A 56648-nucleotide genomic window follows, 5' to 3' on the forward strand; every position below is an offset into this window, starting at 1 on the left:
TGATTTATTCGAGCGCTAATTGCACTTTGTAAAATACCGAAAAGCACCTGTAGTCAGGGATTGATGAGCCGGATGATGTGACTTGCACAAAGCCGGTATGATTTCGATATCTCGCCCAATCCCTTTGAAAGCCTGATCGACGCGAAATTGAAAGCCTTTCAAAAGATCATCATCCGCGCGCGTAATTCAAAATAAATCCCTCTTTCGCCGCGCCCATAGCGCCAAAAAGAGAAACCCCATCGCGGCCATGACGGGCGACGCGCCGTCGCAATCCATGCAGCCCCCGTCGCTTTTTGCCTTGGAAATAAGCCAAGATGGCGTAGCTTCAGCGCATGTTCCTCAGCGTTTTTGATATCTTTAAGATCGGCGTTGGCCCCTCCTCGTCCCACACCATGGGGCCGATGACAACGGCTGCGCGGTTCTTGGACGATCTGCGCACGGGCCGCGAGAAAGAGCCGGGCGCGGGCGATTTGGCCGCCTTGGGGGCCAGTTTGCACGGCTCGCTGGCCTTTACCGGCAAGGGGCATGCCACCGACCGGGCGGTGATCTTGGGGTTTGCGGGGTTTGTTCCCGCCACGCTTGACCCTGACCGTGCCGAGGCGACCCTGACCGCGATCCGCGCCGATGGCATGGTCACGCCCCCCGGTTTGCCGCCCTTGCGCTTTGATCCTGACCGCGATCTGGTTTTTGACTATGGCCCGCCCTTGCCGGGGCACGCCAATGGCATGATCTTGCGCGCCTATGACACGGCGGGGCGGCTTTATCTGGAAGAGACCTATTACTCCATCGGCGGCGGCTTTGTGGCCACCGCGCGCGAGTTGGAAAGCGCCGCACAGGGTGGCGCTTTCGCCGATGCGCCAAGCGGCTACCCCTATCCTTTCGCCTCGGCGGCTGAAATGCTGGCGATGGGGGCGGCCTCGGGCAAATCCATCGCCGCGATGAAATGGGCCAATGAAAGCGCCCAAACGCCGCGCGACACGGTCAAGGCCAAGCTCGACGCCGTCGCCAAGGCGATGGATGATTGCATTGATCGCGGCCTGAGGGTCGATGGCGAATTGCCCGGCGGCCTGCGGGTCAAACGCCGCGCCAAGGCGATCTATGAACAGCTTTTGGCCGAGCGCGGCTCGAACCTGTCACAGCCCCATACGATCACCGATTGGCTGTCGGTCTATGCCATGGCGGTGAACGAGGAAAACGCCGCCGGGGGCCGTGTCGTGACCTCGCCCACCAATGGGGCAGCGGGCGTCGTGCCTGCGGTCTTGCGCTACTATCGCGATCATTGCATCGGCGCGACGGAGGCGGGGCGCGAGACGTTTCTGATGACCGCCGCCGCGATTGGCGGGCTGATCAAGCACCGCGCCAGCATTTCCGGTGCCGAGGTCGGCTGTCAGGGTGAGGTTGGATCGGCCGCTGCCATGGCCGCCGCTGGGCTTTGCGCGGCTTTGGGCGGAACCAATGAACAGATCGAGAATGCAGCCGAGATTGCGCTAGAGCATCATCTTGGCATGACCTGCGACCCGGTCGGCGGGCTGGTGCAGGTGCCCTGTATCGAGCGCAATGGTTTGGGCGCGATCAAGGCGGTATCTGCCGCATCCCTCGCGCTCAGGGGCGATGGCACGCATTTCATGCCGCTTGATAATTGCATCGAGGCGATGCGCCAAACCGGCCGCGACATGTCGATGAAATACAAGGAAACCAGCCTTGGCGGGCTGGCGGTGAACCTGCCCGAGTGTTGAGTTCTGCCTAGGATGCGCCTCAAGGCGTACCCTAGGCGCGCACCGTGTCACCGGGCAAAAACACCGGGTCCAGCGTGATCACTGCATCGGTCAATTCATTGGCTGCGATCAATTCCGCCGCGCGCCGCCCGATCTCGTGGCGTTGGCTGTCCATCGTGGCGATCCGCATGGGCAGACCATCGAGCACTTCGAAGCTGTTGAACCCCGCCATGCCGATCTGGTCGGGAATACGCATCCCCTGTTCCAGACAATAAAGTAGGCCACCGGCCGCGTTGATGTCGCTGTTGAAGTAAAGGAAATCGAGGTCAGGCGACCGCGTCATGATCTCGGCGGTCATCGCCCGCCCGGTGCCAAAGCCCGATGTTCCCGCGTAAAGGCAGGTATCGGCCAATTGCAGCCCCATCTCGGAAAGCCCCGCGATAAAGCCCTGCCGCCGTTTTTGGGCGCGGTGATCGGCGCTTGACGACGAGCCGCAATAGCCGATCCGCCGATAGCCGCGCTTGGCGATCTCGCGCGCCATCTGGCGGCCTGCCTCGTGCTGGCTGATGCCGACGCAGGCCGCGACCGGGTCACCATCGACATCCATCACCTCGACCACGGGGATGCCCGCATTGGCCATCATCGCGCGCGCGGCCTGCGAATGCTCCAACCCCGCCACGATCAGCCCAGAGGGCCGCCAGCTGAGCATTTCGTAGATGACCTTTTCTTCGAGGTCTTCGTCGTATTTCGAGGTGCCGATGACCGGCTGTAGTGGTGTTTCGTCCAACACCTCACCGATGCCCGCAAGCACATCGGGAAACACCATGTTCGAGAGCGACGGGATGACGACGCCAACAAGGTTGACCCGGTTCGATGCGAGGGCGCCCGCGATCTTGTTTGGCACATAGCCCAGCTTGCGCGCTGCGGCATGCACCCGGTCGCGTGTCTGGGTTGAGACATCGCCACGGTTGCGCAACACGCGGCTGACGGTCATTTCGGACACCCCCGCCGCCTCGGCCACATCGCGCAGCGTCATCTGGGGTTTGCCATCAAAGGGGTTGCGTCCGCGCAATAGGCCAATCCTGCATAGCTGCGGCTGTTGCCGCCGTGATAGGTGCCACAGCCTAAGCCGGCAAATGCGGCGACGCAATTCCGGGTTGCCCGTTTCGCCTGAATGCCCGACAAGACCGATGGATGGCCCCGTGGCTCAAATGGATAGAGCAATCCCCTCCTAAGGGATAGGTTACAGGTTCGAATCCTGTCGGGGTCACCACGCCTGCTACACGAATGGCAGACGAGATCGTGCTTACTTTCTGATAATCCCCACAATTTTTCATCTCGCGTGGCTGCGCGTGGAAAAGGGGCTTAACCAAGTTGCAGACCAAGACACCGCCATTCACCTATGTGCGACGTGGATACTTCTACTTTTCCCGTCGAGTCCCTGCAGATTTGCGCGATCACTATTCTTGCTCGCGGATCGTTAGCGCACTGCATACAAAATCCTTACATCAAGCGCGATTGCGGGCTGCGTCTGCTTCCGTTCAACTGGAAGCCTATTGGTCGCAGATAAGGCTTTCCCGGATGCAAGTTCCCGGCATGTCTTTCGTCAAAACAATCCACAACGTAACTCAACCCATTTGCCGTAGAGGTGACCAAGTTCTTGACGAATCGACTGCTTCCAACGGACCTAGCTGGTCCGAAGCTGTTAAATTCTACCTACGGCTTCGTGGTAATGGGCGACCCGCCACGTTTGAAGCCGACGTTTGTCGTTCTGCCAACTACCTCATCGATGTTATAGGTGACCGGAATCTCCAATCTTTTTCGCGTAGTGATGCTCTTCAGTTCCGTGACTGGTTAGTGGCAAGAGGGTTTGCCGGTTCATCTGTTACTAGGTGTTTCTCCAACATAAACGCGGTGTTTAACTTTGCCGTGTCTGAATTTGCCTTGAACATCACCAACCCCTTCCGTGGGGTCTATCATGACCGACAGGCTGGTGTGGTGATCCGGAAGCCGATCCCGGTGCAGGATATCCGGAAGGTCCAGCAGGCCTGCCGTGATCTGAACGACGACATGCGCTGGCTGATCGCCATCGTTTCTGACACGGGAATGCGCTTGGCAGAGGTGGCAGGTCTGGCCAGAGAGGACCTATGCGATCTGGACGGTCCTACGCCCTATCTCAAAGTTCAACGACATCCATGGCGTAGGCTAAAGACCGCAAGCAGTGAGCGCCTAGTTCCTCTGGTCGAAGAGGCACTTTGGGGAGCCAGACAGGCGTACGGGCAGGGTGATGGCTCTGCGTTCCTGTTCCCACGCTATAACAGGGCAGGGACCACATCTGCCAACTCGGCCAGTGCTGCTCTGAACAAATGGATGGGCGAATATGTGCCGGATGGCTGCACGATGCATAGCTTCCGCCATTCGATGCGGGACCGCCTACGGGCCGTGCAGTGTCCCAGCGATATCACCGATCAGATCGGCGGATGGGCGAGAGCCGGTGTAGGTCAGGGCTATGGTGCCGGGTATCCGCTTAGCATCCTGCATGACTGGATGGTTGCAATAGCGGACCCAAATAAGGGTCTGCAACTTGGTTAAGCCCCTTTTCCACGCGCAGCCACGCGAGATGAAAAATTGTGGGGATTATCAGAAAGTAAGCACGATCTCGTCTGCCATTCGTGTAGCAGGCGTGGTGACCCCGACAGGATTCGAACCTGTAACCTATCCCTTAGGAGCTATCATTTAATCCCACCAAGCAAGAGTATGTGATTGCTGGATTGTGGACAAGTGAAGTGTGATTGGTCTGTGGATTGTGCCGAAGGGCGACAAGGTGAGTAGCCGTGGCTTTGCAGGCCTCAACATCATGCACAGCATGGCAGACGGGACACGAGAACTGCGTGGCGGGTTTGAAGTGGGCCGCACCCAGAGCGGCATTGCTGATGTCAGCGCCTCACTGCGCTGGCAGATGCGATTTTAAGCCGGATTTGTAGGACGGGTAACCGGGGGCGGCCTTCGGGTCGCCGTTATTCGTTTAGGCGGTCTTCACCCAGCCCTAATCCTTGATGCAACCCTTGCGGCAGGACACTGCGATTCCCATGTCCATGCATCCCGCGCAAAGGCTGCCCTCTCCATGACAACTACCAGCACACCCACCGAGACCATCACGCTTTTGCGTTCCGACAAGCCGATGGCGAAAGAGGCTGTCCTTGGGAATGACGGCATTCCAGTTGTTGGTAGGGTCAAAATAGGGTTCCTGTTCGATGTCACGGAATGGCCAGTGGCTGGCATTCACAATTTCCAAGACCGGCTACAGCAGCTTCAGCATGGCGTGGCTGTGAAGGAATAGTCAGGATTGCACCCATCCTTAAGGTCAACTAGTATGGGGAAGGAAGGCCCCGCTAGGGGGCCGGACTGACCTATAGCAGGTAAGCCCATAGGTAGCAGATCCATAGCCCAGATGGCCCTTATGCCCATGAACGATAAAGATCATGACTGTTGATTGCCACTGAGATTTGACCCGGCATTGTCACCGAGATCTGACCCACCCGGTCGTTATGTTCTGCGTGTCACGCTGGCGTCAATGCTGGTGTTTCCTTCCGTTTCTTTTTCGCTGTCTCGGAGCTGGCCTTGAAGCGATAGCTGTCATTGCCGGTCTCCAAAATGTGGCAGCGATGTGTGAGGCGATCGAGAAGCGCTGTGGTCATTTTTGCGTCTCCGAAGACCGTCGCCCATTCGGCGAAGCTCAAGTTCGTGGTGATGATGACGCTGGTGCGCTCGTAAAGCTTGCTCAGGAGGTGGAAGAGCAAGGCACCGCCAGAGGCGCTGAACGGCAAGTATCCCAACTCGTCTAGGACCACCAAGTCGGTTTTCACCAGCGCTTCGGCAATCTTCCCGGCCTTTCCTTGGGCTTTTTCCTGCTCCAGCGCGTTGACCAGTTCGACCGTCGAGAAGAAGCGCACGCGCTTGCGGTGATGCTCGATAGCCTGGATGCCGAGGGCTGTCGCAACATGCGATTTCCCTGTGCCGGGCCCGCCGATCAGGACCACATTCTCAGCCCCATCCAGGAACTCGCATCGATGGAGCTGGCGGACCAGAGCTTCACGCATTTCACTGGCGGCAAAGTCGAAGGCGGACAAATCCTTGTAGGCTGGGAAGCGTGCAGCTTTCATGTGGTAGGCGGTTGATCGCACCTCTCGCTCGGCCATCTCGGCCTTGAGCAGTTGCGACAGGATCGGCATGGCAGCCTCGAACGCAGGCGAGCCTTGCTCATGCAAGTCCTGCACGGCCTGCGCCATGCCGGGCATTTTAAGGCTGCGCAACATGATGATCAACGCAGCACCCGCAGGATCATGACGCATGACGGGTTCCTTTCTGGGTGCGCAGCCCATCATAGCGCGCGACATTGGCCTCGGGCTCTTTGCTCAGCGTCAAGGCCGATGGAGGGTTCACATCCGGTTGGTCGGTCGGTGTGCCATCCAGCAGCCTGTGGAGCAGGTTCAGCACATGGGTTTTGGTCGGCACGCCCGCCTCCAAAGCCAATTCCACCGCGCAAAGCACCGCCTGTTCATCATGGTGCAGCACCAAGGACAGGATATCGACCATCTCGCGGTCCCCGCCGGGCTGGCGCAGTATTTTTGCTTGTAACATGCGGAAGGGTTCGGGCATTTCCACGAAGGGGGCGCCATTGCGCAGCGCCCCGGGCTTGCGCTGAACCACAGCCAGATAGTGGCGCCAGTCATAGATCACGCGCCCCGGCTGGCGGTGCGACCGGTCGATGATGCGCTCATGCGTGCAAATCACGTGCCCCTCGGCGACCACTACCAGCCGCTCGGGGTAAATGCGCAGGCTCACAGGACGGTTCGCAAAGCTGGCGGGCACAGAATAACGGGTGCGATCAAAGTTGATCAGGCAGGTCGGCGAGACGCGCTTTCTTTCCTCGACAAAGCCATCGAACATTGTGGGGAGCGGCATCTGCGCAGGCTTCTCAGCTTCCCACACATCGGCGATGGTTCCAGGCAACCTGCCATGGGCCGTCTCAGCCCACAGCAGTTTGCAGCGATCTTCCAACCAATCGTTCAGCGCATCCAGATCCGGAAAGGCTGGCATCAGCTGCCACATGCGGTGACGCGCATCGCGCACATTCTTCTCGACCTGTCCCTTCTCCCATCCTGCAGCCGGATTGCAGAACTCAGGCTCGAAGACATAATGGCTGGTCATCGCCGTGAACCGGGCATTCACATCGCGCTTCTTGCCAAGTCTGACCTTGTCGACGGCGGTCTTCATATTGTCATAGATGCCGCGACCGGGCACGCCTTCGAAGACGCGAAACGCATGCCAATGAGCGTCGAACAGCATCTCATGCGTTTGCAACAGATAGGCCCGCACCAGAAAGGCGCGGCTGTGCGACAGCTTGATATGGGCAACCTGCAGCTTGATGCGTTCACCACCCACATAGGCCCAGTCTTCGCTCCAATCAAACTGAAAGGCTTCACCCGGCTGGAACACAAGCGGCACGAAGACACCCCGGTCGGTCGTGTGATAAGCACGCTGCCGTTCGCCCTTCCATTCCCGCACGAAGGCCGCAACCCGTTCATAGGAGCCTTCATATCCCAGCTTCACCAAATCGGCGTGCATTAGCTTCGCCGTTCGGCGTTCTTTGCGTGACTTGCGCTGATCCGAAACCAGCCATCCTGTCAGCTGAGCAGCATACGGATCCAGCTTGCTCGGACGATCCGGCGTCTGAAACGCAGGTTCAACAATCCCCTCCCGCAAATACTTCTTGATTGTGTTGCGCGCGATGCCTGTGCGCCGCGCAATCTCGCGAATGGGCATCTTGTCTCGCAGCGCCCATGTCCTGATAACCTTCAAAAATCCCATGTCGATCACTCCATATGCCCCCAGCTAGTTCAAGCCGGGGTAAGGTTGCACATGGGTCAATTCTCAGTGACAGTTTTGGCGGTTGCCGGGTCAAATCTCAGTGGCAATCAACAAATATGAGAAAATCATTGATCTAGCAGGGCAGTTGGTTCCGGTAATAGGGCGCAGCAGCCCTTCAGCGGCACCACTCTTCTCGATAAGCCACTGATTTTACTCACGAAACAGCAATTTCGGATGAGGCGTAGTGGTTTATGGAGTGGTCAGCATCACGATACACATTCCGCAAAAACGGAATCTTCTACCTGCAGCGGTACATCCCCGCTGACCTGAGGCGGCATTATCGTACGGATCGCATCCAGCATTCTCTGAGGACACGTTCCCCCAGAGAGGCACAGGTGTTGGCAATGCAGGCTGTCTAACGCTGCTGATCTATCGCCTGCATCCACTTCGCCAGCACAGCTAGATCATACCCCTGACCATAGCCTTCACCGATACCAGATCTTGCCCATCCCCCGATCTGATCGGCAATATCGACCGGGCATTCCACTGCTCTGAGCCTGTCACGCAGCGAGTGGCGAAACGAATGGACGGTGAATTCCTCACCCACAACACCTTTCAGCCATTTCGATAACGATGCGCTGGCGCTGTTGCCGTTGGTCTGATTGGCATTGGTGTATCTAGGAAATAGGAATGGCCCCTGTTGGCGTTCTAGACAACGATGCATGGACCATAGCGCCGAACCAATCAGCGGGACCTTGCGTTCACTCGCCGTCGTCTTCAGCCGACGCCAAGGATGGGGCCGGATTATGAGGTAGGGATGTTCGGCATCAACCACGACATCCTCTCGATGTAGCCCGACAATCTCGGATAGGCGGCATCCGGTATCTGCCACAGCAGCAACGATCCAGCGCAGATCGTCATCTTGATAGCGGCACTGTCGACGGACTTGCGCCAGCTTTGCTGCAGGGACTGGGACCCTTTGTTTACTGGGCTGGCTGCGATCCACGAATACACCTGAAAACGGGTTGGACATCTCTAGGCCTTCTTCTTGAATGGCGAAGTTCAAGATGGCCTTGACCGTTGTCAGAACACGAACGACAGAGCTTGCTGCTAAGCCCTTGGCGACAAGGAAATCTCTGAACTTGCCAGCGTCCTTACGGTGTAGATCTACGAGGGCTTTCTTGCCGATGGCTGCCTCTACATAATCGACCGCCCGCATGGCACCTGCGGCAAAGGTCTTGCCACGACCATTACCTTTGAGCCTCAGATAGATAGCCGCTGCATCTCGGAACGACAGGCGCGGCTGATCAGGTTGCTTAGGCTCCACGGGGGCAGGAGCCTCATTCACTGCGGCAAGCAAATGTTGCCCGGGAATGGCACCATCGGCAGCCCTCAGTGAAAACCAATAGGCTTCCAACTTAGCGACAGCCTGCATGGCCAACACCTGTGCCTCTCTCGGGGAACGTGTCCTCAGAGAATGCTGGATGCGATCCGTACGATAATGCCGCCTCAGGTCAGCGGGGATGTACCGCTGCAGGTAGAAGATTCCGTTCTTGCGGAATGTGTATCGTGATGCTGACCACTCCATAAACCACTACGCCTCATCCGAAATTGCTGTTTCGTGAGTAAAATCAGTGGCTTATCGAGAAGAGTGGTGCCGCTGAAGGGACTCGAACCCCCGACCCCATCATTACGAATGACGTGCTCTACCAGCTGAGCTACAGCGGCAATCTTCTCTATGCGGGGCGTTGGCCCTTTGTGGCTTGGGCGATCAAACTTCAACCACGCCAAGGCACGCCGCGCGGCCTCTTAGCAAGCTGTGTCCGGCGTGCCTAGCCCTAATTTCGGGCGCTCTGCCCGCTGATGACCTCTGCCGCCTCGCTGCTTTGGTCACGGCCATTCTCCAACGCGCCGACGATGAGCGGGAGCATTTGCGCCGGGCCCATCAGCGCCGCGTCGCTTTGGGCGACCTCTTGCCAACTCAGCCGATCAAAGCTGCCACAATGGGTGCAGACCGGGCGCCATTCGGCGTGGATATGGCCACAGCTGTCACAGACCCATTGCATGCCGCGCGGCGCCATCACGGCCTTGGCCAGCCATGCGCGCACCAGCCGATCCTCGGCCCCCGCACCGCGTTCGATCGCGGCCATGATGGTCAGGGTGCGCGCGGTCGGATGGGTTTCGGCCAGATCGCCAAGCGCGCGGCGGGCGGCGGGGAAATCCTCGGCCGCGATTTGCAATTCGGCCTCGAGCATCTTGGCCTCGGGGTGGCCCGCATGTTTGGCGAGCAATGGCTTGAAGCGCTTCACGCGTTCAGCGGGTGTCTCGCCCGGTGCGATCTCGGCGAAGGCCGCAGCCAGATCGGGATGCGGGTCGGTCGCCCAAGCCGCCTTGACGATCTTATCGGCCTGTTTCGCCTTGCCATCGGCAATCGCCAGCCGCGCGGCCATCACGGCGGCGGGCACCAGCCCCGGTGCCATGCGCTGGGCGGTTTCCGCATCGCGCGTCGCCTCGGCGATCTTGCCTTCGGCCATGGCATCGCGCGCATGGGCCAGCGCCAGCACCGCATCGCGGCGTTTATGCACCTCCCGCGGGAGGTTGCCCGACCGCAGCGCGGCCGCCAGCGTGGCGCGTGCGCCCGCCCAATCCTCGTGACGGGCTTGCAGCTGCAACAGCGTGGTTTGCACCTCTTCGTTGCGCGGCCGGATCGCCAGCGCCTTTTCGGCCAGCTTCAGCGCCGTTTCCGTGTCGCCCGCGGCAAGCTTTTGCTTCATCAAGCCGCGCACGCCCACGAAACGCGTGCGATCATCGGCGACCAAGGCCTTGAAGGTTGCGGTCGCCAAGGCGGTGTCGCCCACCATCTCGGCCCCTTGGGCGACCACCAGCTTGGTCAGTTCGGGACGGCCCAGATATGTCTCGGCGCGCTCGGCTTTGCGGATCGCCAAACGCCCTTCGCCTGCGGCCAAGGCCATCATGCCCTCGGCCAGCGCCTCATAGCCTTTGCGCTCGGCGCGGCGGTTGAAATAGCGGCTGATCGCGGTCTCATCGCCGTTGAGAAAGCGCAAACTCGCCACCAACAGACCGACCAGCTTGAACAATAGCCAGACCGAGATCAGCAGTACGACCGCCCCAAGGATCGCCAAAAGCGGCGTCAACACGAACTCGCGCCCCATGACGGTCAAAAGTGCGAAATCGCCCATCTCCATCAATTGGCCCGCGCCATAGGTGAGCCCCCCGATCAGCGCGACGAAGATGAGGACTTTCAGCAAGGACCAAAGCATCGCAGCGCCCCCTTCAATTGTCGGTTGCCGCAAGCGTGGCGGTCAGGGCGGCAAGCCCTGCCTCCGCCGCCCGTCGCGCTTCGACATCGGCGACCCATGGGGCCAAAATGTCACGCGCGCCTTGCGGGAGCGCTGCGACCTCGGCCAAGGCCGCGTCGAGATCACCGCCCGCCACCGCCGCGCCCACGCGGCTGAGGACCGCATCGGGATCGTCGCCGTCGCGCGGTGCAACCGCCCGCCCGCCGATCTGGCCCATGACAAAGGCGCCCAGCCGGTCGCCCATGCTTTCGCCAGCGGTCTCTTGTAGCGCAACGGGCAGGGCCGCCCGCGCCAAAGGGGCAAAGTTGCGCGTCAGCGCATCTTGTGTCAGCACACCCACCTCGGCCAGTGATTGCAGCGGCTCGGGGATCGCGACCATGGTCGCGATGGTGGCCAAAGGTGCCGCAAAACTTGTTCCGCTGGCCAGCGCGGCTTGCACCTGACCAAGGGCTGCTTCGGCGGCAGCAAGGGCAAGGGCGGCCTGGGCTGCGGCCTCGGCCTCGGCGATGGCTTGCAGGGCCGTGGCCTCTGCCTCGGCGGCTTGGGCAGTGGCGGCTCTGGCTGCGTCTTGCAGGGCCGCAGCTTCGGCGGCGATGGCATCGCGCTCGGCGGCCAGTTCGGCGGCGCGCGCATCGGCGGCTTGTTGGGCGGCCAAAAGATCTTCATCGGCATTGCCGGTGAAAACGGGGCGAGTCTCCAAGGCACCGACGCGCGCGGTCAAGGTCGCGATCCCATCTGTCGCGATGCCGATCTGGCCCGACAGCGCCGCGATTTGGTCGATCACAGGCGAAAGGTCGATCTCTGCCCCCAGCTTGCGGCGCGCTTTGCGTCACCGAGGTGCCAAGCGCCGCAATCTGGTCTTGCAGCGCCGATAGCGTCGCACCCTGCTCGGCCACGGCTGTCGCGAGGGCCGGATCGGATGCGCCGCCGCTTTGGCCGGTCGGCAGCACGCCCAGATAGGCCGCGCCATAACCGATCCCGGCGGCAACCAGCCCGCCAAGCACGAAGCGGCACAATCCCTGCGCGCTGTTGCGGGGCAGGGGGCGGCGATGGCGGTGCGGCGACGGGTTCATCCGTCACGACCGCATCCGCGATATCGGCGGTCTCTCGCGCATCGCCGCCATCTGACGCCGCAATGATGGTTGCGTCCTCTGCAACGGGTTGGGTGGCCGAATCGTGCATCGGGGTTTCGACATTGCCCGGCGCGGTCGCTGTCTGGGCCTCGGCGGCGTCGGATGCTGCCTTTAGCTTGCGCTGATTACCAGTGCTGGTTGAGCTTTTCGAGCTTGCGCGTGCCACCTGGTCCGTCCTTCGAATGTACAGCTTACCATGTCAAACGCAGCTTACAGTTGCGCCCAACCCAAACTAGACCAGCCTCACCAACCCCTCAAGCCGCCGATTGCGAAGAAATCGCGACAGCCACCGCGCGGATCATCGCAGGGGCATCGGCATTTGCGGCAATCAGCGCGCGCGCGGCCATCGCCTTGGGTAGCGCGTCACGCACGGCATTGCTTAGCGCCACGGGAATGACGGGGGCATTTCTGGCGGCCTGCGCGAACAGCGTGGCACTGCGCGGCGAAAAGAGCGGCGCAATCACCGGCCCCGGATGGGCAAGCGCCGTGGCAAAGCCCGCATCAGGTGCCACCGCCCTTTGGTCGTAGATCGGATAGGCCTGTGCCGCCAGCCCCGCAGCGACCAGCCGCGCTGCGACATCGCCGCGCTGATGGGTGCCGCACAGATGCAAAAGTCGCCCTTGCGGCGCTGCTTGGCTCAGAAGTGCGACCAGCGCGTCAGCATCGCCATCGGCGCTTTGGGCTGTCAGGCCGATGGCCGCCGCCGCCGCCGCCGTGCGCGCACCGACACACCATGCGGGCAGATCGCGCCGCCCAGTTTGCGCGGCAAAGACAGCGACCCCCGCCGCCGAGGTAAAGATCAGCCCACCTGCCTCATCCAGATCCGGCAAATCCCCGCTTGCCACGATCTCCATCAAGGGGGCGATGCGGATCGCGACCGGCCCAAGCGCCTTTTGCAAGGCGTCGGCAAATTGCGCCGATGCCGCCTTTGGGCGGGTCAGCAAGATCAACGGTGCAATGGCAGCGGCATTGTCAGACATAGGGTGCAGTGTTACCTGCCAAGACCTGATCTGACAACGCGTGCCCATGACCACAGCCCTGACCATCCTCGGCCTTGAATCAAGCTGCGATGATACCGCGGCCGCCGTGCTGCGCGGTGGCGCAGGCGCGGCTGCGATCTTGTCGAGCATCGTGGCAGGCCAAACCGATCTGCACGCAGCCTTTGGTGGCGTGGTGCCTGAGATCGCGGCGCGCGCCCATGCCGAGAAACTCGATCTCGTGGTCGAACAGGCGCTGGCCGCCGCCGATGTCACCCTGTCCCAGATCGACGCCATCGCCGTCACCGCCGGGCCGGGGCTGATCGGCGGGGTGCTTGCGGGCGTGATGGCGGCCAAGGGGTTGGCCATGGGCTTGGGCAAGCCGCTGATTGGCGTCAACCATTTAGCGGGTCATGCGCTGACCCCGGTTCTGACCGATGGCTTGGCCTTTCCCTACCTCATGCTGCTTGTTTCGGGCGGGCATTGCCAATTCCTGCGCGTGGATGGCCCCGAGGCGTTTACCCGCCTTGGCGGCACCATCGACGACGCCCCGGGCGAGGCGTTTGACAAGGTCGCCCGCCTTTTGGGCCTGTCTCAACCCGGTGGCCCGGCGGTCGAGGCGGCGGCCCTTGCCGGTGATGCGACGCGCTTTGACCTGCCGCGTCCGCTGTTGGACAGGCCGGGATGCGATCTGAGCTTTTCGGGGCTGAAAACCGCCGCTTTGCGCGCGCGCGACGATCTGGTCGCGGCGCAGGGTGGGTTGTCCGCACAAGATCGCGCCGATCTTTGCGCCGGGTTCCAAGAAGCGGTGGCCGATGTTTTGGCGATCAAATCCGCCCGCGCGCTGGCGGGCCAACCGGGGTTGACGGGCTTTGCCGTGGCGGGCGGTGTGGCCGCCAACCGCATCTTGCGCGCGCGGCTGATGGCGGTGGCCGCCGATGCGGACCTGCCCTTTATCGCGCCGCCCTTGGCACTTTGCACCGATAATGCCGCGATGATCGCCTTTGCCGGGCTCTTGGCGCTGCAAGCGGGGCGGACCGATGATCTGACGCTTTCGGCCCGCCCCCGCTGGCCGCTTGATATTGAGGCCGCACCGCTGATCGGGTCGGGCAAGAAAGGTGCCAAGGCATGAGCGCGCGCATCGACATCATCGGCGCGGGCGCTTTCGGCACGGCGCTTGCCATCACCTATGCTGCGGCGGGTCATCAGGTCACGCTTTTGGCCCGTGACGATGCCGCCGCCATGACGCGCGCGGGTGAAAATACCCGCCGCTTGCCGGGCTTTGCCTTTCCCCCCGGATTGCGTGTGACCGATGAGGCCGCCGATCTGACCGCCGATCTGGCGCTTTTGGCGCTGCCCACGCAAAGCCTTGGCGCGTTTTTGGCTGAAACGCCGCTTGGCGCGCAAACGCTCGTGTCTTGCGCCAAGGGGATCGACCGCGCCACCGGGCTTGGCCCCACGGCGCTGATCGCCCGCCATACGCGCGCGCGCGGCACAGCTGACCGGCCCAAGCTTTGCCGTCGATATCGCGGCGGGATTGCCCACCGCGCTGACGCTGGCCTGCGCCGATGACGGGGCAGGGGCGGCGCTGCAAGATCGGCTCTCCACACCGCTTTTGCGGCTTTACCGCACGACTGATGTGATCGGCGCGGAACTGGGCGGCGCGTTGAAAAACGTGGTGGCCATCGCTGCCGGTGCCGTGATTGGCGCGGGCTACGGCGAAAGCGCGCGCGCGGCACTGATGACGCGCGGTCTGGCCGAGATGACGCGCCTTGCCGTGTCCCTTGGCGCAGAGCAGGCGACGCTGCGCGGCCTCTCGGGTCTGGGTGATCTGATCCTCACCTGCAACTCCGAGAAATCGCGCAATTTCCGCTATGGCTTGGCCTTGGCGCGTGGCGAAGGGCTTGCGGCAGATATCACCGTCGAAGGGCTGCACACCGCGCGCGAGATTGCCGCACGCCCCACTCTCGACACCCCCATCGCCGATGCGGTGGCAGCCCTCGCCGATGGCCACGCCGATCTTGCCGCGCTGGCCGATATGCTGCTCAACCGCCCCCTCAAGCCGGAGTAAGCCGATGCGCTATTGGCTCTTCAAATCCGAACCCGACGCTTGGTCATGGGATCAACAGGTGGCCAAGGCCGATCTGGGCGAGGAATGGTCAGGCGTGCGCAACTACCAAGCCCGCAATTTCATGCGCGAGATGGCGCTTGGCGATCTGGGGTTCTTCTACCATTCCCAAAGCGACAAGGCGGTGGTGGGTATCGTTGCGGTCATCGCCACCGCGCATCCCGACAGCACCAGCGATGATCCCGCGTGGGAATGTGTCGACCTCAAAGCGGTGCAAGCCTTGCCGCGCCCCGTCACGCTGGCCGCGATCAAGGCACAGCCCGATCTGGCCGATATGGCGCTGGTCAAAAGCCCGCGCCTGTCCGTACAGCCGGTGAGCGCCGATCAATGGGCGATCATCTGCAAGATGGGCGGTCTGTAGGGCGCGCCGATCACGGCGCACTGCCGGTCGCATGCTGCGCGTTAAGGTGCACCCTACCCATCCAAGATGATCACGAGAAAGGAGGGCCCCGACCAGGCGAGGCCCTCCACCACCCACGCGCTCACTCGCTCCGCGTGTTCTTGATGTCGGGCCCGTCCATCCTGGTCGGGCGTGCACCTTTGATACCCCACCCCAGCGCAGCGGGCAAAGAAATAGCCCGTCGCATTCAAGATACATTCGCCACAAATGCAATGGGCCCATCCCGGCGGGACAGGCCCAGATGCGGCAGAGCGCAGCCGTGGCTTAGCCGTAAATGCTTTCTTTGCCGAAATGCTTGGTCAGCATGTAATAGACCACCGCGCGGTACTTGTTGCGCTCAGACCGGCCATAGGTCTCGATCACCGATGCGATCGCTGCGTCAAGCGCGGGTCCGTCCGCCAAGCCAAGCTTCTTGATCAAGAAATTCTTTTTCACCGTCTCGATCTCGCCCGGCTGGCTGCCCGCGACGGTCGAAGCATCGGCGTCATAGATCGACGGGCCGCAGCCGATGGTGACCTTGGTCAATAGGTCCATATCCGGTGTCATGCCGCATTTATTCTTTAGATCGTCGGCATATTTTGCGATCAGATCGTCGCGCTTACCCATACTCTTTACTCCTCGTCACGCAGGTCACCACTTGCCCAAACTGGCCAAGCTCTGGCGCGACGTTACCCAAGGTGGCCCTGCTGTCAAAAGATTAATTCAAAAGAAAATTGATCCGACGCAGCCAAGCCACAAACGGCCATGAAAAAGGCCGCCCCTTGGGGCGGCCCAAAATCCGCGATTTGTGCGCGTTCAGTAGCGGTAATGCTCGGGCTTGAACGGTCCTTCCTGCGCCACGCCGATATAGTCGGCCTGATCCTTGGACAGCGGCGTCAGCTTCACGCCGATCTTGGCCAGATGCAGGCGCGCGACCTTTTCATCCAAGACCTTGGGCAGAACATAGACCTCGTTGCCATAGGCCTCGCCACGGGTCCACAGCTCGATCTGCGCCAGAACCTGGTTGGTGAAGCTGGCCGACATCACGAAGGACGGGTGGCCGGTCGCATTGCCGAGGTTCAGCAAACGCCCCTCGGACAGCAAGATGATGCGCGAGCCCGAAGGCATCTCGATCATGTCCACCTGTTCCTTGATGTTGGTCCATTTGTGGTTCTTCAGCGCGGCGACTTGGATTTCGTTGTCGAAATGGCCGATGTTGCCGACGATCGCCATGTCCTTCATCGCGCGCATATGCTCGATGCGGACAACGTCCTTGTTGCCGGTGGTGGTGATGAAGATATCGGCGCTGTCCACCACATCTTCCAAAAGCACCACTTCGAACCCGTCCATCGCCGCTTGCAGCGCGCAGATCGGATCGGCCTCGGTCACCTTCACGCGCGCGCCCGCACCGCGCAAGCTGGCGGCCGAGCCTTTGCCCACATCGCCATAGCCGCAGACGACCGCAACCTTGCCCGCCATCATCGTGTCGGTGGCGCGGCGGATACCGTCCACGAGCGATTCCTTACAGCCGTACTTGTTGTCGAATTTCGACTTGGTCACGCTGTCATTGACGTTGATCGCGGGGAAGGGCAGCTGGCCCGACTTCTGCAATTCATACAAGCCGATGCACGCCCGTGGTGGTTTCCTCGGACACGCCCTTGATCTGGGCCTTGATCTTGGTGAACCAGCCGGGGCTTTGGGCCAAGCGCTTGGCGATCTGCGCCTTGATAACGGCCTCTTCTTCCGATTGCGGCACGGGGATGATCTCCTCGCCCGCTTCGGCGCGCGCGCCCAAAAGCACGTAAAGCGTCGCATCCCCACCATCGTCGAGGATCATGTTCGGCCCATCAGCGAACTGGAAGGATTTGTCGAGGTAATCCCAATGCTCCTCAAGGGTTTGGCCCTTGATCGCGAAAACCGGGATACCCGCCTTGGCGATGGCTGCGGCCGCATGATCCTGCGTCGAGAAAATGTTGCACGACGCCCAACGCACATCGGCGCCCAGATCGGCCAGCGTTTCGATCAGCACCGCGGTCTGGATCGTCATGTGGAGCGAGCCCACGATGCGCGCGCCCTTGAGCGGCTTTTTCGCGCCATATTCCTCGCGCAGCGCCATCAGGCCCGGCATCTCGGTTTCGGCGATATCCAGTTCCTTGCGGCCGAAACTCGGCCAGCGCGATGTCCTTGACGATGTAATCGTTCACTTTGGTCTATCCTTACTCACGGTAATTTTGTGGGCCACTTAGCACTCGAACACCCCTCGGGCAATGCCAAGCGGCCTTTGGGGGCTGGCCCAAACCTGCACAGATGCTATCAAGCCGCAAAAAGCCGAAAGGTCGCCTATGCCCAAGACCCCGCCCCGCGCTTGGCAACGCATGCTCTCGGGCCGCAGGCTCGATTTGCTCGATCCCACCCCGGTGGATATCGAGATTGTCGATATCGCCCATGGTCTGGCCTTTGTCGCGCGCTGGAACGGGCAGACGCGCGGCGATTACGCCTATTCCGTGGCCGAACATTCGCTGCTGGTCGAAGAGATCTGCGGCCGGCTCAAACCCGATTGGCCCGCCAAATGGCGGCTTGCGGCCCTTTTGCACGACGCGCCCGAATATGTGATTGGCGACATGATCTCGCCGGTCAAGGCGGCGGTCGGCCCCGGCTATGGCGCGCTGGATGAGCGGCTGACAGCCGCGATCCATCTGCGCTTTGGGCTGCCCGCCGTGCTGCCCGCACCCGTCAAGGCGCTGATCAAACGCGCCGACAAACTCTCTGCATGGCTAGAGGCGACCCAGCTTGCCGGTTTCGCCGCGCCCGAGGCTGACCGTTTCTTCGGTGCACCCGATCCGGCGCTGACCCAAGGGCTGGCGCTGGTATTGCGCCCACCTGTTGCGGTGCGCGACGCCTTTGCCGCGCGCCACGCGGCCTTGATGGCGGGGTTGTGATGGGCGCGCTTCCCTTGATCCGCCGCGCGGCCCCGCTCGACACGCGCGAGATGGCCACACTGCTCAACGAAATCATCGCCGCAGGTGGCACCACCGCGCGCACCGAAACGGTCACGGCCACCGATTTCATCCCGCTTCTCAGCGCCCCCGGCGCGGCCTGCCATGTCGCCGAAAGCGCGGGCCAGATCATGGGCTTTCAATATATTGAACCCCATGCCGCCCTACCGCCCGAGGTGGCCGATATCTCGACCTTCGTGCAGCGCGGCAAGACCGGGCTTGGCATCGGCTCGGCCTTGTTTACAGCCACGGCGCAGGCCGCGCGCGATCTCGGCTATCATTGGATCAATGCCACCATCCGCGCCGATAACACCGGCGGGCTGATCTATTACCAATCGCGCGGCTTTCGCGATTGGCGTCACTTGACCGATCAGCGCCTCGCCAATGGAATGCGTGTCGACAAGATCTGCAAACGCTACGATCTCGATTAAGTCGCGCCTACCGCGCGAAACAGGTGCGCCCGGCCCAAAGCAGCCGGATCGCCGCGTCCCCCTCGGTCAAAAGCCCCGCGATGTCGGAGCGTGCAAATTCCGTCCCGCGTGAGGTGATCTGGAAACTGACCGGCGGCATCTCAAGGCGCGGCTGGCCTGCGCGGAACCCGCCGGCCACGGCCAGCGTGGGGTCGGTATTCACCCAGCCCACGAAAGCGCCATCTTGAAAGTTCAGCGTCAAGCCGTCCTCCCAACTCGCTGCCGTGATCGGCCCCGGCCCGCATTCGGCGGTGGTCGTGACCGCATCCGGGCCTTCACCCAAAAGCCGCGACACGGTGTCGATTACGCCCACCTGTGCGCGCCCGAAATCAATGCGCAATCCGCTGACCGTGGGCTGAATCCCTTGCGCATCCAGCGCGATTGGCGGCGGTGCCGGTTCACGCTGGGTCATCATGCAACCCGACAAAATGACCATCGCAAACACAGCGATCGTTGCACGCAGGGACATCGGCATCTCCGAGCAGGAAGGGGCGTTTGGGGTGATCTTATCGCGGCGAGCGCTTGGCGAGAATACGCTGTAGCGTGCGGCGATGCATATTCAGCCGCCGCGCGGTTTCGCTGACATTGCGATCACACAGCTCATAGACGCGCTGGATATGCTCCCAGCGCACCCGGTCGGCCGACATCGGGTTCTCGGGCGGCGGCGGCAATTCTTCTTCATCGGCCAAAAGGGCGGCGGTGATGTCATTGGCGTCGGCAGGTTTCGACAAATAGTCGGTCGCCCCGATCTTGACGGCGGCCACTGCCGTTGCAATCGCGCCATAACCCGTCAGCACGACAATCCGGCAATCGGGCCGCTTGGCGCGCAGCGCCTCGACCACATCCAGCCCGTTGCCATCCTCAAGCCGCAGATCGACGACCGCATAGGCGGGGGGGCGGGCATTGGCGATCGCCTTACCCGCAGCCACGCTTTCAGCAGCCTCCACCGTGAAGCCCCGCTTTTCCATTGCCCGTTCGAGACGACGCAGAAACGGCTCGTCATCATCGACGAGAAGCAAGGTCTTATCGGGTCCGATGTCTCTGAGGCTGCGCTCTTGTGACATGCGGCGTCTCCTTCCGGGCGTTTGCTGGTTGAACCCTCTTACAGGTAATCGGTCTTAGCGGTCAATTTAGCGTTGTGCTTAGGAAAAACCAATCAACTGCCTGCTTCGACAAAACATTCCGTGCGTTCGGCCATCTCTTGCGGCGGCGTCTCGCGGCTAAAGAACTCCACGAAACCATGCTCGGGCAGCACCAGATAGGTAAAGGCCGTGTGATCGACCAAGTAATAAGGGTCATCACCTTCGCGGTTCGAGCGGTAATAAACCCGGTAAGCGCGCGCGGCAGCGTCGGTTTGCTCAGGCGTGCCGGTCAGCCCGAGCATGCGTTCATGGATATTGGCGGTAAAGGCCGCCATCACCTCGGGCGTGTCACGAAGCGGGTCGACCGAAATCATCACCGGCAGCACATCATGCCCACCCGCCGCAAGGATATCGACCGCCTCGGCATTGCGCACCGTATCCAAGGGGCAGACATCGGGGCAGAAGGTGTAGCCGAAATAAAGCAGCGTGGGCTTTGTGATCACATCGGCATCGCTGACCGTTGTGCCGGTTTCATCCACCAGCGTGAAGGGGCCACCAATCGCACCAGCACCACCCGCCACGACACTGGCGCGGCACTGGGCGAACTGATCATCCGATGCGCCACGCATCTGCCCCAAATAAACGGCGACCGCCGCGCCAAGCATAAGCGCACCGATCAACACGGCCGAAGCAAGGGCATAAATGCGGGTCATGGTCAGTCTCTCCGATATATCGCAACGCGCCTTTGGCGGGCTAAGTTGATTACTTAGCCCCTTGGCTCTATCAATTCACGACCCGCTGCATGTGACAGAAAGCCCCCCCGATGGCCACAGCACTGCCCGATCCAGCCCTCGACTTGGTCCGCCAAGATGCGCGCAGCGATTGGGTGCGGCTGCGCACGCTATTGGTGCTGCGCTGGCTTGCGATCTTGGGCCAGACCGTGACGGTTGTCTTTGCCGCCTTGCAGCTTGGGCTCAGGGTTGAATTGGGGCTTTGCTTTCTCGCCATTGGCGCATCGGTCGTGTCGAACCTTGTCGCGATGACGATCTTTCCCGAGAACCAGCGCCTGTCGGATCGCGACGCGATGCTGACATTGTTATTCGACCTGTCGCAGTTGAGCTTTCTGTTGTTCCTCACAGGCGGGTTGAACAACCCCTTCGCGCTGTTGATCCTTGCGCCTGTGACCATCTCGGCCACCGCACTGACCGTGCGCTCGACGATCATCTTGGGCGTGTTGGCGGTGGCGATGATCACGCTTTTGGGGCGGTATCATGTGCCACTAACCCTGCAATCGGGCGAGATTTTGCAACTCCCGCCGATGTTCGTTGCAGGGTTTTGGATGGCGATCACCATCGGCATCCTCTTTTTGTCGGCCTATGCGCGGCGGATCACATCGGAAACCCATTCGATGAGCCAAGCGCTTTTGGCCACCCAGATGGCCTTGGCGCGCGAGCAAAAGCTGACTGATCTGGGGGGCGTTGTCGCCGCCGCCGCCCATGAGCTTGGCACGCCCTTGGCCACGATCAAGCTTGTCTCGACCGAGCTTGTCGATGAATTGGCCGATCATCCGCAACTGGCCGAGGATGCAAAGCTGATCCGCGATCAGGCCGACCGCTGCCGCGATATCCTTCGCTCCATGGGGCGGGCGGGCAAGGATGATCTGCATATGCGCTCGGCCCCCTTGGCCGCCGTGGTGCGCGAGGCCGCCGAACCGCATGCCGCGCGCGGTGTGGCGATCAATTACGATTTCGTGGCCGAAGGCGATGCGGCCATCCCCCAACCCGTGATCTGGCGCAAACCCGAGGTGATCCACGGCCTGCGCAATCTGGTGCAAAACGCCGTCGATTTCGCCGCCACCCAAATCTGGATCGAGGCGCGTTGGGATGCGGGCTATATCCGCCTGCGCATCACCGATGACGGGCCGGGCTATCCGCAAGATTTGCTTGGCCGCTTGGGCGACCCGTTTCTCAGCCGCCGCGCCCGCGCCCAAAGCCCCGCCCGCCCCGGATACGAGGGGATGGGGCTTGGCCTGTTCATCGCCAAAACGCTGCTGGAACGTGCCGGCGCGCGCGTCAGCTTTGACAATGCCACCGACCCATTCCTGTCGGTCGAGGATAAGGCCGAGAAATCCGGCGCCGTGGTCGAGGTGATCTGGGCCGCTGCCGCCATCGCCCTCCCACCCGAGGCCGCAAGCGGCCCGTTGGGTGAAAATCGGCCTATCGCGATCTAGGCGCGGCCCCGGCTCTGGGCATTGTTGGGCAAGAAAATCTTTCTGTCCTCAGGCTGACTTAACACCCTGTTAACCGTTCCCTGCCAGTCTGTGTCCGGGGCACAGATGAGGGGCGTGATGACAATGCCTGAACTCTACAGCGTGATCCTTTTCGCTGGCGTCAGCTTGTTCAGCGCGGCGGTCGGGCTTTTGGCGGCCAGCGCCCTGATGGGGGCGCGCAGCGCGCAAACGGCAAAGGGCATCGTGTTTGCCGATGCGCCGCGCCGCTACGAATTCCGCGAGGGGTATCTGCTCTCGCCCATCGACCCCAATGATGCATTCTTGCGCGTCGATACCGACCGCAGCACGGCCTTTGATCTTTTGGGCCGCGCGCTTAGGCCGCTGAACCCCGATCTGCCCGCGCGTTTCGCGGGCCTTGCCCGCCGGGGTGAGGCATTCTTGCTACCCGCCACCTTTGGCCAAGATCTCTTGTCCATCGCCGGACGGGTGGAACAAGATCGGCTGGTCATCACCATCGGCCCAAGCGAGGTGGGCGCAGGCCGACAGCTTGTCGAGAGTGCAAATCTCATGGCGCTCGATGTCGAGATTTCTGATCTGCGCGATGCCCTTGATGCGGCGCGCTGCCCGATCTGGCGGATGGCCCCCGATGGCCGGGTGCTCTGGGCCAACGCCCCCTATATCGCGCTGGTCGAGCGTATGGCCGCCCAGCCTCATCCACAGGTGCCTTGGCCCCTGCCAAGCCTCTTTGCCGATCACCTCGAGCCTCCGCCCGAACCGGGCAGCCTACGCCGCTGTCATCTGGCGCTGCCGCCCCATGATGTGGCCATCGCCACATCACCCGAGGGCGCGCTGTGGTTCGAAATTGCCATGATGCGCCAAGCCGACAACAGCTTTTGGTGTACCGCTCTGCCAAGCGACCGGCTGGTCGGGGCCGAGATTTCCTTGCGCAATTTCGTGCAAACCCTGTCCAAGACATTCGCCCAACTGCCCATCGGCTTGGCGATCTTTGACAAGCGGCGCGAATTGGTGCTGTTCAATCCCGCCTTGGTCAACCTCTCGACGCTGACGCCGCAATTCTTGTCGGCGCGGCCCGGCCTTTTCGCCTTTCTCGACGCGCTGCGCGACCATCAACGCATGCCCGAGCCCAAGAATTACCGCTCGTGGCGTGACGAGATTGCGCGGCTGGAACGCGGCGCCGAGGATGGCACCTTTCAAGAGCTTTGGACCCTGCCCGGCGGCCAAAGCTTCCGCGTCATCGGTCGCCCCCATCCCGATGGGGCGCTGGCCTTCATGTTCGAAGATATCACCGCCGAGGTTTCGCTGACCCGGAAATTCCGCTCTGAACTCGATATGTATCAGGCGTTGATCGACGATATGCCAACCGCGATGGCCGTCTTTTCAGCCGAGGGGCGGCTGACCTTGGTCAATGCCGCCTATGCCGCCATGTGGGAGGTCACGCCCGCCGCCGTCATCGGTGTCTTGTCGGTCAAGGCGGCAACGCGCATTTGGCAATCCCGCGCAGAACCAAGCGGCATCTGGGGCGAGTTGCGCCAGTTCGCACTTCCCCAACCCGACCGCGTCGGATGGAGTGATGAGATGGTCTTGCGCGGCGGCTGCGCATACCGGGTTGATGTGACCCCGCTGACGGGTGGGGCGACGGCGGTCAGCTTTCACCGCCGCTGTGCCGATTTGGCACGGCCGATCCCTGATGCGCCTTTGATCCCGTCGGGTTTTGCCCCGTCTGCCCAGCCAGCGCATCGCTACCTTGCCGAAGCCGCGCGCCCCTATCGCCCCGCCACGGATCGCAAGGAATAGCGCCGCGTGCCACGATCGCGCGTTGCAGCTTTGGGTGGGATGGCTAAACTTGGCCCGTGATGAGCACCCCATATCTCCCAGCCAGCGACCCCGAGCTTTCCGCCCCTCCAACGGGATGGATCGCACATGAAAGCTGTGCGCTCCCCGGACCCGAGGCAACAGCCGCGCTGGCCCAGTCCATCGCGCCGCTATTGCGCCCCGGCGATAGCGTGCTTTTGCAAGGCCAGCTTGGCGCGGGCAAAAGCCATTTCGCCCGCGCCTTGATCCGCGCGCTGCTTGGCCCCGCGGGGCAAAATACCGATATTCCTTCGCCCAGCTTCACCCTTGTGCAAAGCTACGACACCCCCTTGGCCGAGGTTTGGCATGCCGATCTTTACCGCCTTTCCGACCCTTATGAGGTGATCGAGCTTGGCCTTGATCTGGCGATGGAACAGGCGATCTGCCTGATCGAATGGCCCGACCGGATCGCCCCTGATTGGCCCGCCACCGCCGTCTGCTTGCGGCTTGAAACACCGCCCCCTTCCCCCGAGATGCGCATCGCCACGCTGATCGCGCCACCCGGTTGCGATCTGGCCGCGCGCCTTGCGCCTGCGATGGTGCGCCCATGACCGCAACCCTTGCGCCGTTTTTGCGTGATGCGGGCTGGCACGATGCCGTGCAACGGCCATTGGCGGGCGATGCCTCGGCCCGGCGCTACCTGCGCCTTGCGCGCGGCGATGATCGTGCCATTTTGATGCAAGCCCCGGTTGCCAGCACGCCCGAGCGTGACAGCCTTGCCGCCTTTCTGCGCATCGGCGCGCATCTGGCAGCACTGGGCCTTTCCGCGCCCCGGATCATCGCCGCTGATTCCGCCTTGGGCCTTATCTTGCTCGAAGATTTCGGCGATGCCACGCTTGCGCGCCTGTTACAAACCGACCCGGCCCGCGCCCATGCTGCCTATCTTTGCGCGCAAGATGTGACCGAGGCGCTGGCGCAAGCGGCCCTTCCCGATTGGATCTCCCGCCCCGATCCAAAGGCACAGGCAAGCATGATCGCGCTGACGCTTGATTTTCTGCCAAAGGGGCATGGTCTGGCCGCGCTTGAACCCATGCTTGCCACGGCGCTTGCCGCCCATGCCGATGGCCCCCCGGTCTTGGCTTTGCGCGATTATCACGCCGACAACCTGATCTGGCTGCCCGACCGCCAAGACACGCGCCGGATCGGGCTTCTCGATTTCCAAGACGCGGTGGCACTGCCCTTGGGCTATGATCTGGCCTCGCTCATCGACGATCCGCGCCGCGACATCCCCGCCGATTGGCGCGGCGCGCTGATCGCGCGCTTTGCCGCCAACCACGGCTTGCCGCAAGATCAGGCAAGCGCGCGCATCGCGACACTTTCGCTTTTGCGCAACCTGCGCATCCTTGGCATTTTCCACCGCTTGGCAGGGCAGGGGGGCAAGCCGCACTATCGCGCCTATCTGCCGCGCACGGGGGCGTTGATCGACCGCGCCGTGTCCGACCCGGCCTTGGCCGCGTTGCGCCCCGCCGTGGCCGCGTTGCGCGCGCTGACCGCCCCTTGGGCCGAAGGGGCCGCCGCATGACGCCCGATGTGATGATCTTGGCTGCCGGTTTTGGCACCCGCATGGGCGCGCTGACCGCTGACCGACCCAAACCGCTGATCCCGGTCGCGGGCCGTGCGCTTCTCGATCACGCGATTGCCGCCGCGCGCGCAGGGGGCGGCCAGATCGCGGTCAACGCCCATTACCGCGCCGACCAGATCGCGGCACATCTGGCCACGCATCACCCCGATATCGCGCTCTCGGTCGAGATGCCCGCGATCCTTGATTCCGGCGGCGGCATCAAGCGCGCGCTGCCGCATTTGCGCAGCGATCCCATCGCCACGCTCAATGCCGATGCCGTCTGGGCCGGACCGCCGCCGTTGTCTGTTCTGACGCAGGCATGGGATGGCGCGCGGATGGGCGCGCTTGTCCTGCTCGTGCCGCGCGCGCGCGCCACAGGGCGGCAGGGCGGCGGCGATTTCACCCCCGATCCGCAGGGGCGGCTGGCGTGGGACCGCGCCGATACGGGCCTTGTGCATACCGGCGCGCAACTCATCGCGCCCGCCCTTTTGGCCGATCACCCGGAAGAGGTTTTCTCGCTTCTCGACATTTGGCAAGCGCTGATGGATGCGGGGCGCTTGTTCGGCGTCACCTATCCCGGCCATTGGGCCGATGTCGGCCACCCCGAGGGCATCGCACAGGCCGAGGCGATGCTGGCCCATGCATAAGCTCTTTCCGCCCACCCCCGGCCCCCGCCTGTTCGCCACCCCCTTGGGTGTCGATTTCTGCGCTGCGCTGATCGACGGGCTCGACCGGCTTTTGACAGGTCAACCGCCCGAGGCCATCGCGCGCGTCGATCTCTATGTTGCCAATGCCCGGATGGAGCGGCGCTTGCGCACGCTTTACGCACAGCGCGGCGCGGGCTTTTTGCCGCGCATCCGCCCGGTTTTGGCGCTGGGCGAGGGTGCCGATATCGCGGGTATTCCGGCGGCCATCCCGCCCCTGCGGCTGCGGCTGGAATTGGTCCGCCTGATCGGCGCGCTGCTCGATCACAATCCCGATCTCGCCCCGCGCGCGGCGCTTTACGATCTGGCCGATAGCCTTGCCGATTTGATGAGCGAAATGTTCGAAGAGGGCGTCAGCCCATCAGATATCGCCGCCCTCGACATGGCCGAACATGCCGAGCATTGGCAGCGCGCGCAAAGTTTCCTTAAGATCGTGACCCATTTCATGGCCGACGAGGCGGCGCTGACCCAAGCCGCGCGCCAAACCCGGATCGTGGCCGCCCTTGCTGCCCGCTGGCGCGACGCCCCCCCCAGCCATCCGGTGATCGTCGCAGGCTCGACCGGCTCGCGCGGGGCGACCGCGCAGCTGATGACGGCGGTGGCGGGCCTGCCGCAAGGGGCGGTGATCTTGCCCGGGCTTGACCGCGCCATGCCGCGCGATGTCTGGGCGCGGCTGTTGCAAGACCGCCATGCTGGCCTTGATGGCGAGGATCATCCGCAATACCGGCTTGCCAAATTCGCCGACCGTCTGGGGCTTGATCCCCATGCCATCCCCGATTGGCCCGCCGCCGCCCGCCCCGTGGATGGGCGCGATGCGCTGGTGTCGCTGGCGCTGCGCCCCGCCCCCGTCACCGATCAATGGCTGGCCGAGGCACCGGGCTTGCGCGATGTTGGCCCCGCCATGAAGGGCGTCACCCTTCTCGAAGCGCCCAACCCACAGGCCGAGGCGACAGCCATCGCGCTGCGCCTGCGCCAAGCCGTGGCCGAGGGGCAGCGCGCCGCCATCATCTCGCCCGACCGGGTGCTGACGCGCCAGATCACGGCGGCCTTGGCGCGTTGGGGTATCCGCCCCGATGACAGCGCGGGCCAACCCCTGTCGCTGGCCCCGCCCGGCCGCTTCTTGCGCCATATCGCAGCGCTTGCCGCGCGCCCCGCCGACCCGGAAAGCCTCGCGGTGATCCTCAAGCATCCGCTGTGTCACACGGGTCTGGATCGCGGCGATCACCTCAACCGCACCCGCGATCTGGAGTTGCAGCTATTGCGCCGCATGCCCGGTGTGCCTTCGCGCGCGCGGCTGGTCGATTGGGCGGCCAAGCGCGACAAGGACACAGGCGCGATGGATTGGGTCACCTGGCTTGCCGATCACATCTTGGCCCCCGCCGATCCCGCGCCGATCCCCTTGGCCGACCGTGTCGCGCGCCATATCGCGCGGGCCAACGCCCTTGCCGCCGGTCCCGGCCAAGACGGCAGCGGCGACCTCTACAAGGAAATGGCAGGCGAGGCCGCCGCCGCCCTGATGGCCGAATTGGTGGCCGAAGGCGCGCATGGCGGCCCGATCTCGGCCATGGATTACCGCGATCTGTTCGATGCGCTGACCCGCGACCGCGAGGTGCGTCAACCGCTTTTCCCCCATGCCGATGTGCTGATCTGGGGCACGCAAGAGGCCCGCGTCCAAGGGGCCGACCTGTTGATCTGCGCCGGGCTGAACGATGGCATCTGGCCACCCGCGCCCGGTGCCGATCCATGGCTGAACCGCAGCTTGCGCGCAAAGGTCGGCCTGCGTCTGCCCGACCGGGTGATCGGGCTTTCGGCGCATGATTTCCAACAGGCGATCTGTGCGCCGGAGGTGTGGCTGACCCGCGCCGCCCGCAATGCCGAGACCGATACCATCCCCTCGCGCTGGCTCAACCGCTTGATCAACCTGATGGAAGGGGCCAGCGACGAGACACGCGCCACCCTCCAAGCCATGCGCGACCGCGGCACCGCAAGCCTTGCCATGGCCGAGGTGTTGCTAACCCCAACCGCCACGATCCCCTTTGCGCCGCGTCCATCGCCCGCCCCGCCGCCTGCCGCAAGGCCCAAGCGCCTTGCCTTGACCGAGGTCGAAAAGCTGATCCGCGACCCTTACGCGATCTATGCCACCCATGTGCTTGGCCTGCGCGCGCTTGATCCCTTGCGCAGCGATCCCGACGCGCGGCTGCGCGGCACGATCTTGCACAAGGTGCTTGAGCTGTTTGTGAAGGAAACGCGCGACGCCCTGCCGCCCCCGGATGCGGCCTTGGCGCTTTTGATGTCGCTCACCGACCGCGTGCTGGATGATGAGGCGCCGTTCCCTGCCGTCCGCCGCATGTGGCGCGCCCGTATGGCACGCGCGGCGGGCTACTTCCTCGAGACCGAGATTACCCGCCGCCAGCGCGGCGCGCCCTTGGCCCCCGAGGCGAAATCGGAATGGCTGGTTCCCGGCACCGGCGTCACGCTGGTGGGCAAGGCTGACCGCATCGACCAGATGCAAGATGGCCGTTTTGCCATCTATGACTACAAAACCGGCGCGCCGCCTACGGCCGAGCAGCAAGAGTTTTTCAACAAGCAACTCTGGATCGAGGCGCTGATGGTGGCCGCCGGCTGTTTTGGCCTGCCCAAGGGCAGTGTCGCGGGCCATATCGCCTATATCGGCCTTGGCGCAAATCCCGACATCGTTGCCCATGATCCCAGTGCCGGTGAACTGGCCGAAATGGCCGCGCGGCTTAGCAAGCGGCTTTTGCATATGCATGATCCCGATTGGGGTTTTTCGGCCCGCCGCGCCGTGCCCGACACGCGTTTCAAGGGCGATTTCGACCAGCTTGCCCGCTATGGCGAATGGGATGAAACCGATGCGCCCCTGATCATCCGCTTGGGCCAAGGCGGTGACGCATGAACGAGGCAAGCCGCGCCCAGATCAACGCCGCAGCCCCCGCCACCTCGGTCTGGCTTTCGGCCAATGCCGGGTCGGGCAAGACCCGCGTGCTGACCGACCGCGTCGCGCGGCTCTTGCTGCAAGGCGTCGGCCCCGAACGCATCTTGTGCCTGACCTATACCAAGGCCGCCGCGATGGAGATGCAGAACCGCCTGTTCAAGCGCTTGGGCGAATGGGCGATGATGCCTGACGCCAAGCTGCGCGCGGCGCTGCAAGAGATCGGCGAGGATGCGATTGACCCCGACCGGCTGGGGCGCGCGCGCACGCTTTTTGCCCGCGCGATCGAGGCACCGGGCGGCCTCAAAATCCAGACCATCCATTCCTTCTGTGCCACGGTTCTGCGCCGCTTCCCGCTCGAGGCGGGCGTCAGCCCCGGTTTCACCGAGATTGATGAGCGCGTGCAGGCCCGGCTGATCGCCGATCTGCTCGATGATATGGCCGACAGCACGGCGGCGGATGCCATCGACACCATCGCCGATCTGCTCTCCGATGATGATGGGTTGCGCAAACTGGCCCGCGCCGTGGCAGGCGCGCAAGATGCGCTGGCCGATCCTTGGGATTGGGCGGCGATCTGCGATTGGGCGGGGATCGCCCCCGATCTGACCGAGGATCAGGTGATCGCCACGGCATTGGATGGCGGCGAGGGCGATCTTGCCACGGCGTTGGTCGCCCATCTCGACCACGCAGTCACCACACAGGCCAAGCTGGCCGCGCGGCTTGGCACCATGCCATGGGCGGCGATGCGGCTGTCCGATCTGGCCACGCTCGAGGCTGCCTGCCTGACCATGTCGGGCGAAAAGGAAGGCACGCCCAAATCCTTTGCCAGCGCCAAGGTGCGCGCCGCGATGGGCCCCGATCTTGTCGCGGCCTATGACGCCTTGGCCGAACGTGTGGCCGATGCCCGCCCCCTGCGCCTTGGGCTGATGACCGCGCGCCGAACCCATGCGCTGCACCGTTTCGCGGCCGCTTTTCTACCCCGCTACGCACAGGCCAAGGCGCTGCGCGGCTGGCTTGATTTCGACGATCTGATCCGCGCCACACGGCGGCTTTTGACCACCGAAAAGATGGCCCAATGGGTGCTCTTTCGCCTCGACGGCGGGATCGACCATATCCTTGTCGATGAGGCGCAAGATACCAGCCCCGCCCAGTGGGAGATCGTCAAGACACTCGCCGCCGAGTTTGCCGCAGGCGAGGGTGCCCGCCCCGAGATTGCCCGCACCATCTTTGTCGTGGGTGACAAGAAACAGTCGATCTATTCCTTCCAAGGGGCCGATCCCAAGGGGTTCGACCTGATGCGCGACCATTTCGCCGCGCGTCTGTCGCAGGTGGATATGCCCTTTCACCCCGGCGAATTGCTCTATTCCTTCCGCTCGGCCCCGGTGATCTTGTCGCTGGTCGACCGGGTGGCCAATGGCGCGGGCGCGCCCGGTGTCGGCCCCGATGTGCTGCACAAAGCCTATCACGGCACCCGCCCCGGCCGCGTCGATCTTTGGCCCGCCATCCCCGAGACGCCCAAGCGCGAGAAAGTGGCGTGGGAAGACCCCCAAGACCTTGTGACCGCCGATCACCATACCAGCCTTTTGGCCAATGCCATCGCCGCGCGCATCGCCGCGATGCTCGCCGCGGGTGAGCCGATCATGGTCAAAGACGAACGCCGCGCGGTCACGGCGGGCGATATCTTGATCTTGGTCCAGCGCCGCTCTGGCCTGTTTCACAAGATCATCGCCGCGCTCAAAACCGCCGAATTGCCCGTGGCGGGGGTGGACCGCGCCGCCATCGCCGAGCCTTTGGCCGTCAAGGATCTGATCGCGCTCATGCGCTTTCTGGCCCTGCCCGAGGATGATCTGTCGCTGGCCACCTTGCTGCGCTCACCCATCTGCGGCTGGGATGAAGCCGCGCTTTACGATCTGGCCCAGCCGCGTGCGCAAGGTGCCTTTCTCTGGGAGGTGCTGCGCAAATCCGAACAGCGCTGGCCGGAAACCGTCGCCATGCTGCGCGATCTGCGCGATCGGGCCGATTTCCTGCGCCCCTATGACCTGCTTGAGCGCGCGCTCATCGATCATGGCGCGCGCTTGGCCTTGATCGCGCGCCTTGGCCCCGAGGCTGAGGATGCCATCGCCGCCATGCTCGACCAAGCGCTGGCCTACGAGGCGATGGAGGTGCCAAGCCTGACGGGGTTCGTCGGCTGGCTTGAGGCGGGCGAGGTGACGGTGAAACGCGATCTGGCCAAACCCAATGGCCAAATCCGCGTGATGACCGTGCATGGCGCCAAGGGGCTCGAGGCACCGGTGGTCTTTTTGCCCGATACCGCGATCCCGCATCATGGCGGCGGCAACCGGATCGATCTGATCACAGCCGATGATGGCCCCTGCCTTTGGCCGCGCGCCGATAGCGCCACGGCCGCCGTGCGCGCCGCACTTGCCGCCCGCGCACAAGCGCAAGAAGAAGAGCGCAATCGCCTGCTCTATGTGGCCATGACACGCGCCGAAAGCTGGCTGATCGTGGCCGCTGCGGGCAAGGTGACCAACAAAGATCCCGATCCCACCCAAAGCTGGTATGCCGCTGTCGCCGATGCCTTGCAGGCCAGCGCCGCCACACCCTATGCGCCGCCTGAAATTCCGGGCGATGGTGGCTTGCGCCTGCAATCGGGCGATTGGTCGCCCATCACCACCCCCGCCGACCCGTCGCCGCCCAAGATCATCTTGCCCGATTGGGCCATCACCCCCGCCCCAGCCGCGCGCCGGGCCGAGCAGGGGCGCAGCCCCTCGGACCTTGGCGGCGCCAAGATCATGGCCGGTGCCGATGAGGGGCTGGCCGAGGCTGCGGCGCTGCGCCGGGGGCGGTTGATCCATTTGCTCTTTGAGCATCTCCCCCTGATCCCGCCTGCGGGCTGGGCCGCCGCCGCCCCCGCGATCCTTGCCCGCGAACCGGGCGGGGTGCCGCCCGATGAGGTGACGGAATTGCTGGCAGAAGCCGTGGCAAATCTGACCGATCCGGCATTGGCCCATCTTTTCGCCGCTGATACGCTGGCCGAGGTGACGCTGACCGCCGACACCCCGGCGCTGGGCGGGCAGATGCTTGGTGTCATCGACCGGCTTGTGGTCTCAGATACCCGCGTGCTGGCAGTTGATTTCAAGACCAACGCCGCCATCCCCCCCGGCCCCGCCATGGTGCCAGAGGGGCTTTTGCGCCAAATGGGGGCCTATGCCGCGATGCTTGGCGCAATCTATCCCGACCGACGGATCGACACCGCGATCTTGTGGACCCGCACCGCAACGCTCATGCCCTTGCCCGGCCCGCTGGTCGCTGCGGCACTGACGCGCGCGGGCGGTCCTTGACCCTGCGGCGCGCCATCCTTACCTTCCCACCTCGATCCCATTCGCCAGGAGGGCATATGCCATGGCCACACACGCCGTTTCCGATGCTACATTCGACGCCGAAGTGCGCCAGTCCGATATCCCCGTCGTGGTGGATTTCTGGGCCGAATGGTGCGGCCCCTGCAAACAGATCGGCCCAGCCCTCGAAGAGCTGTCCGAGGAATATGCCGGTCGCGTCAAGATCGTGAAGGTCAATGTCGACGAAAACCCGCAAGCCCCCATGCAGATGGGCGTGCGTGGCATCCCCGCCTTGTTCATGTTCAAGGATGGCGAAGTCGTCTCCAACAAGATCGGCGCAGCGCCCAAGGCCGCGCTGCAAAAATGGATCGACGACGCGGTCTGATACCGCGCGCGGCTATCGCTGAAAGGCGCCCCTTGGGGCGCCTTTCTTTTTGCATCTGCTCAATAGCGATGGGGCAGGGCGAATTCCGCGCCATCTAAATTGATGATCCGTGTGGCATAAACCTCGCGCGGGCCGTCATCATCGACGCGACCGATCACTGTGATCATCTCGCCCTGTGCCGCAGGCACCCTGTTCGGCCCGACATAGACCGGCACCTGTCCGCTGGCATCTGACAAGATGAATTCATCCTCATCCGTGATCCGCAGAACGACACCGCGCAACATGACCTCTTGTCCGGGTCGCAGCGCCCCGATCTCGGTCAGCGCCATATCGCCTTGGCCCATCGCCGCCGGGGCAAGCGCCGCCAGCCCCATGGCAAAAAGGGTCGCTTTCGCCAATATACGCCGCATCGGCACCCTCACTAATCCAAGGCCAAAAGCAACAAGATCAGCGCAGCAACCCCCATGGCCACCAGCGCCCAACGCGGTAAGGTCAGGGTCACATCCGCCCGCAACCAAGCCGCAATGTCATGGCCGCGCTGATTTGGGGTCGCCCCCGCTCTTGTCTTGTCCTGTGTCATCGCCAAACACCCCGCTTGTTAAACCGCCGTCGCAGCAGAGGTGGCGGCGCGGAGCCTTGGCGACAAGCGGCCCCCTCGCGATCTATGCGATAGGAAAAAGCTAAGGAGTGGCTCAGTTCCGCCCCAAAAGCCCGTTCAACACCCGCATCAGGATTTGCTCGGCCTCGTCTTGCGGGGCGGTTCCCGGAAACGCCCCCTGTGGGCGGGCCGCTTGCGGGCGGGCCAGCGCCTCGGCCACCGGGTCGATCGTCGGCAAGGGGCTCGCGGGAAGATCGCGGTGGATGCGCTCCATCGTCTGGCGCCAGATCTCGGCCGGAAGCCCGCCACCCGTCACCCCCGTCAGGGGGCTGTTGTCGTCATAGCCCATCCAGACCCCCGCGACGTAATCGCCGGTAAAGCCGATGAACCAAGCATCGCGCTGGCTATTGGTGGTGCCGGTCTTGCCCGCCACGGGCCGATCAGCCAGCCGCGCGCGCTGTCCCGTGCCCTCGGCCACGGCCATCGACATCATATAGGTCAATTGCCGCGCCGCGCTTTCCGAGATGACGCGCTCTTGTATCCCTGTCATCTGCGCAAACATCGGGTTGGCATCGCCCACCAGCCGCAATTCCTGCACCCCATAGGGCAAAACCGCCGAGCCGCCGTTCAAAATGCCCGCATAGGCCCCGGTCATTTCGATCAGCGTCGCCTCGGATGCACCCAGCGCTAGCGCCGGCCCCGCCGCCAGATCGCTGGCGATGCCAAACTCGGCGGCAACCGTGCGCACCAAATCGCGGCCAACCTCTTCGGAGAGCCGCACCGCGGCGGTGTTGAGCGACCGCGCCAACGCCTCGGTCAGCGTCACCTCGCCGTAAAACTCGCCCGTGTAATTCTCGGGCGACCAAGGGCCAGAGCCGGGAATATTGATCGTCAGGGCCGCATCAAGGATCAGATCATCGAACCGCCACCCCAGATCAAGGGCTGCGGCATAGACGAAGGGCTTAAAGCTCGACCCCGTCTGCCGCATCGCTTGCGACGCGCGGTTGAACAATCCCGTGCCAGCCGTATCGCGCCCGCCCACCATCGCGCGCACCGCACCATCGGCCGACATCACCACGATTGCCGCCTGCGCCTCCGAGCCTGCGCGCACTTGGTTCTCAAAGACCTCGGCAAGTGCGCCTTCGGCGGCTGCCTGCATCGCGGGGTCAAAGGTGGTGCCGATGATCACATCCTCGGTCGTGTCGCGGGTCAGGAAATCGGGGCCGCTTGCCATGATCCAATCGGCAAAAGCACCGCCGCGATCCTGCCTTGCGGCATTCGACAGCAAGGCGGGTTCGGCCTGTGCGATGGCCGCCTGTGCGGCGCTCAGATAGCCCTGATCCTCCATCAGCCGCAGCACGGTGGCCGCGCGGCGCTGGGCGCGCTCAAGGTTGCGCGTCGGCGCATAATAAGAGGGCGCAACCAACAACCCCGCCAGCATCGCCGCCTGTTGCGGGCTGACCGAAGCCGCCGAGACGCCGAAATAGCGCTGTGCCGCCGCCTCGAAACCGCGCGTGCCCGCCCCAAGGAAAGCGCGGTTCATATAGATCGACAGGATCTCATCCTTGGAATAGCGAAACTCCATCGCCAAGGCGAAGGGCATTTCCTGCACCTTGCGCCACAGCGTCGTGCGCCGACAATCTTGCTCATAGGCGGCCTCGTTCTCCCATGCCGCCGCGTCGAATGGCACGCCCAGACACATCAGCTTGGCCACCTGTTGGGTGATGGTTGATCCACCATGCCCCGATAGCGGGCCGCGCCCCTCGCTCAGATTGATCCGAATCGCGCTGGCGATGCCGCGCGGGCTGATGCCGAAATGGCGGTAAAAGCGCCGATCCTCGGTCGCGACAATGGCATGCACCAGATGCGGACTGACGCTGGCCGGATCAATCGCGCCGCCGAACTGATCGCCGCGCCACGCAAATACCGTGCCGTCGCGGTCCAGCATCGTGACAGAGCCGCGCGTGCGCGCATCCACCACCGCCGCCAGATCGGGCAATTGCGCGTAATAATAGCTGGTTGCGGCCCCCAAGATCAGCATCACCACCACGGTGCCGCGCCAGATCAGCCCCCAGATGATGCGCCAGATCAGCCCGAAAAACGCCCCGATCCAGCCGCGCAACCCACTTGGCCGTGGCCGCGCGCGCCGCGTCTTGCGTGGCTTGGGCGGGCTTTTGCGCACCGGCTGCCCCACCGCAGCACCACGCCGATCCGCAACAATGCGGCGACCGCTCGCGCTGGGCCTACGCCCGTTTCCGGAACTACTCATCTCACTGACCTGCCTCTTTTTACGCGAAACATATGCAAATTTGAGTCGCTTGTGCACTCAATTCGCCGCAGTGCCGCATCTTTACTTCGCACAAAATTTAATCATGGAAACGGATTTGCGCAAAAATAATGCAACTTCGCCTCCCGGTTGCGTGGATTCGTGCCGCAAGGATTGCCCCCAGCCCGCCTGCTGCATGTCTTGAGGCAGTGTCGGCCGCAAATGGTCGGGTCGGCCGAAAAAACCGGACCAACAACCGGAAGGGGTAAGACGTGAAACTCATTATTGCAGCGATCAAGCCGTTCAAGCTCGAGGAGGTCCGGGAAGCCCTGACCACCATCGGCGTGCGCGGCATGATGGTGACCGAGATCAAAGGCTTTGGCTCGCAATCCGGTCACACCGAAATTTACCGCGGCGCAGAATACGCCGTGAACTTCGTGCCGAAAGTAAAGCTCGAGATCGTGGTGTCCGACGGCATGGCCGACCAAGTGGTCGAAACCATCCAGAAAACCGCCAAGACCGACAAGATCGGCGACGGCAAGATTTTCGTTCTCGATGTGGAAAGCGCAGTGCGCGTCCGCACGGGTGAGACCAACGACGACGCGGTCTGATCCCGCGCCCTTTCGACGAAAAGGATATCGTAGAGATGAATACCAAGTTTCTCCTCCCGCTCGCAGCCGTGGCAACCGCCGCGCTGATGCCGAGCTTGGGTCTCGCCCAGGAGGCATCGACCGCGCCTGCGGCTGAAACCTCCTATATCTTCACCACGCTTCTGTTCTTGATGGGCGGCTTCCTTGTGTTCTGGATGGCCGCAGGCTTTGCCATGCTCGAGGCGGGCCTTGTCCGTTCCAAGAACGTCACGATGCAGCTGACCAAGAACATCGCGCTCTTTTCCATCGCGGCCGTGATGTATTGGCTGGTTGGCTTCAACATGATGTATCCCGGCGACGGCTGGCTGATCGAAGGCTGGCTTGGCCCGTTCTTCGCGATCACCTCGCTCGAACCCATGGGTGTCGCGGCTGCCGATACGACCATTGATTACGCCTCGGTCGGCTCGGATTTCTTCTTTCAGCTGATGTTCTGCGCCACCACCGCGTCGATCGTTTCGGGCACCTTGGCCGAGCGGATCAAGCTGTGGCCCTTCCTTGCCTTCGTTGTCGTGCTGACCGGCTTCATCTACCCGATCGAAGCGTCTTGGCAGTGGGGCGGCGGCTGGCTGTCGGCGGCGGGCTTCCACGATTTCGCAGGCTCGACCCTTGTGCATGCCGCAGGCGGTGCTGCTGCGCTGGCTGGTGCCATCATCCTCGGGCCGCGTATCGGCAAGTACAAAGATGGCCGCATCACGCCGATGCCGGGCTCCAACCTCGCGCTTGCGACGCTGGGTACCTTCATCTTGTGGCTGGGCTGGTTCGGCTTCAACGGCGGCTCGCAGCTGGCGATGGGCACGGTGGGTGATGTGGCTGATGTCTCGCGCATCTTCGCCAATACCAACATGGCGGCTGCTGCCGGTGCCATCGCGGCGCTGATCTTGACACAGGTGCTTTATGGCAAGGTCGATTTGACCATGGTGCTCAACGGTGCGCTGGCCGGCCTTGTGTCGATCACTGCTGAACCGCTGGCCCCCTCGCTGTTCTTGGCGCTGATCATCGGTGCCATCGGCGGCCTGATCGTGGTGGTGACTGTTCCGCTGCTCGACAAGCTCAAGATCGACGATGTCGTCGGTGCGATCCCGGTGCACTTCTTCGCCGGTATCTGGGGCACGTTGGCTGTGGTTTTGACCGGTGGCTACACCGGCGAGGCGACGCTGGGCGCACAGATCCTCGGGATCGTGTCGATCATCGCCTTCGTCTTCGTGACCTCGCTGATCGTGTGGGTGATCATCAAGGCAGTGTTGGGCCTGCGCGTCAGCGCCGAGGCCGAGGTCAACGGCCTCGACGTTTCGGAACTGGGCATGGAAGCCTATCCTGACTTCACCAAAGGCTGATCCGTCTCCTCCCTTCGGATCATCTTGGGGGCGCCTTCGGGCGCCCCTTTTTTCGTCTGCCTCGGGTGCGCCTTAGGGCGTGTCGCGTTTGATCAGTCCGCTATATTCAGCGCAACAGGCGAGGCAGCGTTTGCAAGGCATAACGCGTTCGCCTGTTGCGCTGAATGCGATAGAACGCGACACGCATCTAAAGATGCGACCCGATATGCCGCGCGCCACGCGCTGCGGCCAGTTTGATCTGGCGTTGACGTTCACGAAACCGCGCGCGGTCGGCCTCGGTGTAATCACCCTCGCAGCGATGGCATTGCACCCCTTCCTCATAGGCGGGATGCGCCCGATCTGCATCTTCAAGCGGTCGCCGACATGCCCGGCATAGCCCATAGGGCAAAACCGCAAGGCCATGCCCCACCGCCACCCGCTCGTCAAAGACGAAACAACCCCCATCCCAAAGACTATCCTCCTGCGGCACCTCTTCGAGATACTTCAAGATCCCGCCCTTCAGGTGATAGACCTCCTCCACGCCCTGCGCCTTGAGGAAGGCGGTCGATTTCTCGCAGCGAATACCGCCGGTGCAGAACATCGCGATGCGCTTGTTGTGAAAACGGTCGCGGTTCTCCTCCCACCAGCGCGGAAAATCGCGAAAGCTTGTCGTGCCGGGATCGACCGCGCCGCGAAATGTGCCGATGGCCACCTCATAGTCATTGCGCGTATCGATCACGGCCACATCAGGCGCGCTGATCAGTTCATTCCACGCCTCGGGCGCGACATAGGTTCCCACAATGGCGCGCGGGTCGGTGCCCGGTACGCCCATCGTCACGATCTCGCGCTTGATACGCACCTTCATCCGGCCAAAGGGCTGGGCCTCGGCCGTGCTTTCCTTCCACTCCAGATCGGCACAGCCGGGCAGGGCGCGCAGATGCGCCAAAACCGCATCGATCCCCGCGCGTGGCCCCGCAATCGTGCCATTGATCCCCTCACCCGCCAAAAGCAGCGTGCCCATCACATCATGTGCGGTGCAGACCGCGAAAAGCGGATCGCGCAGCGCCTCGGGCGCGGCAAAGGGGGTGAATTTGTAAAGTGCTGCAACGATGATCATGGCCGCCAGATACGCCGTTGCGCCGCGCCGCTCAAGCCGTAGGGTAGGGCAACCATCACATCCCAGCCGGAGGCACCGATGCAGGCCACCACCCATGCGCTTCTCGTCATCGACGTTCAGAATGATTTTTGCCCCGGCGGCGCATTGGCCGTGCCGGGCGGCGATACCATCGTGGCAGGCATTAACGCGCTGATGGGTGATTTTGCCGCCGTGATCCTGACGCAAGATTGGCACCCATCGGGCCATTCCTCTTTCGCCTCATCCCATCCCGGCCGCGCGCCCCTCGAGATGGTCACCATGCCCTATGGCCCACAGGTGCTTTGGCCCGATCACTGCGTGCACGGCACAGGCGGCGCGGCGTTCCACCCCGCGCTAGCGACCGACCGCGCCGACCTGATCATCCGCAAGGGCATGAACCCCGCCCTCGACAGCTATTCCGCCTTTTTCGAGAATGACCGCACAACGCCCACGGGCCTTGATGGCTATCTGCGCAGCCGTGGCATCGACCAGCTGACCATGGTCGGCCTCGCCACGGATTTTTGCGTGCATTATTCCGCCGTCGATGCTGCCAAGCTGGGCTACCGCGTGCGCGTCGCCCAAGAGCTTTGCCGCGCCATCGATTTGGGCGGCTCGCTTGCGGCGGCGCAAACAGCAATGCGCGACTGCGGTGTCACGCTCGCCTGACCCCGCTCATTCAGCAGGCAGCAAATCCCGCGCCCCGCCACGCCGCGCCAAAACGGCGTCGGCGGCATAGATGCCCGCGACAATCGACCCAAAGCCGATGATCGCGCTCACCCCCAAGCTCGGCAAACCGGCCAGACCCGCACCCATGGTGCAACCGCCCGCCAAGACACCGCCCACACCCATCAGCGCCGCACCGCCAAGGCTCCGCCCCATCTGGCCCGCGCTCTCGAAACTCTCCAAGCGGAACCGCCCTGTGCCAAGCGCCGCAATCAGCGCGCCCGCCAAAACACCGCCCACCAGCCCGCCACCAAACCCGACGCTGGTCACCTGTGCCGCAACACCCCAAAACAGCGCCTCGGCCCATGGCCCGGTAAAGCCCAAACCCTCCAACGCGATGGGATCAAATTCATCGTAAAGCACAAAGCCCGTCCCAACCCACGCCAGCGGCACCAAGGCCCCGATCAGCGCACCACCCAGCACGCCCGGCCAGCGCGCCCCCGCGCGCAGCACGACCAAAAGCGCCGCCGCCGCGATCACGGCCGCCCATAGCCACGCCGCCCCCGGCAAGGCACCCAGCGGCACAACCATAGCGCCCAAGCTCATACGCAACGGCGCCAGCGCACCTTGCAATGTCGCCTGCGCCGCCAAGGCCGCCACCACGATCGCCACCAAGGCGCGCAAATTCCCCGTGGCCGACAAGACCGTCAACCGCGACAAGCACCCGCGTGCCAAAACCGTGCCCAGCCCAAAGAGCAAGCCACCCAGAACCAATCCCAACACCGGCACGGACCCCGCAGCAAAGCGATGCCCCTCAAATGACACCAGCCCCAAGGCGACCGCCCCTTGCGTGCCGATCACCGCCACGACAAGCGCCATGGCCCATACCGCCCGCGCATCGGCGCGCTCGGCCAATGGTCCAACCAGCGCGCGGCGCAGACAAAACTGCGTGACCTGCGCCAGCGCCCCGAAACACAGGCCAATCGCCACCCCAAACCAAAGTGCTGCCACCTGTGGCGTGACACCAAGACCCAGTGTTTCAAACATGGCAAAGCTCCAACAGGCAGGAATAGCCCAGCCCGCGATCTAGGCCTTGTCCACGCGCATGGCAAATCCCCGCATCGGATCAAAATCCGCCAAAAGACGTCTGAATTGAAACAAACGTTCCATGCAGCGACAGAATGCGCGACGGTATCGGTCCCAATGTCCTGTGCCCCTGACGCCGGTCCCTTTTTTACCAATCAGCCGATCACGCCCTGCCAAAGCCAGACCTTGGTGCCCGAATGATCCACCGGCCCCACCGGCTCGAGCGATAGGCCCGTAGCCTTCGCCAAGCCCTGATCGGGCGTCACGATCCCAACCTTCCAGCCCGCAAACCGCGCGCGCAGCGTGGCACCCAGCGCGCCATAAACGGCAAAGAGCAATTTCCGCTCCCCGATCCGCGCGCCATAGGGCGGGTTGGTCAAGACGATCCCCGGTGCCATCCCCTCGGGCGGCATCAGATCGCTCACCGCTTGCCGCGCAAACCGGCACAGGCCCATGATCCCCGCGCGCGCGGCATTGCCCTGCGCCCCCAAGATCGCCCCATCATCGCGGTCAAAACCGAAAAACCGCACGCCCCCTTCTTCGTTTTCCAAATATCCCGGGGAGCGCGAGGGGCAGCGCCCCTCGTTCCCGCCGCCCACCAGATGCGCAAAGGCGAAATCGCGCGACCGCCCCGGCAACAGCCCTGCCGCGATCTCTGCCGCTTCCAGCACGATTGTCCCCGATCCGCACATCGGGTCGACCACCGCTTGGCTGCCGTCAAAGCCCATTTGCCACAAGAACCCTGCCGCCATCGTCTCGCGCAAGGGGGCTTTGCCGACGAATGTCTTATGCCCGCGCCGGTGCAGCGGCTCGCCGCTCGTGTCGATGGAAATGGTGCACAGATCATCCTCGATCCGCGCCTTGATCACCAGGGCCGCATCCGATGCAACGGTGATACCCGCCGCCGTGATGGCACCCGCGATCCGCTGCACCGCCGCCTTGTCATGATAGATTTTCGAGGATCGGCAGACCGCCTCGACCCTAACCGGCTGATCGGGGCGCAGCCACGCGCCCCAGCCGAGTTTGCGCGCCCGCTTATCAAGCTGCGCCAGATGCAGTGCGCGAAATGCGGCCACCCGCCACAAGACCCGCACCGCGCGGCGCAACACATGGTTGGCGCGCATAGCCTCTGCCAACCCACCGGCAATCTCGACCCCGCCGGCGACCTGCCGCGCATCGGCGAAACCTGCCGCCTCGGCCTCGGCCAAAAGGGCCGCTTCCAGCCCCGGCTGGGCCACCAGAAAGACAACGCCCAGCCCACCGACCGGGCTGGGCGCATCATCTTGCATCGAAAAACCCTTAGTCCTTGGACCGCTCGACATAGGTGGCGTCCTCGGTATTCACCACGATCCGCGTGCCCGGCCCGATATGGGCAGGCACCATCACGCGCACGCCGTTGTCCGCCATCGCCGGCTTGTAGGACGAGGACGCCGTTTGCCCCTTCACCACGGGCTCGGTCTCCATCACCTCGACCGTCACCTTTTGCGGCAACTCGATGGCGATGGCGATGCCATTATGCACCGACAAATGCACCGACATGCCGTCTTGCAGCCAGACCTTGGTGTCGCCCACCACATCCTCGGTCACGGTGATCTGCTCATAGCTTTGCGGCTCCATGAAGTGGAAGCCTTCGCCATCGGCATAAAGAAAATTGAAAACACTATCTTCCACATGGGCGCGCATCACGCCCTCGGTGGTTTTCCAGCGTTCGCTGACCTTGGTGCCGTTATCGATCCGGCGCATATCGACTTGCGTCACGGGCGTGCCCTTGCCGGGGTGGAAATTCTCCGCCTTGAGAATGACATAAAGCACACCGTCGATATCGACGACATTGCCCTTACGAAGCTGGGACGCGATGACCTTCATGGAAGCCTCCGGAATTGTTGCCGCTTGAGGGGGCGCGCCCCTCGCGTTAGACGCAGCCGTTACCCCATCCGCTGCGAAAGGGCCAGCCATGACATGGTGGCATCGTGACACCCACGCCGACCGTCGCCCCCTGCTTCTGGCGCGCGGTCGCATCATGGCCGCGATCCGCCACTGGTTCACAGACCAAGGCTTTGTTGAGGTTGACCCAGCCTATCTGGTCGTCTCCCCCGGCAATGAGACGCATCTGCACGCCTTTGAGACCACCGCCTGCGACGAGGCCCTGCAAAGCCGTCACCGCTACCTGCATACCTCGCCCGAGTTTGCGATGAAAAAGCTCCTTGCGGCGGGCGAGGAGCGGATCTTCACCCTCTCCCGTGTCTGGCGCAACCGCGAGGGGGGGCCGCGCCACGCGGTCGAGTTCACCATGCTCGAATGGTATCGCGCAGGCGAAGGGTATGAGGCGCTGATGCAAGATTGCGCCGCGATCCTGAAGATCGCCGCCAAGGCCGCTGGCGTCACAGCCTTCCGCCACCGTGACATCACCTGCGACCCCTTCGCGCCACCCATCCGCACCACGCTGGCAGCGCAGGCCGCGCGCCATGGCGTCGATCTCTTGGCCACGCTCGATGATCCGCCGCGCCTTGCCGCCCAACTCCACGCCATCGGCATCCCATCTGCCGCCGATGACACATGGTCCGACCTCTTTTCCCGCCTCCTGACCGCGCGGATCGAACCGGGGCTGGGTGCTGGCCCCGTCATCCTCGATGCCTACCCGGCACCCGAGGCGGCCCTTGCCCGCAAATCCCCCGCCGACCCGCGCACCGCCGAACGGTTCGAGCTCTTCGCCTGTGGCGTGGAACTGGCCAATGCCTTTGGCGAGTTGACCGACCCCGCCGAGCAACGCGCGCGCTTCATCGCCGATATGGACGCCAAGGAACGGATTTACGGCACCCGCTACCCGCTGGATGAAGAGCTTCTGTCGGCCCTCACGCACATGCCCCCCGCCGCGGGCTGCGCGCTGGGCTTTGACCGGCTGGTGATGCTGGCGACGGGTGCGCCGCGCCTCTCCGATGTGCAATGGACACCACCCGCCTAGACAAGCCGCCCCCCCCTTGCTCTAACCTGCAGGGCGCGCAAAGGAATCCGCCATGGTCGATATCGCTACCCGTGTGTACAACCATAAATGGAAGATCGATCCGATCGTCCGCTCGCTCATCGATACCGATTTCTACAAACTCCTGATGTGCCAATCGGTGTTTCGCAACCGCCCCGACACCACCGTCACCTTTTCGCTGATCAACCGCACCACCCGCATCCCGCTTGCCCATCTGATCGACGAGGGGGAGCTGCGCGAACAACTCGACCATATCCGCACCCTGCGGCTCACGCGCGGCGAAAGCACATGGCTGCGCGGCAACATGTTCTACGGCAAGCGCCAGATGTTCACCCCCGAATTCATGGAATGGTTCGAGGCGCTGCGCCTGCCGCCCTACCATCTCGAACGCGTCGGCGATCAGTACGAGCTGACGTTCGAGGGCCCTTGGCCCGAGGTGATGATGTGGGAAATCCCCGCCCTTGCCGTGCTGATGGAACTCCGCTCGCGCGCCGTGCTGCGCCATATGGGCCGGTTCGAGCTTCAGGTGCTCTACGCCCGCGCCATGACCAAGCTCTGGGAAAAGATCGAGCGCCTGCAACCCACCCAAGATCTGCGCATCGCCGATTTCGGCACCCGCCGCCGCCACTCCTTCCTGTGGCAAGATTGGTGTGTGCAGGCGATGCAAGAGGGGCTGGGCCGCGCCTTTGCCGGCACCTCCAACTGCCTCATCGCGAAAAACCGCGACCTCGAGGCGATCGGCACCAACGCCCATGAACTGCCCATGGTCTATGCCGCGCTGGCCGAAACCGACGCCGCACTCGCCCGCGCCCCCTATGACGTTCTGTCCGACTGGCATGAGGAGCATTCGGGCAATTTGCGCATCATCCTGCCCGACACCTACGGGACCGAAGGGTTCCTGTCCCGCGCCCCCGATTGGCTGGCGGGCTGGACCGGCATCCGCATCGATTCAGGCGATCCCGCAAAGGGGGCCGAGACCGCGATCCGCTGGTGGCAATCGCGCGGCGAAGACCCGCGTGAAAAGCTGGTGATCTTCTCCGATGGCCTCGACGTCGACCGCATCGCGGAACTGCACGCCCAATTCTCCGGCCGCGTGCGGGTGAGCTTCGGCTGGGGCACGCTGCTCACCAACGACTTCCGCGGGCTGGTCGCAGACGACGCGCTTGCGCCGTTTTCGCTGGTCTGCAAAGCTGTGGCGGCGAACGGCCGCCCCACGGTCAAGCTGTCCGACAACCCCGAAAAGGCGATGGGGCCGGAGGCGGAGATCGCCCGCTACAAGCGGGTGTTCGGGGTGGGCGAGCAGGAGCGGGTTGAGGTGGTGGTTTAGGTGAAATTAATACGAAGGTGGTCTTGCTATGCTGTTTGAGACGCCCTCAATAATCTTTCCAAGGCGGCGCATTTTCAGGTCATGATCATAGCAGCAATGTAGAAGCCAAATCCGCTTCCACAAATCGCTTTCTGCGGGCATCCACTCGACAGACAGGCCAAGACCCTGCGCCTCTGAAAAGTCGATCACGGCCCCATGGGAGTTGTATGTGTCGGACGAAGATATTTTTCCAATAACTTCAGACACTTTATCGGGTTTTGCGCTGCTCAGCATCCCTTGAGATAGTATCTTCTCCGCGAGTTGTATCATCCGAGCAACGGCCGATTGCGCAAGGGATCTAATTACAGGTTGTTGTGTCTCGTCGTCAGCAATGAACTGACACGGGACAGCACCTATGTTTGGCAAGACAAACTGAGGATCAATTGGACCCAGTTCAGAGTTTACTCCCAAAAGGATTTTTTCTGACGACATCGCAATCACCGTTCCACCTGACTTCGCCAAGCTAGGAACAATGACACGGTATGAAGCAACGCGCGACTTAAGCACAGTTACGAACTTTTCTACCGCATCAACCGACCCACCTGGGGTCTGAATGATGAGGTCTATGGTATTTCCTGTTAGTCCATCGATTACTTCAGAAAGATCATCGGGATCTGAGTGGTTTATGGCCTCAGATAAACTCGCGAAGTACACTACCAACTCCCGACCGGTCTGCTCTTCAATGTCACTGATCAGCAACTGTCTGAGGTATCGGTCCTTTTCCTTCGCCCAGAACTTAGAAGATTGCGAAGGTAGTTCGTTCGTTCTCGGAAACTGGTTGCTCAGCCGTTTTCTTGGGCTCTTGGACATACAAAAAACCTGATCTTTCCGCTTCAAACAAAAACGATGAGTCAAGCGCATCAAGGTACTCACCACCACTCACGAGCGGCCGGCTACGAGTAAGACGATCATCTTTCTGGCGCTCAGGCAACTGCGCTGGTCTACCGATGAAGTACATGTTGCGATCCCCACTTTACTGACGGCCACTGCATTATTGTGCATTGACTCTTAACAGAATCTGATTCGCAGGTCGATTCCTTACACGGACAGTGTGGTTCTCTGATGGGTAAATGCAAGCCACTAAGAGGGTGACACGACGTCTCGCGCTGTTTTTTGCCAAGAGGAGCACTCGCAGACCGGCCGCAACCCACCGCACCCCACCCCCGCCGCGCCGCATGGTGGGTTTCACCCACCCTACATCCCTACATCCATGCTCTGGTGCAACACCCGCACCACCGTCACCGCCGCTGCATCCTCGCGGAAAAACACCACATGGCTGCCCACCAACGCCCGCCGCAGCCCCGGCCCGACCTCCTCCGCGCGGCGGGAGGCGGTGGCGCCTGTCGTGAGGCCGATCATCCGCGTATCGATTTCATCAAGATATTTGTCGGCCTGCGCCTCGCCCCATGTCTGGAACGTGTAGATCCAGATGCCGCGCAAATCTGCTTCGGCATCAGGCGAGACATCGAGCCGTTTCACGACGCCTCGCGCTTGCGATATCCTGCGATCCACTCCGCACGGCGCGCGGACCAATCCCATTCCCGCCCCGGCCCGCTCGCCTCCCCCTCCGCAATCAACTCCTTAAGCCGCGCGAGCTTCGCCTCTTCCTCTTCCAACAGGCGCAAGCCCGCCCGCACCACCTCGCTGGCCGAGCCATAGCGCCCTTCGCGCACCTTCTCTTCGATGAAATCGCTGAAGTGTTCCCCAAGGGACACCGATGTATTGCGCGCCATGATCGCCTCCAAATCCTGATGTACCAATATTTGGTATCACCGGGCCGCCTGTCAATCACTCCTCGACCTTCCCCCGCCCCGCCTTCACCTCGCCCCGCACCTTCTTCTCCTTGATGCGCCGTTCGACCGATCCCTTGGTGGGCCGGGTCGGGCGGCGGGGTTTCGGCACCACCAGCGCCGCGCGGATCAGTTCCACCAACCGCTCCCGCGCGATCTCGCGGTTTTGGGCTTGGCTGCGCGTCTCCTCCACTTGGATGACCAGCGCGCCCTCCTTGGTCCAGCGCCGCCCCGCCAGCCGTTCCAGCCGCCGCTTCACCGGGTCGGGCAGGTTCGGGGAGCGCGCCGCCTCGAACCGCAGTTCCACCGCTGTTGAGACCTTGTTCACATTCTGCCCGCCGGGGCCGGAGGCGCGGACAAATTGCTCGGTCAGCTCCCAATCGGCGATGGTGATGCGGTCATTGATCGTCAGGGGCATGGGGGCCACGCATATGTACGGGGTGTGTACGCCCTGTGTACGCCCTGTGACCGGCCGCGCCCAACGAAAAAGGGCCGCCTTGCGACGACCCTTTCGAGAAATCAGGAGGTGGATATCGGTTAGGAAATCCCACCTGGGAGGGGCGAAAACCCCCAAGGGCTGCCTTAGAGGCGCACCTCCCAAGCTGTCCCGTTATCTTTCTCCAATGCTTCTCTGATCACTGGATCACCTCCTTTCAATGGGTTGCCGTTATCCACAGCCTGCCACAGATTTTGCGGTTGTCAAAACCTTTTATACTACCTGTGCCATGATTTTGCGGGTGATGATCCGGAAGGGGATCAGCGCCAATAGCGCGATGCCCATCTTCACCCCCCAATCGGCCACGGCCAGGGACACCCAAAGCGGCGCGTTTGGCCCTGCGCCCAAGATCGGCAAAACCTCGCCCGCCCAAGACACATCATTGCCCGGCTCAAGAAAGCTCAGCGCGCCCGAGAAGGCGATGGTGAAAAACAGCGCCGTATCGACAGAAGAGCCAATAATGCTCGACAAAACAGGCGCTTGCCACCACCCACCATTCCGCAGCCGGTCGAAAATCGCCACATCAAGCAGCTGCGCCGTCAAGAACGCGATCCCCGATCCCACGGCGATCCGCAGTGTAACCAATGGCCCGAATTCGCCCATGATCTGCGTCCCGATCAGCGAACAGGCGACCCCGACCAAAAAGCCCGCGAAAACAACGCGCCGCGCGGCTTGCACGCCATAAACCCGGTTCATGATATCGGTGATCAGAAAGGCGAGCGGATAGGTAAACGCCCCCCAAGTCAGCCAGTTCCCGAACAGGAACTGCACAAGGATATTTGAGGCCACAACAACGGTAGCCATCGCCAGTATACCCGGCAAGTACTTTGAATTCATGATATATTCCGTTTTGACAAGGTAGTCGGAGACTTGGCCCGCGACCATCGCGGACGGCGCCTGTTATACCTCATCGCGCGGTCAGGCAAGCACCTCGGCCAATGCCTGCGCGACACGCGGGATGGTGTCAGGCGTCAGCCCCGCAACATTCATCCGCCCATCACCCACCAGATAGATGCCATGGACCTCGCGCAAGCGATCTACCTGCGTGGACGTCGCCCCAATGAGCGAAAACATCCCCCGATGCGCGGCCAGAAAACCGAACCGATCCGATCCTGTTTCTTCCCGCAACGCCTCGGCCAATGCGCGGCGATTGCCTTCCATCGTGCGGCGCATCCCGTCCAACTCGCCCCGCCACAGCGCGCCAAGTGTCTCATCCCCAAGGATTTCTTGCACCACGCGCGCGCCGTGATCGGGGGGAAAAGCAAAGTTCTGTCGGTTCATGCCCGCCAGAACCCCCTCAGCCGCGGCTTTGCCCGTGGTGACGATCAAGACCGCGCCGACGCGTTCGCGGTAAAGCCCGAAATTCTTGGAACAACTGGCCGCAATCAGCACCTCGGGCAGGGTGGCCGCCAACAGCCGCACGCCGGCGGCATCCTCTTCCAGCCCCAGACCAAAGCCCTGATAGGCCATGTCGACAAAGGGAATTGCGCCTGTGCGCGCACAAAGCGCCGCGACCTCCTGCCAATCATCGAGCAACAGATCGGCCCCGGTCGGGTTGTGGCAACAGCCGTGCAGCAAGATCAGATCGCCGCGCCCCACCCGCGCCAGATCGGCCATCATGCCCGTCCGGTCGATGCCACCCGTCGCCGCATCATAATAGCGATAGCTTTGCCGCTTTTGCCCGAGATGGTCGATGATTGCGGGATGGTTCGGCCATGTTGGATCGCTAATCCAGACCGTGGCAGAGGGCGCAAGCCGATGCACGGTCTCCAGCACTTGCCGCACCGCGCCTGTGCCGCCGGGCGTGCCCGCTCCTGCTACCCGGTCCGCTGGAACACTCTGGCCAAGGATCAGATGCCGCATCGCGTCCAGATAGCCAAGATCACCGCGTAGCCCGACATAGGATTTGCTATCTTGCGCCGTCCAAATCCGCTCTTCGGCCTGTTTCACGGCCGCCATCACAGGGGTTTTGCCCTCGGGCGAGCGATAAACACCCACGCCCAGATCGACCTTACCCGTGCGCGTATCCGCGGCAAACATGCCCATCAAGCGGATGATCTTGTCGGGTTCGGGCGGCGTGACGGTTTCGAACATCCCTTGTTTCCTTTAGCCAAATTGCGCCGGATCGCGGTCATGCACCAAAACGCGCCGCCGATCCTCATAGGAAACGGGGGCAAACCCCAATCTCTGATAAAGCGCCAGCGCGCGCGGATGATCGAGCGTGCAGGTGTTGACCGTCATCCGTTCGACCCCTTCCCGTGCCCAACCGGTCAGGATCGACGTCTGGAGCAGGGCCTTGCCCCAGCCTTTGCCCACGGCTTGCGGCACCAGCCCGAAATAGGCCAGATCGCAAACGCCCGCCTCGCGCCAATCCAGCATGAAAAACCCCTGTGGCCAGCCATGGCCCATCGCGGTCCAGATCACCACATCGGGATCACGGACAAACCCCTGAAGCGCGGCTGGGTCATCTTCGGCCTGCACGAAGCGATCTTGCCATTCGTAATCGCGACCGACCGCATCATAGAGCGACAAGAAATACCACACCGGCGGGTCGATGGCGCGCTCAAGACGAATATGCTCAGGCAAGCGCGGCGCCGCCCAATCGGGGCGTTTGCTCATCTCCAGATAGGTCACGCGAAAGGTGACCTCGGTCCCGGCGGGGATCAAGCTCATCCCTTGGCGACCTGCAACTGTTCGAACTGGCCCCATTCGGTCCAAGACCCGTCATAAAGCGCGACATCCGCATTGCCGAGCCGCGTTAGCGCCAGCATCACGATGGCCGCCGTCACGCCCGAGCCGCAGGTGGTGATCGTACGCCGGTTCACATCGACATCGGCGGCGGCAAAGATTGCGCGTAACTCATCAAGCCCCCTCATCGTCCCATCGGCATTCAGCAGGCTTGCGTAATGCACATTCTTCGATCCGGGGATGTGACCAGCGCGCAGGCCCGCGCGCGGCTCGGGCGCGTCACCGCGAAACCTTGCGGCGGCGCGGGCATCCACGATCTGCCAATCCCCGAGTTTCGCGGCGGCGGCGACTTGGGTCACATCTTTCACCAAATGCGCTTGGCGTTGCACGGTCATGTGACGGTCGCGGATGATGGGCTCCATATCCTCGACTGGGCGTCCTTCGGCCTTCCATTTCGGAAAGCCGCCATCCAGCACGGCGATATCGGTCTTGCCCATCAGGCGGAAATTCCACCACACGCGCGCCGCCGAAAACAGGCCAGCGCCGTCATAGACCACCACCTGATGGCCATCGCCCACGCCCAAGGCGCGCAACCGGCTCATGAATTTCTCGGGCGGGGCCGCCATATGCGGCAGCGCGCTGCGCGCATCGGCAATCTCGTTGATGTCGAAGTAGCGCGCGCCGGGGATATGTGCGGCGGCATATTCCGCGCGCCCATCGCGCCCCGCATCGGGCAGGTAGTAAGAGGCATCTAAGATCCGCAGATCGGGATCATCTATATGCGCTGCAAGCCATGCGGTCGAAACCAGTGTTTTGGGGTCGTCTGTCGCCATCGGGGCCTCCGGGGCATTGGCCGTCGTTCCGGGCACCAGCCCTACGTCGCCGCCGCTTGCAAGGCAAGCATCACTGCGCCAACCCATGCGCTTCTTCGTTTCATAAATATCCCCGCCGGAGGCCTCGACCGCCAGCCAAAGGCGCAGCAAGCACAATAGCGCGGTGCTCTCGCGACAGGCTCAATTCTGCTTCAAGAGTCGTTGCTTTTGCCGGTTCCAGTCGCGCTCGGCGCTGGTTTCGCGCTTGTCGGCCAGCTTCTTGCCTTTGGCGATGCCAAGCTTGAGCTTCACCAAGCCCTTGTCGTTGAAATACATCACGATCGGCACCAGTGTCATGCCTTGGCGTTGGGTCGCGTTCCACATCCGCGACAGCTGGCGCTTGGTGGCCAGCATCTTGCGGCGGCGGCGCTCTTCATGGCCCCACGTCTTGGCCTGCGCATAAGGCGCGATGTAGCCATTCACCAGCCACAGCTCGCCATTCTCGACGGCAGCATAGCTTTCGGCGATATTGGCCGATCCTTGGCGGAGGCTTTTGACCTCCGAGCCTTGCAGAATGATGCCGACCTCAAGATCTTCCTCGATCGCGTAATCGAACCGCGCCCGCCGGTTTTCGGCGATGATCTTGTAGTTCTTATTGTCGTTATCCTTGGCCATGGCTGCCGATATAGGCGCTCACGCCTCGGGCCGCCAGCCCGGTGGCACATCGACCGTGCCGATCCATGGTTTGATGTCGAGAAGGGGCGTGCCGTCATAGGCATCGGTCGCGTCGATCCCGATGATACCAGCCTCAAGATCAAGCGATGTGATGATGACTGTGCCCAAGGCAATCGGATTGGGCCGCACGGGCGAGCGCAGGGCGAATGTGCCGCGCGGCCCATTGCTATGTCCGGGCACCTGCACGATCAAATCGCGCACACCGCGATCAACCCAGTAGAGAAGTTGGATCGCTTGGCCGACCTCTAGCCCCAAAAGACCAGCGGCATATCCCGGCAGTAATTCAATCCGCGCGGCTTGGCCCGTCTCGCGGGCTGCGCGCAGGTTCTTGGGCGCTGTGCCTTTGCCCCAAGGCGAACGGATATGGCCGATGAAACTCAGCCCCGCCGTGATCCGTTCGGCGGGGTCGAAGGGCAGGGCGATCTCGCCCTCGCGGCTCACAAGATGCCCGCGTGGCGCATTGCGGCTGCGATCTGGTCCTTGGTGGCATCCGACAGGCCGGTCAGCGGCAAGCGCACCTCTTCACGCGCGCGACCCAAGAGCGATAGGCCGTATTTCGCCCCGCAAACCCCCGGCTCGGCAAAGATCGCCTCGTGCAGCGGCATCAGCTTGTCCTGATAGGAAAGTGCTGCGCGGTAATCACCCGCAAGTGTCGCCTCCTGCATCTGGGCGCAAAGCTTGGGCGCGACATTGGCGGTCACGCTGATGCAGCCCACACCGCCTTGCGCGTTAAAGCCCACAGCCGTTGCATCTTCGCCCGACAACTGGATGAAATCCGCACCACAGGTGATGCGTTGCTTGGGAACGCGGCTCAGATCGCCGGTTGCGTCCTTCACGCCGACGATATTGGGCAGCTTGGCCAATTCGCCCATCGTGGCGGGCAGCATATCAACCACCGAACGGGGCGGGATGTTGTAGATGATGATCGGGATACCGATCTCGTTCAGCGCCGCGAAATGCGCGATCAGCCCTTTTTGCGTGGGCTTGTTGTAATAGGGGGTCACCACCAACGCGGCATTTGCACCGACGGTCTTGGCAAATTCGACAAAACGGATCGCCTCGACCGTGTTATTCGAGCCAGCACCTGCGATAACGGGAACGCGGCCTGCGGCGGTCGCAACCACGGCTGCGATCACGCGCTCATGTTCGTCATGGGTCAGCGTCGGGCTTTCGCCGGTCGTGCCAACCGGCACCAACCCGTGCGAGCCTTCGGCGATCTGCCATTCCACCAGCTGTTTGAGCGCGTCGAAATCCACCGCGCCGTTCGTGAACGGCGTGACCAAAGCGGGCATTGAGCCTTGGAACATGACACGCATCCTTTTTGCTGTCGGTGCCGTGGCAACATGCCTCGGCGAATTTGGGCGGACACTAGCCTTGGCGCGCGAGAATGCCAAGTTCGTGTGTTGCCTCTGCCGCCATGTCGCATATCCTGTCCAAAAGAGCAGTGAGGGCAGATAATGCGGCAGGTTTTGCTGAGTGTTTTTCTTTTGTTGGCGCCGTTGCGCGTCGGTGCCGAGACCGAGGCGCTTGGGCGTGCATTAGATGCGCTGGCCAAAGGGGATATGGCCGTCGCGACACAGGCGGCTGCCCGGATCAATGACCCCGTCGCGCGCGACATCATCAGCTGGACCCGGCTGCGCGCAGCACCAGCCGCCGGGGAATGGCGCGAATATCGCGATTTTCTGGCGCGCAACCCCGATTGGCCCGGTCTGCCCTTTTTGCGCACCCAAGGTGAGGCCGCGATCCCCGAGAATGCCGATCCGCGCGATGTGATCGCCTATTTCGCCACTGATCTTCCGACAACGGGGGCGGGATCACGCGCGCTTGCGCTGGCCTATCAGGCGCGCGGTGATCGCGCCGCCGCCGAGGCGGAAGCGATCCGGGGGTGGACCTCGATTGTCATGACCGCCGAGGAGGCGGCGGGGATGCGCGCCGCATTTGGTGCGGTGCTCAACCAAGGCAATCACCATATTGCGCGCCTCGATCACCTCTTGTGGGAAGGGGCCGAAGAACGCGCCCGCGCCATGCTGCCCTTGGTGCCTGAGGCTTGGCAAAAGCTGGCCTTGGCGCGGATCGCACTGCGCGCGCGCCAAAACGGCGTCGATGCTCTGATCGCGGCGGTACCAGCCGCATTGGCCGATCATCCGGGGCTGGCCTATGAGCGGTTCTTGTGGCGCATGCGGGCGGGCAACTGGGACAGCGCGGGCGCGCTGATGGTCGAGCGCTCGGCCTCGCGCCAAGCCTTGGGCCGACCTTTGGCTTGGGCAGACCGACGCGCCGATCTCGCCCGCGATGTGATGCGCGATGGGGATTTTGCGACCTGTTACCGCTATGCGGCTGGTCATCATGTCGATCCCGCGCGCGAGGATTCATCCTTTTCCGAGAATGAATGGCTGGCGGGTTACTGTGCCTATCGCCTTGGCCGGAGCGAGGTTGCCGTCGGACATTTCGAAACCTTCCGCGGGAGTGTCGCAAGCCCGATCTCGCTTGGGCGGGCGGGCTATTGGCTGGGCCGCGCGCATGAGGCCGCAGGCAATCGCGCCGCTGCCGCCAGCGCCTTTGCGTTCGGCGCGCGCTACCAGTCGAGTTTTTATGGCCAGCTTGCCGCCGAGCGTGGCGGGTTGCCCGTCGATCCGGCCTTTCTGGCCCGCGAGGATTATGGCGATTGGCGACAGGCGGCCTTTACCCGCTCAAGCGTGTTTCAAGCGGCGCTGTTGTATTTCGCGGTGGGCGAGGAATGGCCCGCCGAGCGTTTCTTGACCCATTTGACCGAAAGCCTCGGCAGGCAAGAAGCAGGGCAATTGGGCGATTTCGCGCTTGGGATCGGGGATGTACATGTCGCGCTCAGGATCGCCAAGCGCGCAGCACTGGCCGGGCACGAGATCATGCGCCCCTATTACCCGATCAAGCCCGCGTTGGCTGATGCCGGTTTGGGCGCACCCCCGGCCTTGGTGCTGGCGATTGCGCGGCGCGAATCCGAGTTTGACCCAAGCGTGGTCAGCCCCGCGGGTGCGCTTGGCTTGATGCAGGTGATGCCCGGCACGGGCCGCGACACCGCGCGCGCCATCGGCCTGCCCTATTCGCAAGAACGGCTGCTGAATGACGCGGCCTATAACGCGCGGATTGGTGCTAGCTATCTGGCCCAGCTTGGGCGGCGTTACAGTGATAATCTGGTTTTGGTGGCGGCTGCCTATAACGCGGGGCCAAGCCGGGCCGATGAATGGATTGGGCGATTTGGTGATCCACGCCGCGTCGATGATGTGATCTTTTGGATCGAGGCCATCCCCTTCACCGAGACGCGCAACTACATCATGCGCGTCACCGAAAGCCTTGCCATCTACGAGGCGCAGTTGACCGGGCAACTGCCGCGCTTGGGTCTGTCGCAGCGTTTGGTCAGGTAGCGATCAAGAGGCGGGGCCGAAAGGTTCACAGGGGATTGCACGGGCTGTCAGCCGGGCGCAAGCGCGCGCGGCTTGATCTTCGGTCAAGCCTTGAAAGCGCGCCTCGTAGCCGCCATTGCGCTGCACCACACGGCGCAGGGCTTGGTCGAATGTGCCGATTTCGCTGAGTGCGGTGCGCAGCAAAAGCCGCTCGGCTGCATGATGCGAGGGTTGCGGGCCAAGCGAGACACCAAAGAGCCGCGATCCGCTGGAGGAGGCGCGCGTGATCACCTCGGGCTCAAGCGGGCCTGCGACGATGATCGGTTCGGGCGCATCGGCGGGTCGCGGTGGAATGGGCAGGGATTGCGTCACGGCGGTTTCGACCTGTGCCTGTGGTCTGGGCAAGGGTTGAATGGCCGGTACTGGCTCTGCATCTGCGCTGGTGCTTGGCAGATCAGGTGCGGCTTGCGGCGCTGGTTGCGCCTCGGTCGCCGCTGCTTGGATTGCTTCGCCAACCGCCGCTTCGATCGCGGCAAGAAGCGCGGGTTCAGGCGCGCGCGGTGCTTGTGTCGTGCCCGGGCGTGGTGTTGGGCGCAGCGATTGCGACATGACACCAGAGGTCAACACGGTTTCCCCAGTGCTAGCGCCAGCGCCACTATTTGGCCCATAGGTCGGGAGCGCCGGGCGTCTCTCGGTCGCACGCGCTGGTGCGCGCGCAAAGCCCATATCCATCAGTTCCATGATGCGCTGGTTGCGCCATGCCGTTGATTGCCCGCCGAAAACCGTGGCGATGACCCGCACATTTCCCCGCTCGGCCGAGGCGACAAGGTTGAAACCTGCTGCACGGGTGTAGCCCGTCTTGATCCCATCCGCGCCGCGATAGGCTTCGAGAAGCGCGCGGTTGGTGTTGCGGACCGTGGCGATGCCTGCGTCATCCTGACGGCGAGAGAAAATATTGTAGTATTGCGGATAATCATAGAAGAGCCGCCGCCCCATGATGGTCATGTCGCTTGCGGTCGACAAATGCCCCTCTTGGGTCAGGCCATGGGCATTGCGGAATGTCGTCCGCGTCATGCCGAGCGCTTGCGCCGTGCGGGTCATGCGCTGGGCAAAGGCCGCTTCTGACCCTGAAATCGCCTCGCCAATCGCGGTGGCCGCGTCATTGGCCGAACGGATCGCTGCGGCACGGATCAGGTAACGAAACCGGATCGTGGATCCAGCGCGCAGCCCCAGCCGCGACGGCGGTTCCGAGGCTGCATGCTGCGAAATCCGCACGGGGGTGTCGAGCGTGATCTCGCCCAGCCGGATCGCCTCGAAGGCGACGTAAAGCGTCATCATTTTCGTCAGCGAGGCAGGGTGAAGCCGGGTGTCGGCGTTGCGCGAATGCAGCACTTCGCCCGTGCGCGCATCCATGACCATCGCCGCATAGGGCGCAGCCTTGAGCGCGCCGCCCATCAGGGTTGCGCAAACAATCAGAACCAGCCCAAATAGGGCCGGAAGGGCGGATCTGTGTATCACGGAGCCTGCTCGCTCTGCCTTGGGGTGCCGTCTTTTGCGGCGATTAATCCCACCCTATGCG

The 56648-nt window shown here is 63.0% G+C and carries 53 protein-coding genes, 2 tRNA genes and 2 pseudogenes; 25 read left to right on the forward strand and 32 right to left on the reverse strand.

Annotated features, from left to right (window positions below; genetic code table 11):
• Positions 1-332 precede the first annotated feature (332 nt).
• Positions 333-1736, forward strand: a complete 1404-nt coding sequence (locus KG698_RS10600; RefSeq protein WP_213685556.1) for an L-serine ammonia-lyase — start codon at positions 333-335, stop codon at positions 1734-1736.
• A 31-nt stretch (positions 1737-1767) separates the two neighbouring features.
• On the opposite strand, the gene KG698_RS10605 is transcribed toward KG698_RS10600, so the two are convergent.
• Positions 1768-2751 (reverse strand): LacI family DNA-binding transcriptional regulator, encoded by a 984-nt coding sequence (locus KG698_RS10605; RefSeq protein ID WP_213685557.1) that lies wholly within the window; start codon positions 2749-2751, stop codon positions 1768-1770.
• A 160-nt stretch (positions 2752-2911) separates the two neighbouring features.
• Between KG698_RS10605 and KG698_RS10610 the strand changes: the two genes are divergently transcribed.
• From KG698_RS10610 to KG698_RS10625, 4 genes are all read left to right on the forward strand, one after another.
• A tRNA-Arg gene (locus KG698_RS10610) sits at positions 2912-2988 on the forward strand.
• 101 nt (positions 2989-3089) lie between these two features.
• The gene (locus KG698_RS10615; protein ID WP_213685558.1) at positions 3090-4307 is read left to right on the forward strand and encodes a DUF6538 domain-containing protein; all 1218 of its coding nucleotides are present in this window, start codon (positions 3090-3092) and stop codon (positions 4305-4307) included.
• A 196-nt stretch (positions 4308-4503) separates the two neighbouring features.
• A complete protein-coding gene (locus KG698_RS10620; protein WP_213685559.1) occupies positions 4504-4686 on the forward strand; it encodes a hypothetical protein in 183 nt (60 codons plus the stop codon).
• A 153-nt stretch (positions 4687-4839) separates the two neighbouring features.
• Positions 4840-5055: a hypothetical protein gene (locus KG698_RS10625; protein WP_213685560.1), complete on the forward strand. Its 216-nt coding sequence runs from the start codon at positions 4840-4842 to the stop codon at positions 5053-5055.
• A gap of 220 nt (positions 5056-5275) precedes the next feature.
• Here KG698_RS10625 and istB read toward each other — a convergent pair whose 3' ends face one another.
• Together istB and istA are read right to left on the reverse strand one after the other, a co-directional pair.
• On the reverse strand, positions 5276-6067 hold the full coding sequence (gene istB, locus KG698_RS10630) for an IS21-like element helper ATPase IstB (protein ID WP_213685561.1): 792 nt from the start codon (positions 6065-6067) through the stop codon (positions 5276-5278).
• The gene (gene istA, locus KG698_RS10635; protein WP_213685562.1) at positions 6057-7586 is read right to left on the reverse strand and encodes an IS21 family transposase; all 1530 of its coding nucleotides are present in this window, start codon (positions 7584-7586) and stop codon (positions 6057-6059) included. Before istA ends, istB begins: the two co-directional genes overlap by 11 nt.
• A gap of 251 nt (positions 7587-7837) precedes the next feature.
• On the opposite strand from istA, the gene KG698_RS15840 reads away from it, so the two are divergent.
• Positions 7838-8005: a DUF6538 domain-containing protein gene (locus KG698_RS15840; protein WP_367114075.1), complete on the forward strand. Its 168-nt coding sequence runs from the start codon at positions 7838-7840 to the stop codon at positions 8003-8005.
• Here KG698_RS15840 and KG698_RS10640 read toward each other — a convergent pair.
• The 5 genes from KG698_RS10640 to KG698_RS10660 all read right to left on the reverse strand — a co-directional run bounded on the left by KG698_RS10640 (position 8002) and on the right by KG698_RS10660 (position 13019).
• The gene (locus KG698_RS10640) at positions 8002-9174 is read right to left on the reverse strand and encodes a DUF6538 domain-containing protein (protein WP_213685563.1); all 1173 of its coding nucleotides are present in this window, start codon (positions 9172-9174) and stop codon (positions 8002-8004) included. The genes KG698_RS15840 and KG698_RS10640 overlap by 4 nt on opposite strands.
• Positions 9175-9238: 64 nt before the next feature.
• A tRNA-Thr gene (locus tag KG698_RS10645) sits at positions 9239-9314 on the reverse strand.
• A 110-nt stretch (positions 9315-9424) separates the two neighbouring features.
• On the reverse strand, positions 9425-10867 hold the full coding sequence (locus KG698_RS10650; RefSeq protein ID WP_213685564.1) for a heme biosynthesis HemY N-terminal domain-containing protein: 1443 nt from the start codon (positions 10865-10867) through the stop codon (positions 9425-9427).
• A 13-nt stretch (positions 10868-10880) separates the two neighbouring features.
• Positions 10881-11690, reverse strand: a complete 810-nt coding sequence (locus KG698_RS10655; RefSeq protein WP_213685565.1) for a hypothetical protein — start codon at positions 11688-11690, stop codon at positions 10881-10883.
• A 603-nt stretch (positions 11691-12293) separates the two neighbouring features.
• The gene (locus tag KG698_RS10660) at positions 12294-13019 is read right to left on the reverse strand and encodes a uroporphyrinogen-III synthase (protein ID WP_213685566.1); all 726 of its coding nucleotides are present in this window, start codon (positions 13017-13019) and stop codon (positions 12294-12296) included.
• A gap of 46 nt (positions 13020-13065) precedes the next feature.
• Between KG698_RS10660 and tsaD the strand changes: the two genes are divergently transcribed.
• The 3 genes and pseudogenes from tsaD (at position 13066) to KG698_RS10675 (ending at position 15505) form a co-directional block, all read left to right on the forward strand.
• A complete protein-coding gene (tsaD, locus tag KG698_RS10665; RefSeq protein ID WP_213685567.1) occupies positions 13066-14148 on the forward strand; it encodes a tRNA (adenosine(37)-N6)-threonylcarbamoyltransferase complex transferase subunit TsaD in 1083 nt (360 codons plus the stop codon).
• Positions 14145-15087 (forward strand): annotated as a pseudogene (locus KG698_RS10670) (NAD(P)H-dependent glycerol-3-phosphate dehydrogenase). The gene tsaD and the pseudogene KG698_RS10670 overlap by 4 nt, the downstream one beginning before the upstream one ends.
• Positions 15088-15091: 4 nt before the next feature.
• The gene (locus KG698_RS10675) at positions 15092-15505 is read left to right on the forward strand and encodes an EVE domain-containing protein (RefSeq protein WP_213685568.1); all 414 of its coding nucleotides are present in this window, start codon (positions 15092-15094) and stop codon (positions 15503-15505) included.
• 303 nt (positions 15506-15808) lie between these two features.
• Here the strand turns inward: KG698_RS10675 and KG698_RS10680 are convergent, their stop codons facing one another.
• On the reverse strand, positions 15809-16150 hold the full coding sequence (locus tag KG698_RS10680; RefSeq protein WP_213685569.1) for a DUF2853 family protein: 342 nt from the start codon (positions 16148-16150) through the stop codon (positions 15809-15811).
• A gap of 189 nt (positions 16151-16339) precedes the next feature.
• Positions 16340-17727, reverse strand: a pseudogene (gene ahcY, locus KG698_RS10685) (adenosylhomocysteinase).
• A gap of 138 nt (positions 17728-17865) precedes the next feature.
• Here ahcY and KG698_RS10690 point away from each other — a divergent pair.
• Positions 17866-18462 carry an HD domain-containing protein gene (locus KG698_RS10690; RefSeq protein ID WP_213685570.1) on the forward strand — a complete coding sequence of 199 codons (597 nt, stop codon included), beginning with the start codon at positions 17866-17868 and terminating at the stop codon, positions 18460-18462.
• The gene (locus tag KG698_RS10695) at positions 18462-18950 is read left to right on the forward strand and encodes a GNAT family N-acetyltransferase (RefSeq protein WP_213685571.1); all 489 of its coding nucleotides are present in this window, start codon (positions 18462-18464) and stop codon (positions 18948-18950) included. Before KG698_RS10690 ends, KG698_RS10695 begins: the two co-directional genes overlap by 1 nt.
• A gap of 7 nt (positions 18951-18957) precedes the next feature.
• Here KG698_RS10695 and KG698_RS10700 read toward each other — a convergent pair whose 3' ends face one another.
• From KG698_RS10700 to KG698_RS10710, 3 genes are all read right to left on the reverse strand, one after another.
• Positions 18958-19401, reverse strand: a complete 444-nt coding sequence (locus KG698_RS10700; protein WP_213685572.1) for a hypothetical protein — start codon at positions 19399-19401, stop codon at positions 18958-18960.
• Positions 19402-19495: 94 nt separating this feature from the next.
• A complete protein-coding gene (locus KG698_RS10705) occupies positions 19496-20053 on the reverse strand; it encodes an ActR/PrrA/RegA family redox response regulator transcription factor (protein WP_213685573.1) in 558 nt (185 codons plus the stop codon).
• A gap of 92 nt (positions 20054-20145) precedes the next feature.
• Positions 20146-20784, reverse strand: coding sequence for an SCO family protein (locus KG698_RS10710; RefSeq protein WP_213685574.1), 639 nt, complete (start codon positions 20782-20784; stop codon positions 20146-20148).
• A 110-nt stretch (positions 20785-20894) separates the two neighbouring features.
• Between KG698_RS10710 and regB the strand changes: the two genes are divergently transcribed.
• The 8 genes from regB to trxA all read left to right on the forward strand — a co-directional run bounded on the left by regB (position 20895) and on the right by trxA (position 33111).
• Complete coding sequence (gene regB / locus KG698_RS10715) at positions 20895-22301, forward strand: sensor histidine kinase RegB (protein ID WP_213685575.1); 1407 nt, start codon at positions 20895-20897, stop codon at positions 22299-22301.
• 117 nt (positions 22302-22418) lie between these two features.
• On the forward strand, positions 22419-24116 hold the full coding sequence (locus KG698_RS10720) for a PAS-domain containing protein (protein ID WP_213685576.1): 1698 nt from the start codon (positions 22419-22421) through the stop codon (positions 24114-24116).
• Between the two features lie 59 nt (positions 24117-24175).
• Positions 24176-24724, forward strand: coding sequence for a tRNA (adenosine(37)-N6)-threonylcarbamoyltransferase complex ATPase subunit type 1 TsaE (gene tsaE, locus KG698_RS10725; RefSeq protein WP_213685577.1), 549 nt, complete (start codon positions 24176-24178; stop codon positions 24722-24724).
• Entirely contained in the window at positions 24721-25695 is a 975-nt protein-coding gene (locus KG698_RS10730) for a phosphotransferase (RefSeq protein WP_213685578.1), read from the forward strand. Before tsaE ends, KG698_RS10730 begins: the two co-directional genes overlap by 4 nt.
• Positions 25692-26381: a nucleotidyltransferase family protein gene (locus KG698_RS10735; protein ID WP_213685579.1), complete on the forward strand. Its 690-nt coding sequence runs from the start codon at positions 25692-25694 to the stop codon at positions 26379-26381. Before KG698_RS10730 ends, KG698_RS10735 begins: the two co-directional genes overlap by 4 nt.
• Entirely contained in the window at positions 26374-29352 is a 2979-nt protein-coding gene (gene addB / locus KG698_RS10740) for a double-strand break repair protein AddB (RefSeq protein WP_213685580.1), read from the forward strand. The genes KG698_RS10735 and addB overlap by 8 nt, the downstream gene beginning before the upstream one ends.
• Entirely contained in the window at positions 29349-32729 is a 3381-nt protein-coding gene (gene addA, locus KG698_RS10745) for a double-strand break repair helicase AddA (protein ID WP_213685581.1), read from the forward strand. The genes addB and addA overlap by 4 nt, the downstream gene beginning before the upstream one ends.
• A 61-nt stretch (positions 32730-32790) precedes the next feature.
• Complete coding sequence (gene trxA, locus KG698_RS10750) at positions 32791-33111, forward strand: thioredoxin (RefSeq protein ID WP_213685582.1); 321 nt, start codon at positions 32791-32793, stop codon at positions 33109-33111.
• Positions 33112-33170: 59 nt separating this feature from the next.
• On the opposite strand, the gene KG698_RS10755 is transcribed toward trxA, so the two are convergent.
• The 3 genes from KG698_RS10755 to KG698_RS10765 all read right to left on the reverse strand — a co-directional run bounded on the left by KG698_RS10755 (position 33171) and on the right by KG698_RS10765 (position 35978).
• The gene (locus tag KG698_RS10755; protein ID WP_300983614.1) at positions 33171-33509 is read right to left on the reverse strand and encodes a hypothetical protein; all 339 of its coding nucleotides are present in this window, start codon (positions 33507-33509) and stop codon (positions 33171-33173) included.
• Between the two features lie 23 nt (positions 33510-33532).
• The gene (locus KG698_RS10760) at positions 33533-33691 is read right to left on the reverse strand and encodes a hypothetical protein (RefSeq protein WP_213685749.1); all 159 of its coding nucleotides are present in this window, start codon (positions 33689-33691) and stop codon (positions 33533-33535) included.
• A 112-nt stretch (positions 33692-33803) separates the two neighbouring features.
• Positions 33804-35978, reverse strand: a complete 2175-nt coding sequence (locus KG698_RS10765) for a transglycosylase domain-containing protein (protein ID WP_213685583.1) — start codon at positions 35976-35978, stop codon at positions 33804-33806.
• A gap of 269 nt (positions 35979-36247) precedes the next feature.
• On the opposite strand from KG698_RS10765, the gene KG698_RS10770 reads away from it, so the two are divergent.
• Positions 36248-36586, forward strand: a complete 339-nt coding sequence (locus KG698_RS10770) for a P-II family nitrogen regulator (protein ID WP_213685584.1) — start codon at positions 36248-36250, stop codon at positions 36584-36586.
• Between the two features lie 35 nt (positions 36587-36621).
• Positions 36622-37959 (forward strand): ammonium transporter, encoded by a 1338-nt coding sequence (amt, locus tag KG698_RS10775; protein ID WP_213685585.1) that lies wholly within the window; start codon positions 36622-36624, stop codon positions 37957-37959.
• Between the two features lie 187 nt (positions 37960-38146).
• On the opposite strand, the gene KG698_RS10780 is transcribed toward amt, so the two are convergent.
• Positions 38147-39055, reverse strand: a complete 909-nt coding sequence (locus tag KG698_RS10780) for a rhodanese-related sulfurtransferase (RefSeq protein WP_213685586.1) — start codon at positions 39053-39055, stop codon at positions 38147-38149.
• Positions 39056-39133: 78 nt separating this feature from the next.
• Here KG698_RS10780 and pncA point away from each other — a divergent pair, with 78 nt between their 5' ends.
• On the forward strand, positions 39134-39739 hold the full coding sequence (gene pncA / locus KG698_RS10785) for a bifunctional nicotinamidase/pyrazinamidase (protein ID WP_213685587.1): 606 nt from the start codon (positions 39134-39136) through the stop codon (positions 39737-39739).
• Positions 39740-39745: 6 nt separating this feature from the next.
• Here the strand turns inward: pncA and KG698_RS10790 are convergent, their stop codons facing one another.
• The 3 genes from KG698_RS10790 to efp all read right to left on the reverse strand — a co-directional run bounded on the left by KG698_RS10790 (position 39746) and on the right by efp (position 42688).
• Positions 39746-40783, reverse strand: coding sequence for a YeeE/YedE thiosulfate transporter family protein (locus KG698_RS10790; RefSeq protein WP_213685588.1), 1038 nt, complete (start codon positions 40781-40783; stop codon positions 39746-39748).
• A gap of 194 nt (positions 40784-40977) precedes the next feature.
• The gene (locus KG698_RS10795; protein WP_213685589.1) at positions 40978-42111 is read right to left on the reverse strand and encodes a class I SAM-dependent RNA methyltransferase; all 1134 of its coding nucleotides are present in this window, start codon (positions 42109-42111) and stop codon (positions 40978-40980) included.
• Between the two features lie 10 nt (positions 42112-42121).
• A complete protein-coding gene (efp, locus tag KG698_RS10800; RefSeq protein WP_213685590.1) occupies positions 42122-42688 on the reverse strand; it encodes an elongation factor P in 567 nt (188 codons plus the stop codon).
• 88 nt (positions 42689-42776) lie between these two features.
• Here efp and epmA point away from each other — a divergent pair, with 88 nt between their 5' ends.
• The gene (gene epmA, locus KG698_RS10805; protein WP_213685591.1) at positions 42777-43784 is read left to right on the forward strand and encodes an EF-P lysine aminoacylase EpmA; all 1008 of its coding nucleotides are present in this window, start codon (positions 42777-42779) and stop codon (positions 43782-43784) included.
• Between the two features lie 52 nt (positions 43785-43836).
• Entirely contained in the window at positions 43837-45129 is a 1293-nt protein-coding gene (gene pncB, locus KG698_RS10810; RefSeq protein ID WP_213685592.1) for a nicotinate phosphoribosyltransferase, read from the forward strand.
• A 6-nt stretch (positions 45130-45135) separates the two neighbouring features.
• Here pncB and KG698_RS10815 read toward each other — a convergent pair whose 3' ends face one another.
• From KG698_RS10815 to dapA, 11 genes are all read right to left on the reverse strand, one after another.
• Positions 45136-45978 carry a hypothetical protein gene (locus tag KG698_RS10815; RefSeq protein ID WP_213685593.1) on the reverse strand — a complete coding sequence of 281 codons (843 nt, stop codon included), beginning with the start codon at positions 45976-45978 and terminating at the stop codon, positions 45136-45138.
• 384 nt (positions 45979-46362) lie between these two features.
• On the reverse strand, positions 46363-46647 hold the full coding sequence (locus KG698_RS10820) for a type II toxin-antitoxin system RelE/ParE family toxin (RefSeq protein WP_367114076.1): 285 nt from the start codon (positions 46645-46647) through the stop codon (positions 46363-46365).
• On the reverse strand, positions 46644-46928 hold the full coding sequence (locus tag KG698_RS10825) for a type II toxin-antitoxin system ParD family antitoxin (RefSeq protein ID WP_367114077.1): 285 nt from the start codon (positions 46926-46928) through the stop codon (positions 46644-46646). The genes KG698_RS10820 and KG698_RS10825 overlap by 4 nt, the downstream gene beginning before the upstream one ends.
• Positions 46929-46956: 28 nt before the next feature.
• Positions 46957-47376, reverse strand: coding sequence for an alternative ribosome rescue aminoacyl-tRNA hydrolase ArfB (gene arfB / locus KG698_RS10830; RefSeq protein WP_213685595.1), 420 nt, complete (start codon positions 47374-47376; stop codon positions 46957-46959).
• 291 nt (positions 47377-47667) lie between these two features.
• Positions 47668-48291, reverse strand: a complete 624-nt coding sequence (locus KG698_RS10835; protein ID WP_213685596.1) for a queuosine precursor transporter — start codon at positions 48289-48291, stop codon at positions 47668-47670.
• Positions 48292-48372: 81 nt separating this feature from the next.
• Positions 48373-49548: an amino acid aminotransferase gene (locus KG698_RS10840; RefSeq protein WP_213685597.1), complete on the reverse strand. Its 1176-nt coding sequence runs from the start codon at positions 49546-49548 to the stop codon at positions 48373-48375.
• A 12-nt stretch (positions 49549-49560) separates the two neighbouring features.
• Positions 49561-50127: a GNAT family N-acetyltransferase gene (locus KG698_RS10845; RefSeq protein WP_213685598.1), complete on the reverse strand. Its 567-nt coding sequence runs from the start codon at positions 50125-50127 to the stop codon at positions 49561-49563.
• On the reverse strand, positions 50124-50975 hold the full coding sequence (sseA, locus tag KG698_RS10850) for a 3-mercaptopyruvate sulfurtransferase (protein ID WP_213685732.1): 852 nt from the start codon (positions 50973-50975) through the stop codon (positions 50124-50126). Before sseA ends, KG698_RS10845 begins: the two co-directional genes overlap by 4 nt.
• A gap of 180 nt (positions 50976-51155) precedes the next feature.
• The gene (gene smpB, locus KG698_RS10855; RefSeq protein WP_213685599.1) at positions 51156-51629 is read right to left on the reverse strand and encodes an SsrA-binding protein SmpB; all 474 of its coding nucleotides are present in this window, start codon (positions 51627-51629) and stop codon (positions 51156-51158) included.
• Between the two features lie 18 nt (positions 51630-51647).
• The gene (locus tag KG698_RS15845) at positions 51648-52130 is read right to left on the reverse strand and encodes a TrmO family methyltransferase (protein WP_213685600.1); all 483 of its coding nucleotides are present in this window, start codon (positions 52128-52130) and stop codon (positions 51648-51650) included.
• Complete coding sequence (gene dapA / locus KG698_RS10865) at positions 52127-52996, reverse strand: 4-hydroxy-tetrahydrodipicolinate synthase (protein WP_213685601.1); 870 nt, start codon at positions 52994-52996, stop codon at positions 52127-52129. Before dapA ends, KG698_RS15845 begins: the two co-directional genes overlap by 4 nt.
• Positions 52997-53146: 150 nt before the next feature.
• Here dapA and KG698_RS10870 point away from each other — a divergent pair, with 150 nt between their 5' ends.
• Entirely contained in the window at positions 53147-55090 is a 1944-nt protein-coding gene (locus tag KG698_RS10870; RefSeq protein ID WP_213685602.1) for a lytic transglycosylase domain-containing protein, read from the forward strand.
• A gap of 3 nt (positions 55091-55093) precedes the next feature.
• Here the strand turns inward: KG698_RS10870 and KG698_RS10875 are convergent, their stop codons facing one another.
• Entirely contained in the window at positions 55094-56524 is a 1431-nt protein-coding gene (locus KG698_RS10875; protein ID WP_213685603.1) for a D-alanyl-D-alanine carboxypeptidase family protein, read from the reverse strand.
• Positions 56525-56648 lie beyond the last annotated feature (124 nt).

This window comes from Roseicyclus sp., from assembly GCF_018402035.1.
Lineage (GTDB): Bacteria > Pseudomonadota > Alphaproteobacteria > Rhodobacterales > Rhodobacteraceae > Roseicyclus.

Excerpts from the sequence above, each read along its gene's own strand:
- KG698_RS10600 (WP_213685556.1), top strand. The coding sequence starts at position 333 with ATGTTCCTCAGCGTTTTTGATATCTTTAAGATCGGCGTTGGCCCCTCC.
- KG698_RS10605 (WP_213685557.1), bottom strand. The coding sequence starts at position 2,751 with ATGACGCTGCGCGATGTGGCCGAGGCGGCGGGGGTGTCCGAAATGACC.
- KG698_RS10625 (WP_213685560.1), top strand. The coding sequence starts at position 4,840 with ATGACAACTACCAGCACACCCACCGAGACCATCACGCTTTTGCGTTCC.
- istB (WP_213685561.1), bottom strand. The coding sequence starts at position 6,067 with ATGCGTCATGATCCTGCGGGTGCTGCGTTGATCATCATGTTGCGCAGC.
- istA (WP_213685562.1), bottom strand. The coding sequence starts at position 7,586 with ATGGGATTTTTGAAGGTTATCAGGACATGGGCGCTGCGAGACAAGATG.
- KG698_RS15840 (WP_367114075.1), top strand. The coding sequence starts at position 7,838 with ATGGAGTGGTCAGCATCACGATACACATTCCGCAAAAACGGAATCTTC.
- KG698_RS10640 (WP_213685563.1), bottom strand. The coding sequence starts at position 9,174 with ATGGAGTGGTCAGCATCACGATACACATTCCGCAAGAACGGAATCTTC.
- KG698_RS10650 (WP_213685564.1), bottom strand. The coding sequence starts at position 10,867 with ATGCTTTGGTCCTTGCTGAAAGTCCTCATCTTCGTCGCGCTGATCGGG.
- KG698_RS10660 (WP_213685566.1), bottom strand. The coding sequence starts at position 13,019 with ATGTCTGACAATGCCGCTGCCATTGCACCGTTGATCTTGCTGACCCGC.
- tsaD (WP_213685567.1), top strand. The coding sequence starts at position 13,066 with ATGACCACAGCCCTGACCATCCTCGGCCTTGAATCAAGCTGCGATGAT.
- KG698_RS10675 (WP_213685568.1), top strand. The coding sequence starts at position 15,092 with ATGCGCTATTGGCTCTTCAAATCCGAACCCGACGCTTGGTCATGGGAT.
- KG698_RS10680 (WP_213685569.1), bottom strand. The coding sequence starts at position 16,150 with ATGGGTAAGCGCGACGATCTGATCGCAAAATATGCCGACGATCTAAAG.
- KG698_RS10690 (WP_213685570.1), top strand. The coding sequence starts at position 17,866 with ATGCCCAAGACCCCGCCCCGCGCTTGGCAACGCATGCTCTCGGGCCGC.
- KG698_RS10695 (WP_213685571.1), top strand. The coding sequence starts at position 18,462 with ATGGGCGCGCTTCCCTTGATCCGCCGCGCGGCCCCGCTCGACACGCGC.
- KG698_RS10700 (WP_213685572.1), bottom strand. The coding sequence starts at position 19,401 with ATGACCCAGCGTGAACCGGCACCGCCGCCAATCGCGCTGGATGCGCAA.
- KG698_RS10705 (WP_213685573.1), bottom strand. The coding sequence starts at position 20,053 with ATGTCACAAGAGCGCAGCCTCAGAGACATCGGACCCGATAAGACCTTG.
- KG698_RS10710 (WP_213685574.1), bottom strand. The coding sequence starts at position 20,784 with ATGACCCGCATTTATGCCCTTGCTTCGGCCGTGTTGATCGGTGCGCTT.
- regB (WP_213685575.1), top strand. The coding sequence starts at position 20,895 with ATGGCCACAGCACTGCCCGATCCAGCCCTCGACTTGGTCCGCCAAGAT.
- KG698_RS10720 (WP_213685576.1), top strand. The coding sequence starts at position 22,419 with ATGACAATGCCTGAACTCTACAGCGTGATCCTTTTCGCTGGCGTCAGC.
- tsaE (WP_213685577.1), top strand. The coding sequence starts at position 24,176 with ATGAGCACCCCATATCTCCCAGCCAGCGACCCCGAGCTTTCCGCCCCT.
- KG698_RS10730 (WP_213685578.1), top strand. The coding sequence starts at position 24,721 with ATGACCGCAACCCTTGCGCCGTTTTTGCGTGATGCGGGCTGGCACGAT.
- KG698_RS10735 (WP_213685579.1), top strand. The coding sequence starts at position 25,692 with ATGACGCCCGATGTGATGATCTTGGCTGCCGGTTTTGGCACCCGCATG.
- addB (WP_213685580.1), top strand. The coding sequence starts at position 26,374 with ATGCATAAGCTCTTTCCGCCCACCCCCGGCCCCCGCCTGTTCGCCACC.
- addA (WP_213685581.1), top strand. The coding sequence starts at position 29,349 with ATGAACGAGGCAAGCCGCGCCCAGATCAACGCCGCAGCCCCCGCCACC.
- trxA (WP_213685582.1), top strand. The coding sequence starts at position 32,791 with ATGGCCACACACGCCGTTTCCGATGCTACATTCGACGCCGAAGTGCGC.
- KG698_RS10760 (WP_213685749.1), bottom strand. The coding sequence starts at position 33,691 with ATGACACAGGACAAGACAAGAGCGGGGGCGACCCCAAATCAGCGCGGC.
- KG698_RS10765 (WP_213685583.1), bottom strand. The coding sequence starts at position 35,978 with ATGAGTAGTTCCGGAAACGGGCGTAGGCCCAGCGCGAGCGGTCGCCGC.
- amt (WP_213685585.1), top strand. The coding sequence starts at position 36,622 with ATGAATACCAAGTTTCTCCTCCCGCTCGCAGCCGTGGCAACCGCCGCG.
- KG698_RS10780 (WP_213685586.1), bottom strand. The coding sequence starts at position 39,055 with ATGATCATCGTTGCAGCACTTTACAAATTCACCCCCTTTGCCGCGCCC.
- pncA (WP_213685587.1), top strand. The coding sequence starts at position 39,134 with ATGCAGGCCACCACCCATGCGCTTCTCGTCATCGACGTTCAGAATGAT.
- KG698_RS10790 (WP_213685588.1), bottom strand. The coding sequence starts at position 40,783 with ATGTTTGAAACACTGGGTCTTGGTGTCACGCCACAGGTGGCAGCACTT.
- KG698_RS10795 (WP_213685589.1), bottom strand. The coding sequence starts at position 42,111 with ATGCAAGATGATGCGCCCAGCCCGGTCGGTGGGCTGGGCGTTGTCTTT.
- efp (WP_213685590.1), bottom strand. The coding sequence starts at position 42,688 with ATGAAGGTCATCGCGTCCCAGCTTCGTAAGGGCAATGTCGTCGATATC.
- epmA (WP_213685591.1), top strand. The coding sequence starts at position 42,777 with ATGACATGGTGGCATCGTGACACCCACGCCGACCGTCGCCCCCTGCTT.
- pncB (WP_213685592.1), top strand. The coding sequence starts at position 43,837 with ATGGTCGATATCGCTACCCGTGTGTACAACCATAAATGGAAGATCGAT.
- KG698_RS10815 (WP_213685593.1), bottom strand. The coding sequence starts at position 45,978 with ATGTCCAAGAGCCCAAGAAAACGGCTGAGCAACCAGTTTCCGAGAACG.
- arfB (WP_213685595.1), bottom strand. The coding sequence starts at position 47,376 with ATGCCCCTGACGATCAATGACCGCATCACCATCGCCGATTGGGAGCTG.
- KG698_RS10835 (WP_213685596.1), bottom strand. The coding sequence starts at position 48,291 with ATGAATTCAAAGTACTTGCCGGGTATACTGGCGATGGCTACCGTTGTT.
- KG698_RS10840 (WP_213685597.1), bottom strand. The coding sequence starts at position 49,548 with ATGTTCGAAACCGTCACGCCGCCCGAACCCGACAAGATCATCCGCTTG.
- KG698_RS10845 (WP_213685598.1), bottom strand. The coding sequence starts at position 50,127 with ATGAGCTTGATCCCCGCCGGGACCGAGGTCACCTTTCGCGTGACCTAT.
- sseA (WP_213685732.1), bottom strand. The coding sequence starts at position 50,975 with ATGGCGACAGACGACCCCAAAACACTGGTTTCGACCGCATGGCTTGCA.
- smpB (WP_213685599.1), bottom strand. The coding sequence starts at position 51,629 with ATGGCCAAGGATAACGACAATAAGAACTACAAGATCATCGCCGAAAAC.
- dapA (WP_213685601.1), bottom strand. The coding sequence starts at position 52,996 with ATGTTCCAAGGCTCAATGCCCGCTTTGGTCACGCCGTTCACGAACGGC.
- KG698_RS10870 (WP_213685602.1), top strand. The coding sequence starts at position 53,147 with ATGCGGCAGGTTTTGCTGAGTGTTTTTCTTTTGTTGGCGCCGTTGCGC.
- KG698_RS10875 (WP_213685603.1), bottom strand. The coding sequence starts at position 56,524 with ATGGGCGGCGCGCTCAAGGCTGCGCCCTATGCGGCGATGGTCATGGAT.